Genomic DNA, 57,671 nt, shown 5'->3' with positions numbered 1-57,671 from the left:
AGTATGTTTCTCCTTTTCGCTTTGTACGCTTAGCGTATACAACGTCAAACCCTTGCTTCCATTTTTCAATCATCTCTAAAATCAATTCGGGCGGGTCTTGCAAATCAGCATCAATCACAACGACCGCCTCTCCTCTTGCATAATCCATACCAGCTGTAATAGCAATTTGATGACCAAAGTTACGGGCAAAATCTAATAAAACAACCGCTGGGTCTTGCTCACTGTACTCTTTAATGATTTCTGCTGTTCGATCTCTACTGCCGTCGTTCACGAAAAGAAGCTCGTAAGCTTCTTTCGTTGAATGCATCACTTCTGTGAGACGGCGGTAGGTTTCATGAATCACTTCTTCTTCGTTATAGACAGGAACAACAATAGAATATTTAACAATGGAACTCATGTTTATGCCCTCCTTATTTAAGCGTTATTTCGTATAGTGTTCCGTTTCCAGATGGCCCTTGCTGAGCACTTGATGAAGTAGACTGCCACTTGGAAGAAGGAATCTCCTTACTATTTTCTTTAATCCACGTGATAACGTCAGATTGACCTCCCTTGCCCATTCCAGACAAGTAGAAATATTTCACTTCACCTTTTTTAATCATGGCTTTTAATTTACTTACCGTTAAAATTGGATCTGAACCGCTAAATCCACCCATTGCCATTACTGGCTCGCCCGTTTTGATAATGTAAGGTGCAGCTGAAGTTGAATCCGTTGTGGCAAATAAATATTTTTCACCTGTATTATTTTTTGTTAAATAGTTTAGTAGCTTTTTGTTTACTTCTGCGTTCATCCCTCCACTTTTTCGTTTTGAAGATGATGATTTGCTTGAAGAGCTATTTGGCATTTGACTATTATTGGATGAACCGCCTGGCATTTGCATTTCACCACTGTTTGAAGAACCGCTTGGCGGCTGCATTTGACCATTATTGGACGAACCACCCGGCATTTGACCGCCGTTCGATGAACCGCTTGGCGGCTGCATTTGATTGTTTGAAGATGAATTGCCGCTAGAGCTTCCTGGAGGCTGCATGCCGTTAAAGCCAGACTGTTTGCTATTCGTTGCTGGGCTTGGAGGTCCTCCCATACCGCTTGAAGAATCAGGACCTGCTGATGGAAGCATGCTATTTCCACCATAAATAATTGGTGTCATCGCCCAGTACGCCGGCATCGCAAGTAAGACAACCATCGCTGCGGCTCCTAGGTAGTTCGTCAACGAATTTTTACGCTGTTTACGAACAGCTAAAACAAGAGCTAAAATGACGCCCAGTGCTCCTACACCTGCAATTGGCGCTACGCCGATTGAGCTGACATAAGGAGACATAATATATACTTGAAGTGCTGCTGTTGTTAAAATACCACCTGGCAGCAGCCATAATTTCCAGCCATTATGCTGTTTGTACATGCTCCATAAAGCTACTGCTCCCGCTCCGGCAAATGCAGCCATTGGAGGTGCCAGCATAATTAAATAATACTGATGGAAAAATCCTGCGATACTAAAGAAGACAGCTACTGGTAGCAGCCACGCTAACCAAAATAAACTTTCTTTTTGTTTTGTCGTGTAAGGTCCTTTAAATTTTACTCCGGCAAATAAACCCACGATTGAAAAGATTACAAATGGTAGTAACCAGCTGATTTGATCTGATAACCCTTTTTGGAATAGTCGGAAGGGACCAGGATTACCCGTGTTGAACATTCCGTTTTGATTCCCTCCGCCTGGAGCCTGCATCTTTTGGGAAGAGCTGCTTTTTCTTTGATTTGAGCTTTGTGAAGAATCAGCACTTGAATTGCTATTTTGTTTTGTTTCACTGCTTGCTGTTTGCTGCTCAGTTTGAGCAGACTGCTTATGACTGCTTCCCGTCACGCTTGTATTTCCAGTTAAACGATTAATACCGTTATATCCAAAAGCAAGCTCTAGAACTGAATTTGTTTGACTGCTTCCCATATAAGGTCGCTTATCAGCAGAAGTTGAATCCACTACAACTGCCCATGAGACAGAAACCGCGAGCATTAGTGCAGTCGCTGTTGTTAAAAAAGCAATTTTCTTTTTCCAATTGATTTTGGTTGCCACTACATAGAAAACATAAAATGCTGGTAAAACCATGTATGCTTGAAGCATTTTCATATTAAATGCAACACCAATCATCGCAAAAGCTGCTAACACCCAGCCAAATTTAGCTGTGCGCACAGCACGAAATAACATCCACGTTGCTACTAATAATGTAAACACAAGCATACTATCGATATTGTTTGTTCGGCTTACCGCCGGTACAATTGGCGTCAGAGCCATGGCAAGAGCAGCAAATCTCCCAGCCCATACGCCAAACGTACGTTTTACGAGTACGTATAGTAAAAGGACTGAACCTATGCCTGCTAATGCTTGCGGTAGAATGACGCTCCATCCGTGAAATCCAAATATTTTGGCACTAATTGTCTGAATCCAAAATACAACCGGCGGCTTATCAATCGTTACATAGCCTCCTGGATCAAAAGATGCGTAAAAGAAATTATGAAGACTTTGAAGCATACTTTTGACAGCTGCCGTGTAATAAGCGTTGGCGTATTCATCTGTCCAAATTTTAAATAAGTTCAAAAACGCTGCAATTAAAACAATGGGAACTAAAAATAAGTCTATTCTTTTTTTATTTGAAGTTCGTTCTTCTTTCACTTCACTGTTCATGTGTTTCATTTCACTCCTTCGTAATTTCTGACTTTAGTCTAACAAGCATATGTGAACTGATTATGAACAGAAAAAATAATTTTTTATTTTTCAAAAACCCATTTGACCTCTTACGCTCACCAATGAAATATTTTACAATTAAAGAATCAAGCACATGAAATAGAAAGCGCATTTTTGGAATGCTGCAGCTTCTATGAAACATTATTATCAACACTTCATCCACTTCTTGCTGAGAAAGGAGACAACTTTATGATTCAAGTAAAAGATATATACGGAAATTTACCCACACTAGAAACCGAAAGACTCCGCTTGCGGAAAGTTACAAAAAAAGATGTGCGTGACATGTTTGAATATGCCTCAAATGAAAAGGTAAGCAGATATGTAAATTGGGAAAAGCACCGAAAGCTTCAAGATACAAAAGAGTTTGTTTCCTTCGTTTTAAAGCAGTACAGCAACCAATCCATTTCTCCTTGGGCTATGGAAATCAAAGCCTTAAAAAAATGTATTGGCACCATTGACTTTGTCACCTGGAACCCTACTCATCGCATTGCGGAAATTGGCTATGCGATTTCTGAAGAATATTGGAATAAGGGATTTGTTACGGAAGCAGCTGAAAAAGTAATTGCGTTTGGATTTGAAGAAATGGATTTAGTGCGCATTCAGGCAAGGTGCTTTGTTGAAAATGCTGCATCTGAGAAAGTAATGAAAAAAATCGGTATGTCTTATGAAGGAACGATTCGAAAAGCCATGTTTATTAAAGGAGCTCATCAAGACTTAAAGTTATATTCAATCTTGCGAGAAGAATATACACGCAACGCGTAGAAAATGTATAAAATACCTTCCATAACATAGGCTAACTTCAACACTAACTCTTTCTTTTGAGGTGAACAATGTTGGAGCAAGCAATTCAGCATTTAGACTTATCTGCACATGGTTTGTGGTTTCCGATTACCGTTAGTTTATGTTTATTTATTCTTGCCCTTGTTTTATTTAAACGACAGCTAACTTGGCGAGATTTTTATATCACGTTTTGCGTAGTTGGATTTGTCGGATGGCTTTGTGATGTTATCATTACGCGTGTTTTTAACATGATTGATTTGGGAGATCCAAAAGTTACAGGACTTGGAGATATTCTAAGCTATACATTTATTCCACCTTCTCTTTCCATTTTATTTTTGACTTACTTAACAGCTAAAAATAAATGGGTTTTATCACTTCTCTTTTGCGCTGGTTCACTACTCATAGAATACGGAATGATTAAAAGTGGCTATATGCATTTAAACGGCTGGTTTTTTATCTATTCAATAGTGCTATACTTCCTCGTTTATGCTTTTGTGCTACCATGGCATATGGCATTTATTAAGTAAAAAAGCGGATGTTGATTAACATCCGCTTTTTTACTATGCGCTTACTTTCTATCTGCTGAAATCCATATTTCATACCGACGTTTAGAAGAAGGAATATCTCCATTGTATGTTCATGACAGGTCATTTTATGCGTTGTGATGATACATGCGCACGGCTATGTTCTTCAGGACGTCTAAACCCAATTTTTAAAAGCGCTGCTTCTAAATTTGCTTCTGTTTTAATTTGATTAAAATTAATTCCCAGTTTCACTACCGTTTGGGCAATTTCCGGTCGTATCCCTGTTATAATAGCTTCCACTCCTACTAATTTGAGAGATCGATGAATTTTGAACAGATTGTCTGCTACCATTGTATCAATAATCACGACACCTGAAATATCCAAAATAAGATAGGATAATTGAAGGCTTGTCCCTTTTTTCAAGCAAGTTTCCATAATAACTTGCGAGCGATGAGTATCAATTTCTCCAATAATCGGCATAATAGCGATACCTTTTGTGACAGGTACGAGCGGAACTGACAGTTCTTCTAGTGACGTGTAAGCTAAATTCATCATATATCGATTATGCTCATCATAAATTTGACCAAAAACATATGTTACTGTATCTAAAAGCGGATCAATTCGCTCACTGACATGCAGCATGGTAATTGCAGCAAACTGATGCTCCTCTAGTTCTCTTGTAAATACATCCCAAATAACGCTGCGATAGATTGGGAGGATACCGAGTGCTTTTTCTAAAGGAATATTTTTTTCCACTGCATATTTTCCCGTGTCAAGTGCCCATTCTTTAACAAGTTTAAGTACATCCTCTTGTTCTTCAAATAGCGCTCTTCCAAAGTACTCCATAATTGACACTCGCCATTTCAAAATTTTCTTTTCTTTTAATTCCTCTATACTTAGCGTATGTGTAGAATCTAAACGTTCGGCTAATTTTTCTGACAAGCTATATTTATGTTCAAGAATCTTTTTTCCTATATACACGAGCTCCTCTTTCATAAAATATGTTCAGCTCCTCTTTTCTGCTATTTTTACTGCGTATATAACCTTGACTAAGCCTACTTACCCAACTGACAATTGACTAGCCTTCCTAAAAATAACAAAAAAAGCGGTTATTTTATGAATTTTCTTTCTTTTTATTATAGTACCAGAGTAAGAGCCGCACAACTGAAAGTTTGCTGCGAATAAAATTCGTAATTTGACATAGAAAACAACCCTGTTTGAACTCAAACAGGGTTGTTTTCTGTATTTACTTATCTCACTTTACACTTGGAATAGCCAGACAACAATCGGCCCAAAAACCGAGCCCAGTACAGCGCTTAACGTCATTGATACCGAGCTCATCGATACCGTTAGTTCACCGTATTCAAATGCTTTAGAAGTTCCTAGCGCATGAGAAGCGCTGCCTAGGGCAATTCCTTTTCCTAAAGAACTTTTAATACGAATCCACTTTAAAAGTAAAGGTCCAAGAATTACTCCCGAAAAGCCTGCAATCATAACAAATACCACAGTCATGGATGGCACCCCTCCTAGTCCCGTAGCAATTTGAATTGCAACGGGAGTGGTAATAGACTTAGGAACAATGGATAAAATCAGGCTTCGGTCAATGCCGAATACTTCAGCGAACACAAGTCCGCTAATCATGCCTGCAAATAATCCTACAAACACTCCTCCAATAATAGGAATGCTGTATTTCACTAGCATCTCACGCTGTTTATAAAGTGGATACGCTAATGCAACAACCGCTGGCCCCAGAAGTGAATTAATCCATTTGCCTCCAATCATATACTCGTCATAAGAAATATGAAAAGCAAGCAAAAGAAGAATAACGAATACGGTTGTAGTTAACACTGGAATAAGAATTGGGTAGGAGAACCGTACGTATACTTTCGCCATGACTAGATACAAAGCAACTGTAGCTATGATTATAAAGAGCGCGATAAAGAATTCTTGCACTGTTGTTTCTCCTTTCGTTTGTTCGCTTTCTTTTCTAAAAGTTGGCTGGCAGCCCCCGCGGCAGCCATCGTAATGATTGTACTAAGCACAATAATTAAAAACAAAATCGCTCCGCTGCTTGAAAGAAGCGAAGGATAATTCATCACTCCTGCCATAGCTGGTATGAATAATAAAGGTAAAAAAGATAACAAGAAGCTTGCTCCGTCTTCGATCACTTTGATGGGAACAATTTTGCACGTTAAGCAAATGAGCATTAAAATTAAGCCTATAATACTGCCTGGGATAGGCAGGTGAAGTATGTGGTGAACAGCTTCGCCAATCATAGAAAAAGCATAAAGAATCGCGATTTGTAAAATGGTTCGTATCACTTTCATTATAGGTCACTGTCCTATAGATAAAGAACAGTTGTCCTCCTCTCCTTACTTTGTCATGTTGTCTAACATTTAACTATATAAACATCCTTTACTTTACTTACTTTTACTTGTACTATACAACTATATATACATTTGTATTATACAAGTATATATTTCTTTGTCAATGAATGATTTTGTAAGGAGAGATTATAATGCAAGAAAAAAATTCAATTGAATTGATTGAATATGAACTTACTACCTTTATTAGACGAGCCGTCTATCTTGATAATTCTGAAAATAAAATAGGAAATCTAGAAAGATCAGCTTATTTATTATTGCGGCAATTAGATGAATTTGGACCAGCTCGTGTAAAAGAGCTAGCAGAAGCATTTAAACTCGACATTTCAACTCTGTCTAGACAAGCTGCTGCTTTAGAAAACAAAAAGCTTATTTCCCGCTCTTCTGATCCTTCGGATGGACGCGTCAGCCTATTTGACATCACACCACGTGGAAAACGCATGCTGCAAACTGATAAACAAATGCGCCTTGAACGCTATCATAGTATGTTAAAAAAATGGTCAAGTGAAGAAAAGGAGCTGTTTGGCAAACTACTAATGCGGATGAATGACGCATTTATCGATTAAATAGAAATTTATAAAAATTAGGCTGCTGCTGCAAGGTGTTTGTCCCTGTCTCTTTTCTCTTTCTTGCATTTAATGTAAAGAGACTATTGAAAAGGATGTATGATTATGTCTGTTCCGAACAAACGGAAAGCCACGCCCTGCCTCTTCCCCGGCTATAAATGGTGTGGTCCCGGCTGCAGTGGGCCCGGCTGTCCTGTAAATGATGTAGACTGCTGCTGTAAATACCATGATTTATGCTATGAAGATTACGGATCATGCCGCTCATGTGATGAGCAATTCCTTGACTGTCTTTGCTCCAAAGCAAATCCGTACAGTTTAAAAGGAAGACAGGCATACGCTATGTATACCTATATGCGGCTGAAGTTAGCTTTAAAACAATATGACTAAACAGAAAAGAGGTGAATTAAAAAATTCATCTCTTTTTTATGCCATTTTATCCGTATGAATCCAAAAGCGTTGAACAACAGCTCCGTTCTCTTCTATATAATCCTCGTCTTGTATACCACCGTTTGCCAGAATAGTTCGACGAGAAGCCGTGTTCCAATCATCACACACAACTAATGCACGTTGAACTCCCAGCTTTTTAATTTCTTGAAGAGATAACTTCAGTAGCAGCTTCGCATATCCTTTTTGTCTTTCGCTTGGCCGAATACCATAACCTATATGTCCTCCGCTGTTTCGCAGTATTTCACTTAGCTCATGGCGGATATTAACTACGCCTATTACTTTTTCGTGATGCATTAGCCAGTAGGTGGAATCGGGTACATATCCTTTTTTTAATCCGATCCCTTTTTCTGCATCTAACAACTCTTGAACCATTTTTTCAAAGTAAGCAGGATCTTTAGCAATTACCCACGGAATCATTTTTTCTCCGCTTGCTTTCCATTCATGATAAAAGCTCATATAAGCCTTTTTATAAGCTACATCTGGTTTCATTAAAACGGCGGTTTCCATGTACCTTCCTCCTTTTTATTTATTATGTTTATACTACCGATTTTCTCCAGTAAATAAAAGGGGATAATTTACATATCTTATAAATGTGTTTATTCACTTATTTATAAGATATGTCACAAAAAGCACTCAATGGATATACCATGGAGTGCTTTTTGTTTTACTGCCGATTGTTTAAATAAATTCCTTAAAAAACCTCGTCACTTTTGCAAGGGCGTATAGGAAGGTTCGCTTCATAACAGGTTCTTCTTTCTTTTGGATGTCAGGAGATTTAATCCATCGCTTATGGTTGGCAATAAGGATACTTTTATCCATTTTGTTTTCCATCGCCATCGTCAACTTTTTTGCAAATTCTTGACTATCGATAATGACCATTGATTCATTATTCAAAAATGTAGAACGAGAATCTAAATTAAAAGAGCCTACGGCGCTCAGTCTTTGATCATAAATCACAGACTTTGCATGGATGGAATAAGGTCCTTGGTATTCGTAAAGCTTTACACCTGTCTTCATAATCTTATCACGCATACTTATATACCCGGAAAAAGCCAACACATTGGGCGTAGATGTAACTGAATTTGTGAGTAGCGTCCATTGAACAGCTGGATTCTTTTTCATTGCTATATACTTTCTCATCGCATTGGTTGGCACCACATAAGGACTTTGAATAAGAACAGAGCGGTTAGCTCCTTCTGCCAGGTTAATAAACGTTTTCCACATAAAAGGTCTTTTATTAAAGCGTTCAATTGGATTATGAATAAAAGAAACACGCTTTGTAGGAACGGTGGAAGCATTCCAATCAATCTTAGGCGTCGCAAACGTTTCTCCTACTTGCTTAGCTTTATCATATTGCTGCAGCAGCAAAGCTTTCATTCTCTTTCCCTGATCGACCTGGTACTGTGTGAGATGATGAAAAGCTTTTTTAGTGTAAGGATGAGCCCATAATTCATTTATATAATTTTGCATTTGAGTGATAACGCTATCTTGTTTATGTTTGCTGTTTGTAATAAAGACATCACGATCATAGACGAAATCTGGAGGAGGCTTTTTAGCCAAATATTTGTCCCCTATATTCCGTCCTCCTATTATGCCTAGCTCTCCGTCTACAATCATTATTTTGTCATGCATACGATTTTGCCACGCCCAAGGTTTAAACAATTGAAGAGGTTCGTAATACTTCACTTCAATATTAGGATGTGAAGCTAATGCATAGAGTACGCCTCTTCGATTTCCTCGTAAGCCGTTAGCTATCCCATCTAAAAGAACGCGAGTATGGACGCCTCGATCAGCTGCTTTAAAAAGAGCGGCCATAATTAAATCAGTTGACTCTCCTTTTCCTATTGAGTAATAAGTAATATCAATCGATTTCTCAGCTTCTTGAATCATTTGAATACGAACTCTTCCTGCCTCATAACCATCTTCAAGAAGTCTCACTCGATCCGTAGACTCCCTGTGACCAAAAAAGCTAGCCGGTTTAATTGAGGTCGTTTCCTCTCCTTTTTTTAAAGGTACATAAAAGAGAACCACCGCGGTTATAACCACATACAGAATATATAGAGATAAAATAATAAGTAATCCTTTGACTGCTATTTTTATCATCGCAACTCCAGCTTTTTGTCTTTTTCTGTTATCGTTCACAAATAAGGATCATTACATACAGGAAACTGCTTCCTTGATTGCTTTGCGCTTTGTCTTTTTGACACATTTATTTTTTCTGATTCACTATTTGTATAGTATGCTAGTACATATCATAGAAAGAAGGATGATGGTGATGGAGGAATATTCTTTTCGTTTTCATATTACAGACTCTTACCCTTTGCAAAATGAAAACGATAAAATAGAAGCTGTTGTACGCACCAAAATCAAGCATGCGGACCGAGGATGCTTGTATGAGGGTTACCTTCGTGTTCATATCACTAATATTGGGGTATTTCCTGTAGCAAAAGATATTGCTGAAGCGATTGGCGTTCGTTCGCTTCGTCAGCAGTTAGCGGCCGAATTAAAAAGATACGTACGGCCGCACCGCAATTTTTTATAACTTTATCCAAACATTTGACCAAGTGGACTTTCATCTTCAATAATATCTTGAATAGCGTAGATAGAAATAGGAAAGTAAGGAATTCCATATACGTAAGGAGCCAGGTCATACAGCTGATAAAAGAGTACAAGTGATTTATCGGCGATATAAAAATCTTGATCTGGTTTAATTCCTTTATATTCTCCAAGAACCATAATATCGCGCTCTTTTATTTGCTCTCCTACTATTTTAGAAAGAATGCTCACGTAATTACTGTCTTTTTTAAATAGATCTTTGAGTTGATACGTTTTTCCAGTCAGCACATTAAACGTTAACGGGACGACCACGGTCAATCCATGCGCTCCCCCGGAATAAGCAAAATTGACAAGTGTTAAGCTGAGCACATTTCGCTCGTTTGTTTTCAACTCATAATAACCCGTTTCTTCTGTATCCGGATTTTCTCCATATCCCTGCTGACGAATTAATTCATTCGTGCGCTGCAAAATTTTACTGTTCATGCTGTGCTGAACAGCTTGATTAGTCAAATGTACAACTGGATAGTAAACGTTTAACTTTTTCTTCACCATTTGTTGAGAATATACGGTTGCAGGTAACGTAACCATCGCTTCCCCCTCTTTGTATACAGGTTGTTACATTCTATTCTGTTAGCCTCCATTCCATTACTGAAGCAAAAAAAGATTCAGACATAACGAAATCAATCCAACCTAAAGACGAACAAACTGGATAAATTCTCTAGTATTGTCGCTTGTAACACCGCTATTGATTTCCGCGGAAGTTTTCGCCTTGCCCTCCAATCACCAGCTAGAAGCACCTCCATACATGAAACCTATGTTGACTTTATCAATGAAAAAATCCGAACGAGTTTGATTCTCAATCAAGAATCAAACTCGTTCGGATCTTCATTCAACGAAAATACCTTTGTCTCAGCCTCTTTTTTACTTTTTATTATTTTACGTTGTTAATTGTTTTAGCAGCGTCTACCGTATTTTTTAATAACATTGTGATGGTCATCGGACCAACTCCCCCTGGTACTGGTGTGATATAACCTGCAACTTCTAAAGCCGCTTCGTAATCAACATCACCAACGAGTTTACCATTTTCCATTGTGTTACCTACATCAATTACAATGGCACCCGGCTTAATATCATCTGCTTTGATAAGTCTAGGTTGTCCTACAGCTGACACAAGAATATCAGCTTGTTTTGTTAAAGCAGATAAATCTTTTGTGCGAGAGTGAGCAATTGTTACCGTTGCACTTTCTTGAAGTAACAGCATGGATACTGGTTTACCAACAATATTGCTTCGTCCAATTACTACCGCATGTTTACCTGAAATTTCTTCACCTGAACGTTTAATTAACTCAACGATACCGTGTGGTGTACATGGTAAATAGCACTCATCGCCAATAACCATATTCCCTACGCTTACTGGGTGGAAGCCATCTACATCTTTTTTAGGAGATACAGCATTTAATACTGCTTTTTCATCAATATGTTTTGGTAATGGAAGTTGAATAAGAATACCATGAACAGATGGATTTCCATTCAAGTGATGGATTTCGTTTAAAAGCTCTTCTTCAGTAATCGATACGTCACGTTTGATAATTTCAGACGCAACACCGATTTCTTCACAAGCCTTTGCTTTTGCTTTTACATATGATTGCGAAGCAGGATTTTCTCCTACTAAAATCACGGTTAAACCAGGAACGATACCTTTTGTTTTTAATTGAGCTACCTCTTCTTTTAATGCGGCGCGCAGTTCTTGCGCTACTTCTTTTCCTTTAATTACTTTCGCTGTCATGATGTTTTTTGCTCCTTTCAACTGTAGCCATTTAATAAATGTACGAATTATAGTTATTAATCTAACACAAAAGTTCGGTTTTGTTCAATGTTTTTATTATTTTTATTTTAAATAGATGAAAATAAATAACAAATAACGTATATTCCATTCTTATCGTACTATAATATTTTGTATTCACCAAAGGTGTTTTTATTCAAACATTGCTTTTCCAAATTAAAAACCGCACCTTCGGCACGGTTTTGAACGATTTATTTTTCTGTTGATATGCTTTTCTTTGTAGTCAACGGCAGCACGTCTTCCTCTGTTTTTAGATCTTTTACATGCATTTCCTTGAGAGGCGCACTTATTTTCTTATTTTTCGGAGGTTCTTCAAAATTCTCCACCCAATCACATAGCAGTTCAAATCCTTGATACACATAAGGGAGGAGAGGCTGAAGCTTTCGATCTGGGTCAATTTGATGATTCCATACTAAGCTATCAATGTGGTTGCCATTTTCAATTACATAGTGACGATGAAGGTGTTGCTTACCAGAATCTTTTACCAGTTGTTCATAAGGATAAGCATGAATATCCGGAAAAATAAGAGCATCTAACGACCCTGTAATACTTATCAACGGAACGGAAATATCACCTGTATTTTCAATTTCACGAACTCTTTGCTTTACATCTTGCGGTCTTTCTTGATAATCATACTTTTCAAAAATAGAATCTAACGAACGATCTCTAACTCCGTTTTCAAAAAGAGTCAAGTATTTTTGCCATGGAATGCTTTCAGGTGCTTGACTGTCAAACTCATCTCTATATATATTAAGCGTTAAAAACCAATAATACTGGTCATGATATGGCCATAAAAACTCAGATCCTTTTGGCAACCCTGCTTGATACAAACGGTGCAAAGCTTCTTTTTGCGATTCACCTACGGTGTACAGTGCTTCTTCGGCATGATTTACAACAGGTGTTAAGGAAGTAATCAAGTTATCGTGATCAGCTCGCCACATAACCCCTTCCCATTCAACGCCTCCATTAAAAAGCTGAGGCTCTCCATTTTTTCCATCGTTTTCTAAAGCATAGCGAACAACATAACCCCCGTTAGAAATACCTAACGCATACGTTTTTATATCAAAATATTCTGTCACTTCTTTTTGAAGTTTGTGACGATAATTTTCAAACAAAAATCTCTGAGCTATTTTTGCCACTTCTCGGTATTGAATATGCCATTTTCTAATGGAGTCTTCTTCTTTCACTAGAGCGTTCTTTGCTTTAGCAAATGGATCATCTATCACTTCTTCTCCCTGAGTTCCTTTATCAGAAGCAGCAAACGCAAACCCTTTTGCCAACACATAGTCGCTGAATAGTAAATCCGTTGATTTCTCATCTCGGGTAGCTGGGACTCCTGACATAACTAACTTTCCATTCCAATCATCAGGAATTCGAATGAGAAATTTACCACCATCAACTTCACCTTCTACTTGAACGCCCGTTATTTCTTCAGGCTGATACATGTAATACCATCCATTTTTTTCTTCTTTTGTTCCCCAATAGATAGGAGCCAGCCCAATGTTCCCATAGGCAGTCGCTGCTTGAAATTGAAGAGGATTTTTAGTCGTTAGCCAGTTTCCATACTTACCGTCAAACGTTGTGATATTCAAGTGATAACCTCCATTCACATTTGCTTTTGAAGACACTCTTGGGGACTATACATGCATAATTTTAGTTAAATATTACCATCCTTTTCTCAAAAAGTACATCAAAACGCCTTTCTTACAGAAAGAAAGTAGACATTTATCACAACTTAGCCCATAGCGCCGTATAATATTGAAATTTATTCAAAAAAAGGAGTGTCAATGACTATGAGTTCGTTTAATTCTTCAAAACTTTCTACGACTCTTATTCCACCTGCTACTTCCTCCTATCCGGTTTCCGGAAGAAAATATACTCTTACTCATTCTGATACAACCGGTCAGCTTTTTTTAAGCATCGGATGCTCATATAACAACAAGGCGATAGATAAAAATATGCGTGATGAAGTACTAGCTGCTCTTCACGTAACAGACCGACAAGCAGTTATTCAAGGCGAAGTTTTTGTTAGCGGAGGCGAGTTCAGCCGCGAGCAAGCGCAGCTTCGTTATCAGATTTTCCGTCGTGAACTCCCCCTTGCTTTAGAAGCAATATTTTACGGAGACCAAGCGTTTTTTCAACATTATCCCGACTTGCTAAATACACCGATTTACATTTATTTTATATCGACTTATCAAGAGTTTAGAGGATGGTCCTATTATCAAACTCCTAAATTTTATTTAAAACAAACATGCAGCAGCTAGCACGTTCGTGCATAAACTAATGGGAAATGAACGAGGAAGGTGTGAATGTTTCATGTACAGTCAATGGGTTTACCCCTATATGCCGCGCTACTACCATCCAGTAGTTCCTACTACGAATGAAAATTATTTAGAACCTTATAGATACAATGAAGACTTATTTTCTTATATCCTGCATGAAGAAGAGGAAGTTAGATCTACACGCGATATAGACAGAGTGATGAAAATTTTAAAACGACAGTATCAGTCCATCTACAGAGATGCTCAACGAGGCGGGATGGATAGCAAACTAACAGAATACTTATTTCGTTCCATTGTAAGATTTGTTGATGATAACTATAACAATTACAGCGGATCTATTAACGAACGCGTTGAAAAAGCCGCGCGACAGTTAAAAAAACGTGACCCCTGGATATTTGAACTTTTTAACTTATACAGCGTCTCCCCCGCTTCACAGGTTCGAATTACCAACACGATTTTAACCGTTTCGTTTGAGAATTTACGTAGAGGAAATGAAGTTCCAAATCCTAGATAAACAAAAAACCGCCACAATTGTGACGGTTTTTTGTTATGGTAATACAGTTGCTCCCATTAGATGGCTATCAACTTGTTTAGCTACTTCACGACCTTCATGAATAGCCCATACGATTAAACTTTGCCCACGACGAGCGTCACCAGCAGCAAAAACACCTTCAACATTTGTTTTGTAATTTCCATACGCTGCATCTACGCGACGATTTTTCGTTTCAACACCAAACGCTGATAGAACCGGATGCTCTGGACCTTCAAACCCAATCGCAATAAAGACAAGCTGAGCTGGCCATACTTTTTCTGTTCCTGGAATTTCGGTAAAGATGTACTGTCCATTTTCACCTTTTACCTTTTCCATTTGCACCGTATGAAGTTCCTTTAGATTGCCTTGCTCATCTGCCACGATTTTTTTCGTTTGAATTGAATATTCACGTGGATCGTCCCCAAATTTCGCCTGTGCTTCTTCATAAGCATATTCAAGATTAAATACATGTGGATATTCAGGCCACATATTATCTGCCGTACGCTCAGCAGGAAGCTGAGGATGTTTACCAAACTGAACAACGCTGCGGCATTTTTGACGAAGAGCAGTAGCTACACAGTCAGCTCCAGTGTCTCCTCCTCCAATAACAATAACGTCTTTTCCTTCAGCATCAATAAATTGACCATCTTTGAAGTTAGAGTCTAAAAGGCTTTTTGTTGAAGTTGTTAAGTAGTCCATTGCAAAGTGAACTCCTTTTGCTTCACGACCTTCTAGTACTAGATCTCTTTGCTTCTGAGCCCCTGTACACAAAATTACAGCATCATATTGTTCTTTTAACTCTTCAGCAGTAATGTCTTTTCCAACTTCCGTATTCGTTACAAAATCAATACCTTCTTGCGTCAATAAGCGAACACGTCTTTCCACTACTTCTTTATCTAGCTTCATATTCGGGATTCCATATGTTAATAAACCGCCAGCACGATCTGCTCTTTCATATACCGTTACTGAATGACCCGCTTGGTTCAGCTGATCTGCGCTTGCTAAGCCTGCTGGCCCAGAGCCAATAACAGCAATTTTTTTGCCTGTTCTCTTCTCCGGAATACGCGGAGTAATCCACCCATTCTCAAAGCCTTTATCAATAATAGCGCGTTCGATATTCTTAATCGAAACGGCTGGATCTGAAATAGCAAGCGTACAAGAACCTTCACACGGAGCAGGACAAACTCGTCCTGTAAACTCCGGGAAGTTGTTCGTTTTCATTAAACGCTCTAAAGCTTCTTTCCAGCGTCCTTTATAAACTAAATCATTCCACTCTGGAATTAAGTTATAGATTGGACATCCAGAAGTAAAAGCATTAATATCCATTCCCATGTGGCAAAAAGGTGTGCCACAATCCATACATCGTGCCCCTTGACGGCTTAGCGCTTCATCAGATAAAGGAGCAGCATACTCTTTCCAATCACCTAAACGTTTTAACGGGTCACGTTCCTTCCCTTTTTCACGTTTGATTTCCATAAATCCTGTTGGTTTTCCCATCGTACTCTCCCCTTTCTTACTGAGCTACCGCTTCTTGTTGTTTTGCCGATGCTTTCTTTTCTTGTTTTGCATTTTCCTCAAACGCACTCATAGCTGCTTCTTCTTCCGTTAGTCCAGCTGCCTTTTGCTCTTCAATGCGATTCATCATGCGTTTATAATCATTCGGAATCACTTTTACAAATTTTGAAAGTGATTGTTCCCAATTTTCCAAGACAAATGCTGCTTTATGACTGTTCGTATATTTCAGATGATTTGAAACCATCTCTTTTACTTCTTCTGCTTCTTCGCCTTTTAAGCCCTCAAACCCAATCATGTCTTTATTGCAAAGGTTTTTGAATGCTTCTTGATCATCAGCAAATACGTAAGCAATACCGCCTGACATTCCTGCACCAAAGTTTTTACCTACATCGCCTAATACGACAACACGTCCGCCAGTCATATATTCACAGCCGTGATCGCCAATTCCTTCAACCACTACGTTCACACCGCTGTTACGAACTGCAAAACGTTCCCCTGCTAGCCCGCTAACATAGGCTTCACCGCTTGTTGCACCGTAAAATGCAACGTTCCCAACGATAACATTCTCGCCTGACACAGCTGTTGTTTCCTTAGGTGGAGCAACAATGATTTTACCTCCTGATAAACCTTTTCCGATATAATCATTTGCATCTCCAGTTAGATACATAGACATTCCTTTTGGAACAAACGCACCAAAACTTTGTCCTGCTGAGCCAGTGAATCGAAGAGTAATCGTATCTTCTGGCAGACCTTTCTCACCGTAACGTTTTGTAACTTCACTTCCCACAATTGTTCCAGCTACACGGTTAATATTAGAAATTGGAAGTTCTAACTCGACTTGATACTTATGCTCGATTGCTTGCTGTACCGCAGGCAAAATCTTTTGCATATCAAGAGATTCGTCAATTTTATGATTTTGAGGTGTTTTAAAGGTACGTACACCTTCAGCTTGATATAAAAGAGTTGTTAAGTCTAAGTGCTGAGCCTTCCAGTGATTTTTTGCACGTTCGCTAACGCTTAATACGTCTGTACGTCCAACCATTTCATCCACTGTTTTAAATCCAAGTTCAGCCATAATTTCGCGCACTTCTTGTGCAACAAATTTCATATAGTTAACGATGTGGTCCGCTTCTCCCAGGAACTTTTTACGAAGCTCTGGATTTTGCGTCGCCACTCCAACTGGGCATGTATCTAAGTGACACGCACGCATCATGATACAGCCTAAAACAATTAAAGGCGCCGTAGCAAAACCAAACTCTTCTGCTCCTAGAAGTGCTGCCATGACTACATCTTTACCCGTCATTAATTTCCCGTCTGTTTCAAGCACTACTTTTTCACGAAGACCATTTAACATAAGTGTTTGATGAGCTTCTGCTAAGCCAAGTTCCCACGGTAGTCCAGTATGTTTAATACTTGTTTTTGGAGATGCTCCTGTACCTCCGTCGTAACCGCTAATGACAATAACATCCGCTACTCCTTTTGCTACTCCGGCAGCAATCGTTCCTACACCTGCTTTTGAAACGAGCTTGACGCTGATTCGTGCATCACGGTTTATATTTTTCAAGTCGTGAATAAGCTGCGCTAAATCTTCAATCGAATAAATATCGTGGTGTGGAGGAGGTGAAATTAAGCCTACTCCTGGCGTTGATCCACGCACATCTGCTACCCATGGATATACTTTGTTTCCTGGAAGCTGACCACCTTCTCCAGGTTTTGCACCTTGTGCCATTTTAATTTGAAGCTCATCTGCATTCACAAGGTAGTGACTTTTCACCCCAAAACGCCCAGAAGCGATTTGTTTAATCGCACTGCGGCGATTATCTCCATTCTCATCCAGAGTGTAGCGGCTAGGATGCTCGCCGCCTTCTCCACTGTTGCTGCGTGCCCCTAAACGGTTCATCGCAATCGCTAATGTTTCATGAGCTTCTTGACTTAAAGATCCAAACGACATAGCACCTGATTTAAAACGTTTTACAATCGAATCAACTGATTCCACTTCATCAATGGAGATAGATGAACGCGATCCATTAAACGAGAACAGATTGCGCAAGAAACCGATGCGTTCTTCATTAGCCGATTCAGAGAATTTTTTAAATAAGCTGTAATCTCCCTTACGGCAAGCCCATTGCAGCGTGTGAATTGTTTTTGGATTAAACGCATGATGCTCGCCCGTGTGTCTCCACTGGAAGTCACTTCCTGATTCTAACGTTTGCTCAATTGTTTCAACATAAGCATTGTCATGACGCGTTTTTGCTTCTTTTGCGATAACATCTAAACCGATACCGCCAAGCTGCGAGGCAGTACCTGTAAAATATTGCTCGATAACCTCTGCACTGATTCCAACTGCTTCAAAAATTTGTGCGCCCCGATAACTTTGCACCGTTGAAATACCCATTTTAGACATTACTTTTACGACACCTTCAGTAACGGCTTTTACGTATTTCTCAACAGCATAATCATACGATACGTTTAACGTACCTGCGTTAATTTCATTTTGATATGTTGCAAAAGTAAGATATGGATTAATTGCGTCTGCGCCGTAACCAATCAGCGCTGCAAAATGGTGCACTTCACGCGCTTCTCCCGTTTCCACTACAATGCTCGCCTTTGTACGGTTTCCTTTTCGCACTAGGTGCTGGTGCAGCCCGCTGACCGCTAATAAAGCTGGAATAGCTACGGATTGAGCTCCCGCTTCACGGTCTGTCAGAACAAGGATGCTAGCACCTGCGTTAATTGCCGCTTCAGCTTCAGCAAATACGCGATCAAGATCTGCTTTTAAATCATTTGTAAATACAGCAGATATAACGGCACTTTTGAAATCCGGATGAATGGCAGACTTCAGCTGATCAGTTTGATCGTTTGTTAAAACCGGCGTCTCAAGCTGAATTCGATGAATGTTTTCTTTGGTTGGATGCAGTAAATTCCCTTCTGCACCAAGCAATGTCATTGTCGATGTAACCAACTGTTCACGAATAGCATCAATCGGTGGATTCGTTACTTGAGCAAATAGCTGCTTAAAGTAATTGAACAGCGATTGAGGAAGATCAGACAACACGGCTAATGGAGTATCGTTACCCATTGAACCAAGCGGATCTTTTCCTTCTGTAATAACTGGAACTAAATATTTATGAATATCTTCATACGTGTAGCCAAATGACTTCTGGCGGATGACCAAATCATCGAAGTATTCAGATTTTTCTCCTTGTACTTCTGGCAACGTTACCAGCTGTTCATCTAACCACTCTTGATAAGGCTCAGCCTGTGCCATTTCAGATTTAATTTCTTCGTCTGAAATAATTCGGCCCTCCTCTAAATCGATTAGAAGCATTTTACCTGGGCTTAAACGATCTTTATATAATACATTTTCATCTTCAACATCAATGACGCCTACTTCTGATGAAAGTATGATGTAATCATCTTTTGTAACATAGTAGCGAGCTGGACGTAGACCGTTACGGTCTAAAATAGCACCGATTTGCTTTCCATCCGTAAACGAAATAGCAGTCGGACCATCCCATGGCTCCATTAATGCGCTATGATACTCATAGAAAGCACGTTTTTCTTTTGACATGTGCGGATTCTCAGACCAAGGCTCTGGAATAAGCATCATCGCTGCATGCGCTGGCTTACGGCCGGCCAATACAAAGAACTCTAGCGCATTATCTAACATGGAGGAGTCGCTTCCTTCAGCATCTAAAATCGGAAGAACCTTCGGCAAATCCTTACCAAATGCGTCCGAAACAAACTGTTGTTCACGTGCTCTCATCCAGTTTTGATTACCGCGAAGCGTATTGATTTCACCGTTATGAATTAAATAACGGTTTGGATGTGCTCTTTCCCAGCTTGGGAACGTGTTTGTGCTAAAGCGAGAATGCACTAAAGCGAACGCTGAAGTAAAATCTTCATCTTGTAGGTCAAGATAAAAAGCATCAACTTGTTCAGGCGTTAATAACCCTTTGTACACAATTGTTCTACTTGAAAGACTCGTAAAATAAAAACGGTTTTGACGCGCCTGCGCCCAATTTTCCGCTTGCTTACGAATAACATATAGCTTGCGTTCAAACGCTAAGTCATCTTGAATACTGTCATTTGCCCCAATAAATACTTGTCGTACGTACGGACAGCTTTCTTTTGCAACTTTTCCGATTTTTCCGACATTTACAGGTACAGTTCTCCAACCTAGTAACGTTTGTCCCTCTTCTTCAATTAATTTATTAATATAAGCTTCGATTTCTCGACGCTCGTCTTCGTTATTTGAGAAAAAGATCATTCCAACTCCATAACGACCTTTTTCTGGCAAGTTCAATTCACCGCATGTCTTTTTAAAGAACGCGTGTGGAATTTGTACCATTAATCCAGCTCCATCTCCTGTTAGCGGATCGCTTCCCTGTCCGCCTCGATGGTCAAGCTGGCAAAGCATATTTAGTCCTTTTTTAACGATATCATGTGACGCTACGCCTTTCAATTGAGCGTATAGTCCGATTCCACATGCATCGTGCTCAAATTCAGGACGGTAGAGACCTTGAGCTTTTGGCATTTGATTGTATGTCATCTTCTTCTCCCCCGTTCGTTTTCTTTATCTTTTTAAGATCACCTGTTTACATTGTAAGTTTTCAAATCAATATAAACAATATATAATTTAGATAAAACTAATCTAATTTTGATATATATAGATGGAGGATGCCTATGGAACTGCGTCAATTACGCTATTTTATGGAAGTTGCAAAAAGAGAACACGTATCTGAGGCGGCAGAATATCTGCATGTAGCTCAATCAGCGATCAGCCGTCAAATCGCGAACCTGGAATCTGAGCTAGGTGTTAGTTTATTCAAACGCGAAGGAAGAAATGTCAAGTTAACAGCAATAGGAAAAGTCTTTCTTGAGCATACAGAAACGGCTATGAAAGCTATTGACTATGCGAAAGAACAAATTGATGAATACCTGGATCCCGAAAGAGGAACGATTAAAATCGGATTTCCCACAAGCCTTGCCAGTCACCTTCTTCCTACTATTATATCAGCCTTTAAAGAAGAACACCCAAATGTTGCTTTCCATCTTAGACAAGGTTCGTATAAATTTTTAATTGAATCGGTTAAAAAAAGAGATATTAATATTGCTTTTTTAGGCCCTGTACCTGTAGAGGACCAGAGTATAGAAGGCCATATTCTATTCACTGAAAATCTTTTAGCCCTTGTTCCTTCTCATCATCCGCTCGCTGAACGGGATAACATTCGGCTGCGAGATTTAAGAAATGAAGATTTTGTGCTATTTCCAAAAGGATTCATTTTACATAAAATGGCCTTCGACGCTTGCAAACAAGCAGGATTCATGCCCAATATTTCATCTGAAGGAGAAGATTTAGATGCGATTAAAGGTCTTGTATCCGCAGGAATCGGCGTCACGCTTCTTCCTGAAAGCACAGTGTCTGAAACGACTCCTCGTTTTACGACTAAACTCCCTATTCATACGCCGCAGCTTCAGCGTACAGTCGGAATGATTATTCCTCGAAATCGTGATTTAGCACCTTCTGATAAAATTTTTTATAAGTTTGTCAAAACCTTTTTTGAACGACTGGAGCAGTATAAATAAGAGAGGCTCCCTGCCTCTCTTATTCTTTGCTTTATACACTATTCCTCAGCTGATCAATTGTATAAGTAGCTCTTCTTCCCCTAAAGCTAACAGGCATTGACGCTTACCGGACTCTTTCTTATACTGAAGTAACTGACTAAAAAGAAACAAGGTGACTGCTATGGATTTTAAAATTAATTTTTTATCATTTTACGTAATACAAGTAGAAGGAAAAGAAGAACAGGCTTCTAAACAATATAAGCATTTTCAAACGCTTGATACAGAAGAATATGACGAAAGTTCCATTAAAGATTTTTTAGATGGTGAATTTAAAAAAATTGTAAAACGTAAAGTAGAGCGACACCCCAAAGCAGAACAAGTGCCTACAAAGCTCGGGTATTTTATAGTTGAACCAGGACACGCTCTCGACTCAAACCCTAATTATAATTTATTTCACCGCACTCGTTTTGCCACAACCAAAGAAGAATTTGAAGAAAATAGCGAACAGTTTATCAATGCATACCTTGATACTGCAGCCGTTCGAGGAGGAGCATTTTTAGTTGTATCTGCTGTTCCAAGAAAATATTTTGATCATGCTTTTGTGTTTATTTTAAAATGTGACTTCGAACCAAAAGTGGCTTCAATTTCAGATGAATCAACCCTTATTCGTCACGTAGAAATGGCGATTACTACTAAAAACATGAAATCTATTCAATACCCATACATGCCTGAAGAAGGAATGGTCGAAGAAAGTGAACTTGTCATCCACCAAGCGTCTCACGCTCGTTACTTTGAAGATTTCTTGAAATTCATTGACTACAACGAGCCGATGCCCGAGATTATGAAAACACAAGTGATGGATATGGTGCGTGAACACGTCAGCGAAACGTTTGAAGCAGAAAGCGTAGAACTCGAACAGTTTGAATCAGACATGGAACTGTGGGCAACAAGTGAAAAGCGCGAGCTTCAAGAACGCTTAGATACGCATCAAGTCATGGAAGCCGCTGCTCATATCGTCGAGCATACGCCTGATGCGGAGCTTAAAATGAAGCTTGGCGAAACAGAGATTAAAGGACTGTTAGCTGATTTCGGGGAAAATATTCACTTAGCGAAAGTAAACGGACGCTACGTGGCGTTAATTGAAGCAGAATCGATTCTGTTTGAAAAAGGCGCGTCTCCGATTGAGTTTCATAAGCCAGGTGATTTGCACGGGATTATTGAGAAAATCAGCAGTAAGAAATGGGAAGAATAAATAAAAGCCAGAGAGTACAACATAGCTCTCTGGCTTTTATTTAACTGAAAAACCAGCTCTATTTATCCACCTTAATTCTCTACTAATTGGCTCACGGAAACATTTTGTTCATTTTCCGGCTTACCTAGCGGATAAATTCTTACCGTATCATTTTCTTCGCTTACATGTTGAATATAAACGGCCGTATCGTTATACGTAACGTTAGCCATAACGGGTGAATCAGCAATTTGTTTTGCTCGCTGCTTGTCCATGTTTCTTCCCCCCTCTATGCTGATATACATATAAGGTTTGCTCAAAGAATAGATGCTATTCGCCCCCTAGAGCAGTTCTACCGTTTTTTAGCGGTGCAGTAGCCAAGGTAAAAAACGAAAGAAGTATAGCTAATGAATGCAGCTCCAGCCAGCAAGAGCATTTTGTGATGATGCCAAAGGGCCGCATATGTTTTGATGAAGATTCCCTTTGTAAGTAAAATATATTGATACACAATAAAAGCAACCACTAAAGCAAGAAACAGCACTCGAAACAAACGAATGAAATCAATGTTAGATAAAATGGAAGCAGCTTTTACCCAGGGCGATGTAGGAGGCTCCGCTTTTTTAGTGCTTCGGCTCTTCGACTTTTGTTTCTTTGCAGGCGGAGCTTTTGATTCTTCTATTTTAGGTGCTGGTTTTTGTTTTCCTTGAGCCATCGGTCACTTTCCCTCTTTCTTAAATAAAGTGTCTAAAAAAGAAGCTTTTCTATTTTGCATATTCAAGAAAGAACCGGCTATCTCCTTTTGACTTTTAAAAATACTTTCCTTTTTTAAATACAGAATGTCTTTAGGTATGTGCCTATAGCATTTTTCTTATCTTCGCATACGTTATATCGTGTTTGATTTGAAATTACTATCTAAAAGGAGCGGTGCCCTAATGAACCCTTATTATTTCAACCCTGGATACATTCCTCAGCAAGTTGATTACTCAGTTCAACAATACTATCCCCCTTACGTACCACAGCATGAAGAATACGATGAAAGACAGCAGCTTCAAAATCTTGGAGGATTTGAACGAAGAATTCGTGCCCTTGAGAGACAAAATGAGGAGCAAGTCAGAGAAATTACTCGTTTAAATCGAGTTGTGGAGCGACATACTGATCGTATAAACAGATTAAATCAGCGCTTACGCAATGTAGAAAGAAGACTTAACATTCCATTTACAGCAAGCCAGGACGGATTTTAAACTCACCTTAAGCATTCCCGTTTCTTTTGAGCGAGAATGCTTTTTTACATGTCTTCCGTCATTTTTGATAGCACAAAGGATATTTGATTAAACTTTACATAAAATAAAATTTGACTATGAAAAAGAAAAGGAGAAAATCACATGAAATCCCCTGTTGTTATTTGTCCTAACTGTCATTCTCAAAAAGAGCTTGCTACCGTTTTAACTGCTCAGTCCAATCAAAACGTGATCTATACATGCTCAGCTTGCGGCTATAAGCTGACAAACATTAAAACAAGCAAAGGATAATCAGTATCTCTCACCTCACTTAGTACCTATACTCAATACGTTCTTCTGTCCATATACAAAAATTAACGTTTACGTAAATGTTATTAATTTTGTATACTGATAGTATTATGGGAAAGGGAGTTGAAGAAGTTGAAGTTTAAAATGAAGGAACGCGGGCAGCTGCATTTGAGTCCCGAAGGAAAACAATTAATTTTAGACTTGTACGAATCAAATATGATGGAATCTGTAAATGAAGCTTTGGATGCTGAAACAAGAAGCTTTCACAGTGGAAAAGCCGATGGGATACAGGCTATTTTACTTCTTTTAGGGGTACAGCTAGAAGAAAACACTTCACAATCATAAATGAATGCGCTATAAAAACCGTAAAAGCAGACGCACTCTTCTGGTGAATGCGCCTGCTTTTTATGATTCTTCCTGCTCAAATTTTACAATTGCAGTCTTAGCACGATCTCTCAGTGACAAAAGGTCAGACTCTACTTTTAAGATATTCTTCTTTTTCTGTTCAATCAGCTTGAGCTGCTCTTCTACCGTATGTAACACTTGCTCTAACTTTTCTTTTTGTTGACTTGTTCCTTTCACTTGCCTATAATCCATCTTTTGTATTTCAAGAGTATCACTTAAAGCAAGAAATTCCTGTAATTCTTGAAGTGAAAAACCCATGACTTCTTTGGCATTCGTAATCTTCTTTAAAAATTCTACATGTTCTTCGGTGTACAGACGAAATCCACCTTCACTTCTTGGAGGTGCTGGCATCAGTCCAATTTGTTCATAATAACGAATTGTACGTTTTGTTAAACCGCTTTGCTTCGCTACATCATCTATTTTTAGTTCACTCATTTTTAAATCCCCTTTAATCAATTAACAATGTCAACTTTTCATACTTGTTACTATTATACACTAACGCTAGATATCTCAAAACAAATCTGAACAGCTGTGCACTTATTTAAAAATAAATAAGCAATTTCTTTACCCTTTTTTAGAGTAAAAAAATTGCTTATACAGTATATTATGCTGGATTCTTTTCTCTAAAACCTTATCATAAGGGCCGTTTTTGTTAATTTACGATTTAGCATACAAATTAATAAATTTGTTTTTGAGAGTTCTTATTTCTATCCACTAAATGTTTATTAACTTGTATGTAGCCTTCTCTTTCTGTACTAGCCCCGCCTGCGCTGAGTACACCGATAGCCACGCATGCTATCCAACCTAATTTCATTATAACAGAAAGCGCTTACATAATAAAGTGTTATGCTTTAATTTCTAAAAAGTTATAAATGAAATCAGCAGGTCTTTTTCCACCTCCTGCTGATTTGTTAAATAGAACCGTCAAGATACAGCTTTATCAAACAGTAAATAAGTCGTCCTAATAAGCTACTTTATAAATCAAAAACCGTTCATATGGGTTTTTACGATCCAACTCTGGCAGCATTACGTCTTCTTTTAAAATAAAAGAAGGGTGTTTTTCGAGATGATGAAGATAATCCTCCGAACTATAATATAAAATCAAATCAATCTCGCGCTTATTCTCTTCCCACGAAAGCAAAATATTGTTCACTACTTGGATAAAGATTTGAACTGAAAAAGGATTAAAAAAATAGAAGCAGTTGTCTAGTGGATGAATCTTATATTCCTGGGCTAAACAACACTGAAAATGAATAGGATGTTTGCGGCCCTTGGCTTTTTTCAAATAGCGCCTCTGGTTATCTATGGCCTGCTCATAAAAATGTTCATTCATTTCTATCCCTACAGCGGTGGCATTGCACAGGTAGTTCACATAAAAATTCAGCCTTCCTTTTCCACATCCGAAGTCGACAATTCTATCACTGCTTGTTAGCTCATACTGAGTGAAAAGTGTTTCTAATGCACTATAAGGCGTGGGTTCATAACGATGGTAATGAAATGAATCGTTGAATCCCTTTTGTTCTCCCGTTGTTTTTATATTTAATAAAGCGTCATAATATTGCTCATTCATGGCCAATCTCCTGTTTATAGTTGTTGAAAAAGAGAAAGAAGGACAGATGCCCTTCTTTCTCACTCTACTTTCACACGCATTTCTGATATTTTAAGACCAATCTCTTCGATTAACTGCACAGCTTCCGCTCGCTTTTGATCATCTAATATGCTGATTCCCCGTACGTCTACGCTTTTTAAATATCGATAAGAGGCTTTAAGACGTTCTAAGGTATCCTCTTGGTCAAATGTTTTCATCATTATCTCCTCCAGTATATGTAGTTACTATATGTATACCACAAACATGTCCGTAATAAATCTAACCTGTTTAATAAATACTATAACGTATCTGATTTATCTAAGAGGAAATGCACTTCTAATAGCTGATATATACTCAAAAAATTCTTGGGTTTTCGAATTTTTACGTTCATTTCTCGTGTTAGTTGCAAAAAAAGCTTCTCTTTGCGCTTTACTTATCTCAATTTGCACACCCATCCGCCTAGCTGTTTTATTGGTTATATTTCTAGGGCTTGTACCGGAAAAAGGGTCTTGATCTGATAAAATTTCTGTACTAAAACCTTTAGAAACAAGCGCTTCATACACTTTGGATCTTAATGCCTTGTCAGCACCGCCGATTTTAGTGTGTTTTTTATTTTTATCATTGTATCCATGAAAAGATACGGCATAGTCTTCTTTCGATATAATAGTTAGCGCATGAGGTTCATCAAAATGAGTGGATGTGATATGAAGATCGGCATTTCCTGCTTTCTTTAACCCTTCAAATATATAATACGAGTATTCGTTTCCTGCTAGCCCAACAGCAAGTTCGGATGTTCCAGTTTCGATACCTCCGCCGTGTATCGCAAGCATAATAATGTTAGAAGGTCTGATTTCGAATTGAATTTTGTAGTCTTGGTTGTATACTTCATGAGAGGCAAGTTCAGAGAAGCTAGCATATTTATCTGGCATCATATATCCTCCTTGTGAATAAGACATAGTAAACAAACTTATTAGTTCTTTCTTTAATGTACCACATCTTTTCTTTCATCACATACTATGTGATTGCAATTACCAATAAATATGGTACGATTAAGTTCGAGTTTCTTGCTCGTTAAAAGTTCACCAGATAGTCAAAATTTTCATTTTTAAGCATTCCATTTTTATCTTATAATAAAGGATGTACTTATTTTTAATTGGTAATTCGACATTTTTCTTTGTTTTTTTAAAAAGTTCAAGGAATGTTAACAAATTTTACGAGCAACCTTGATGTAATTACGATATTTTTTTGTTAAAATAGTTTAGTTGATTAATAAAGATTAGGTTTATTCATGTAGGAATAAGCTCAAAAAGGAGAATTGCTGTGAAAAATACCGAAGTTATCACAAAGGAATCACTTCCTATCAATCAGTATTTTTCCCGGGAAGTAATCAGTGCTATTATAAAAACTGGGATTATTAAATCGAACTCACTAGGAATGGTTGCTGGGCTTTGTCTCGCAATTGCTGTTAATGACTTAAGCTTTGTGACACAAATTCCTATCATTATTTTGGCTTTAATTGGGACATCCTTTGTCGTAGGAGGAGCTGGGGCAGTTAATAACTTCTATGACCGTGATATTGATGCAATCATGAAACGTACGAAAGACAGACCGACGGTAACAGGAGCGGTCAACCCTAAATTTGCTCTATGGTTAGGACTGGCTTTATTTGTTATCGGTGTAGGTATTTTATTTTTAGTTTCTAACATGGCCGCCATTATGGGTATTTTAGGATTTTTCTTTTATGTAGTGCCTTATACTATGCTTACAAAACGTACAACCATTTATAATACCGAAGTCGGAAGTATTTCTGGAGCTATGCCTCCAATCATTGGCTGGGCCGCTATTTCACCAGACTTATTTCATCCGGTAGCAATTGGATTGTTTGTATTTATGTTTTTATGGCAGCCTCCTCACTTCTACGCTATTGCGATTAGAAGACTTGAGGAATATAAAGCCGCAGGTGTACCAATGCTTCCTGTAGTAAAAGGTATCCGTCGTTCCAAAGTCCAAACGCTTGTATACCTAGTGATTTTACTAGCGTCATCTTTCTTATTTTTATCGTTTAGTAAAATTATCGCATTTACAATGTTCGGTTTAACACTAGTGTGGATGCTTCTTGGGATTGTTGGATTTAAAAAATTAGAAGATACAAAATGGGCTACTTTAATGTTTGTGTTCTCATTGAACCATCTTACGATTATTTTTGCCCTGATGATTATACTGTCATTTTTTAAATAATAAACGTTCAAAAGCAGGTAGCTATCAGCTACCTGCTTTTATACTAGATACATCTTTTGCTTTCAGTGAAATCATTCCTCCGTATCTCGCCGAAACTGCTCCACCTAACGCGTTGGCAAACCTTGTGTACTGCTTCCGTGACTCCTCACTTTCAGGTAATCCTTTTTCATGAATACACCAGAGAATTCCTGCCATAAATGCATCACCCGCTCCCGTCGTGTCTATCGCCTGCACTTCATTTGCACTTACATGAAGCGCTTGATTTGCAGTAACGGCTACTGCGCCATTTTCTCCTTGAGTGACCCATACGTACGGAATATGATACGCTCTCAGTTTTTCTAGGCTTTCTGTCAGATCTGTTGAATTCATCAAAAATAGGAGCTCCTCTTGAGAGATTTTCAAAATGTCTGTTTCGGACAAAAACGGTGTCACGATATTTCTACATGCTACTTCACTTTCCCATCTTTTCATTCGAATATTTGGATCAAACGCTACAAGCATACGATGTTTTTTTGCGAGCTTCACAGCTTCTTTTGTAGTTTCCTGGGAAATCGGATGAAACAACGTCCCTGATCCAAAATAAAAAATCGCTGCCTGCTCAAATAAAGCTTCCTGCAGCTCATGTTTGTACACTTGCTCATGAGGTGTAGAATCTATGTAGGAATGGAAGTAACGATCTCTTTCTTTACTTTTATGTACATACACTTCACAAACTTTTTTAATCTCCGATATTACACAGCCGCTTTGATTCACTCCTTCAATTAAAAGCTTCTTTCTTACAAAATCACTTGTTTCATCACTGCCTAACTTGCAGATATAATATGCTTTTGCTCCTAACTTCTGAACTCCGACTGCTATATTAACCGTTGTGCCTCCTAAAAAAGGGTCAAAGCTGGTGTTAAATTCGTTTTTAGCAATATAATCAATAAATGCCTCACCGTATGAAATAACTCCTTTTTTCACGTTAATCCTCACCTTCTTTCTTCTGTCTCCCAACGCATTTGACGCATACACACGCTTTTCCTCTGCTTTCTAAAGGAATTTGTTTAAACAGATCAGAAGTAAAAACTTTCTGCATGCACCAACACTTTTCTATTTCTCTGCCTTGCACAGAAGCACAGTTATTTTTCTCTCCGCAGATAGGACATCTGCTATCATCGCCTGAAAATGCCATAAATTCCTCTCCTTTTTTCTATGCAGTTGTATAGGTTATGTTTATTAGTATACAAGAGGTAGTTAAAATGCGCTTTCTACTTTTTGATATTTTCATTTTCAACTTCTCTTATTCTTGATACTATACATATAAAGGAAATAACATATTGAGAAAGGAGCCTTTATGACGACACATTTATTTCACCAAAAACCCCTTGCTACATGGATGCGTGAATATCCTTTATTAACACCTTTAATCAATAAGCAGGAAACACTTTGGATAAATCCTTATTTAAAACCTGCTCAAGAAGCACTTTCATCTCTTTCTTTACATACCAAAGATATAAAAGATGCAAAAGAGCGACTTTCTCGCTTTTCTTCTTTTCTTCAAATCGCTTTTCCGGAGCTAAAAGCATCAAAAGGAATCATTGAATCACCTCTTCAAGAAATTACGCACATGAAAGACTATTTAAATCAACAAATGACTAACAAGCTGCAAGGGACATTGCTGATGAAATGCGATCATGATCTTCCCATATCAGGTTCTATTAAAGCAAGAGGCGGTATTTATGAAGTATTAAAATTTGCTGAAAGTCTTGCTATCAAAGAAGGACTCCTTACCGAGGAAGACAGCTACGCTCTTCTAGCTGAAGAACGATGTAAAAAGTTATTTTCTTCTTATTCTATTGCAGTAGGATCTACCGGTAATTTAGGTTTAAGCATTGGTATTATAAGCGCCGCTCTCGGCTTTAACGTCACCGTCCATATGTCAGCCGATGCGAAGAAATGGAAAAAAGATCTGCTTCGTTCGAAAGGCGTAACCGTTATTGAATATCAGTCTGACTACGGAAAAGCCGTGGAAGAAGGACGAAAGCAAGCCGAAGCAGACCCCGCCTGTCATTTTATCGACGATGAGCAGTCTAGAGATTTATTTCTTGGTTATTCCGTTGCGGCTTTACGTTTGAAAAAGCAGCTAGCCGAGCTGCAGATTCAAGTAGACGCCGAACACCCTTTATTTGTCTATTTACCTTGCGGAGTAGGCGGAGGTCCTGGCGGTATTACGTTTGGATTAAAAGCAATATACGGTGATCACGTTCACTGCTTTTTTGCTGAACCTACCCACTCCCCTTGCATGCTGCTTGGATTAATGACCGAGCTGCATGATGGCATTTCCGTTACGGATATTGGACTTGATAACGTAACAGCTGCCGATGGACTAGCCGTAGGAAGGTCATCTAGCTTTGTAGGCGAAACGATAAAATCGCTTATTAGCGGAATTTATACTGTAGAAGATGATCAGCTTTTCCGATTCATTTATGAGCTAGCCAATCGTGAAAATATGTATATAGAACCTTCAGCAGCGGCTGGTTTACAAGGACCTCTTCACCTGATGGAAAGCGGGTCTTCATATATACAAGCGCAAGCACTAGAAAACGATATGTCAAAAGCTACTCACCTTGTATGGTCAACTGGAGGCAGTATGGTGCCAGCTGAGGTGATGAATAGCTATTACGAGCAAGGAAAAAATTTAATGAATGGATAACGTCAAAAGGCATGGAGAACAATGATGTTCTTCATGCCTTTTTAGAAGAAGTAGCTTGCAGAAAGATAGGATGCCAAATTTCAAATGGAAAATATCCCGACTTATAGCTGCCGCTTGTACCCATAGTTGAAATTTTTATTTTCCTGTATCCTTTTTTCCATAAAAAGGTTCCTGCAAACACCTCAATTTGTTCCACTTTCTTTCTTCTTATAATCGTTGTTTTTCGTGTTAAAAACTGCGAGCGAATACTGACAAATACCTCGTCCATCATTAAGCCGCCTTGGCGATACCCTAACCAGTGAATAAATACGTACGCAAGGCATAGCACGGCAATAACCCACACGAACATTGATTTCCAAAAGCTGATGCCAATCCCTGCCGCTGCAAATAACAAGAGCGGTAATAGTAATGGGTACCATGCATATTGAATCGCTGTATTTCTTGGACACTTTATATATTCATAGTGCGAGACATATACGTTCATTAATGCTGAAATCTCTTTTTGCTGGATAAACGGGTGTAAATAAACCTTTTCTTTTAAATCAGAGGTTACGACGTTTAACGAAACGGAAGACCATCCAAATAAGCGTCGAAGCAACCCTTCCTCTATCGTAACAGCCTGTATTTTATGAAAAGGAATCGTAAGGGATTTCTTATTTAACAGTCCGTATTTAATATGTAGATAATGATCGTAGCGTTCTACTGTAAAACCGCCAAATCGTATCACATATAAAACGATAGACAGCACATAAGCAAGCACCACAATTACAGCCACTAATACAAATAAACCAAGCATTGATTGATGAATCACTTCTTCGTAAGCTGTCTTCACCCAGCGGTTGATATACGTATCAATATACTGATAGAGAAAACCAAGAGCAGCAAATATATAGCCAAAATTCCCGGAAAACGCAGCAGCTAACGCCAGCTGTTTCACCGACACTTTCATCATATGTTCAGGACTTTTTTCTCTTATTTCCGGCTGACTTCCCGACAGCTTTAACGTATCTTTAAGATGGTGCGCTTCTTTTAGTGAAATACCAGATAAATCAATTTCAGCATCCTTACCGCTGCTGGCCGTGTCAATACGAAGCCGGGCTAAGCGAAGAATTCTAAAAACAAACGGCTGATCTAACTGAATCGATTGAATGCGATTTCGTTGAATAAATCGTTTTTCTTTTTTTAAAATCCCTTTATGCAGACGCACTTCCGTTTCCGTTACTTCATAACGAAATTCCCTCCAAGTAAAAAAAGCAAATAAAGCGACTACGCCTCCTGCTAATAGCGTTGCCCACCAATATGTAAACAACAGGTGCCGATTGACAATAAATACAAACACAAAAGGCAGGATATTATTTTTTATATGTTCTATAAATGCTATTGCAATATATAGCGGATGCAGCCGCTTACTCATCTTCATCATCTACCTCTGCTAGTCTAGCAATATACTCCCGCAGTGCTTCAGCATCTCTTTGTCCAAGTGCAGGAATTTCAACACTTCCAGCGGCTGTGATGATTTTAACAGATGCCAAGTCAAATTTTCGAAAAATCGGCCCTGTCAATGTTTCAACGTGCTGCACTTTCATAAGCGGGATTTTCGTATGATACCAGATGAATAGCCCTCTTTGTACATCAATTTGAGTATCTGTTACTTCATATGAATATACATTCATATATACATTTGGAGCTATAATTGTATATATGATAAAGCTCACGACTAATAGTCCAGCTGATATCCATCCAATAATTGACCACCAATCAAAAAAATGAACGAGTAGAAAATAACCCGCTGTTGCTAGAAGCCAAAGGCTATGCGTAAAAATGGATTGCCAGCGCATCGCTTTTTTAGCCTCGAGGGGCAATTTGCCCTTTAAATGTTCAAACTCCATAAAAACTCCTTTCTCTACCTTTTTCACTATTTCTATTACTATATTACGTTAAAAAAGGAAAAAAGTTTCATAGTTTGCTATTTTTTTATTACTTTTTGATGAAAAACAAACAAGGCTGCCTATTTCGAGGCAACCTTGTTTGTTATCGATAAACTCCGTCTTTCTCTCCGTGTACAACAGCCGCTCTTTCAACTGCTTCAGATACTGCTTCATGTACAGCTAGATTAAGAGGGTGAGGAACTAAATCGCCTGGACGCGTTGAATTCGCAATGGCTTCAGCTGCAGCTACAAGCATCGTATGCGTAATATCGCGCACCCCTGCATTTAACACTCCTCTGAAAATACCTGGGAAGCCAAGCACATTATTCACTGACCTTCCGTCAGTAGCGTAAATAGCTCCTGCTTCAAGAGCATCTTCAGGTTCAATTTCTGGCTTTGGATTAGAAAGTGCTAGAATAATTTGCCCTTTTCGGATCCATTCTTTTTGTATTAAGCCAGGTACACCCGTTGTCGCAATAACAATATCACAGTTCTCCATAAGCTCTTCTAATGAATCCGCTACTTTTCCACCGTAGCTGACTAAGCGTTCATTCGCTTCAGGAGACTTATCAGCTCCTATCACCTGTTTGACACCGTAAGCCATGAACATTCTGCAAGTAGCGATACCGGCAGCTCCTAAGCCAATCTGCCCTACTTTTGCTTCTTTCAAATTCACACCTGTGCTGCGACAAGCTGAGATAGCTGCTGCTAGCGTCACAACTGCTGTTCCGTGCTGATCATCATGCATAACTGGAATATCGAGCTCTTCTTTTAAACGTTCTTCAATTTCAAAGCAGTGAGGCGACCCTATATCTTCTAGTAAAATGCCGCCGAATCCCGGTGAAATATTTTTAACCGTTTGAATGATTTCTTCCGGCTCATTTACATTCAATAAAATAGGGATAGCGTTTACATTGGCAAGCTGATCAAATAACGCGGCTTTTCCTTCCATAACGGGCATTCCTGCAACTGGACCAATATTTCCTAATCCTAGTATAGCGGTGCCATCTGTTACAATTGCAACCGTGTTTCCAATGCTCGTATAAATCTTCGCTTTGTCCGGCTGTTCTTGAATAGCACGGCAAACGTTTGCTACGCCTGGTGTATACACTCTTCTTAAGTCAGCGATCGACTCAATTTTCATTTTGCTTTTCATTTGAATTTTACCGCCTTCATGCGCATGAAGGACTTCATCTGATACTGTATGTAAAATAATTCCTTCTAAACTACGAACCGCTTCAAGCAATTCCTCAAGCTGGTCTTCACTTTCTACTTGAACCGTAATGCTTCTCATGGTGTAGTTATGTCCTACTTTAACGGTTTCAACCTCGCCAATGTCTCCTCCAACATTTCCGATAGCTGTTGCTACTCTTCCTAAGTTTCCGGGTACAGTCGGTGTTTGTACCATTAACGTGCGTATTAAATTATTCATCATATCCCCATATCCCCCTTGTCCTAATCCTGCAAGTACGTACGCTTACTAAATGAAGCGTTTAAAACGGTCGAATTCCCCATAAGTTCATGTTATCTACTTATCTTACAAGTAGATCTATACATACTATCTTTTTCACCAAAGGAAAAGAAATAGATAACGCTTTCAAACAGACGTTTCGCTTTGATTATAAGCAAAGTTTTTAGAATAATCAAGCGATGACATTGTGAAAATTCATAAATTATTAAGAAGGAATTTGTTCTTCATAAACAGAAAAGACTTATATAGAGAAGAAACAAAGGAGTGAAGCAGTTGAAATCAATTTGTGTGTTTGCAGGATCAAGCGCTGGAATAAAAACAGAATATAAAGAGGCCGCCGTCTCGCTAGGACGCTATATGGCCCAAAAAAACTACCGGCTGATTTACGGAGGCTCACGAATGGGTCTGATGGGAGAAGTTGCAAATGAAATGCTTCAGCACGGAGGCGAAGTCATTGGCATTATGCCCCGCGGTTTGTTTAGCGGTGAAATTGTTCATACCGCGCTGACAGAACTTATCGAAGTAGAGAGCATGCACGAGCGAAAAGCAACTATGCACGAGTTAGCTGATGCTTATATTGCACTTCCTGGAGGTTTCGGAACATTTGAAGAGTTGTTTGAAGCTCTTTGCTGGGCTCAAATTGGTATACATAAAAAACCAGTAGGGTTATTAAATGTGAACGGCTACTACAACCCGCTTATGCAAATGGTTCAGCATGCCGTAGATGAAGGATTTTCTACGGATTCTGCTATTCGTCTAATCAACATTTCTGATACTCCCGAACAGCTCATCTCTTCAATGGACACCTACACGTCTCCTTCAGAGGACCAAAAATGGAACACTGAAAGCTAAAAAGCAAGCGCATCATTTGCGCTCGCTTTTCAGGCGTTATTAAAAGCAATTTCATATTTTTTTACACCAAAAACAAAAGGGCTATCTATTGGCTTTAAAGACTGATTCTGAACTTTGGAAAATCCCCCTTTTTCTAGTAACTTAGTAAAAGCAATTTTCCCTTCCATTCTTGCTAGTGGTGCTCCTAAGCAAAAATGGATGCCAAATCCAAAGCTCACGTGAGGATTTGTTTTACGATGCACGACAAAAGTGTCAGGCCATTCAAACTTAGCTGAATCTCTATTTGCACTCGCTGCCCAGCTAATTACCTGCTGTCCTCTTTTAATCTTACACTCTCCAAGTTCTACATCTTCAGCAGCTATGCGTCCAATCGCTTGAATAGGAGGATAATAGCGAAGCGTTTCTTCTACCAGGTTCGGAACTAGCGATATGTCTCGACGAACTTCATTCTGCACGTCTACATCTTCTGTCATATACCGAACTCCGTTCGTAATTAAGTTTGTTGTTGTCTCATTACCTGCTACTAGCAATAAAATACAAAACCCCAGCACTTCCTCTTCTGTTAAATGCTCGCCGTCGATTTCTGCTTCTAAAAGAAGCGAAATGAGATCTTCTTGTTTATTTTGCTGACGCTCCGCGATAATTTCTTTAAAATACCCTTGTAAAAAAATCACGCCTTCACTACGCTTTTGCATCATTTTCGCAAAAGCTTCGTCTGAATTATTTTCGGCACCGCTCACTAAGTCATCGGAGTACTTTTTAAACAGTGCTCGGTCTTGTATTGGTACTCCTAGCAGCTCTGCTATTACAATAATCGGCAGTGGTCCAGCAAAGTCTTCTACTATATCAAACTTTTCTTTGCTGCTTACTTCATCTAATAAATAATCTGCAATCTCTTCAATATGACCCTCCAAGTGCTGAATAGCTCTTGGCGTAAAAGCTTTGTTTACTAAATTTCGTAACTTTGTATGTTTTGGAGGATCCATCATTAAAATACTTTCTTGGCGTTCTTCCATTGCTCGTTTGGATGAAAAAAGCGACGGGTTTTTTAAAATATACTTTACTGTTTCATAATCAAATACATCCCAGCAGTTTCGGCTTTCATCGTAACGAATAGGTGCCTCTTGACGCAGGCTATTATAAATATCAAATGGGTAAAGCTGCTGTTCAACGGATTTAATTTCTTGCATAGGAATTAAATTAGCATAACGATTTTCTCTTTTCACTGCTTTTGGATTCATCTCGTCTTCCTTCTTTCGTTTAAAAGTAAAACTCGGTAAGGTTTTTAATCGACTATAGATAAAAGAATTTTTTTCCATCTTTTATCTTTTGATAAGCCTATCACAAGGTTTTTTCACTTTCAACGGACATAATCAGAAAATTTTGTCAATTATACCGAAGACTTATTTTATTTAAGGTCTAAATAAGTTATTTTTTCCCATTTTTTTAGTTCTTTTATCTTGTTTCATAATAATCATAGAGATGGTTACACTACAAGTAAGTACGTAAGAAAGTAGGGATCTCATGTGATGGATGCCCTTATGTGGGGTGGTGCCTCAGGCTCAGCTGTATTAATTGGCGCTATTATAGCTATTTTTGTACCTTTAAAAAAACAGTTGACTGCTTATATTATGGCTTTTGGCACGGGCGTTTTGTTAGGAGCTGCCGCTTACGAGCTTATTCAAGATTCGGTAAAAGAAGCGGGAATTATTCCTTCTTCTTTAGGCTTCTTAACAGGTGCAGGACTCTTTACTCTTCTTGACATGACCTTAGCTAAAAAAGGCGCTCACAAAAGAAAACGTTCGGACCACCTTGTCCCCGCTAGCTCGGGACTAGCCATTTTTATTGGTACTATTATGGATGCTATACCTGAGTCACTTATGATTGGCGCAAGTTTGATTGAACAGCACCACGTTAGCTGGCTGCTTGTTGTCTCTATTTTTATCAGCAATATACCGGAAGGAATCTCCGGGACAAGCGGACTACTAAAAAGCCAATACAGCCAAAAGAAAATTTTTTCATTATGGCTTTCAGTTTTTTTTATATCAGCTCTTTGCTCTTGGATTGGATACTTATTTCTTCAAGACGCTACCCCAAAGATGATGGGTTTTATTGCCTCATTCGCCGGGGGTGGAATTGTGGCAATGGTTGCTTCTACGATGTTGCCGGAAGCTTTTGAAGAAGGTGGTCCTGTTATTGGTTTTATTGCCTCATTAGGGTTATTAACTTCTATTATTTTGGATTATCTGTCTTTTTAATGAATAAACTTATATTTTGTATGAAACAAAATATATAGGTCTTTCGTCTTTACAAGTAGATATAAACAAAAGGAGTTACCATTATGAAAAAAATATATACTTCTCTTACACTTTGTACAGTGTTCACTTGGCTATCAGGGTGTGCCTATGCACCTCATAATAATCTGTCTGCCGAAAGAGTCTCTGCTTCTTCTATTCAATATACTTCTTCTTCAAAACATGAGGCTTCAGTAGAGGAAATTACAAATAAACTTCCAGGACACGTTTATTTAAAAGGTATAGCCTTTCAAGATACGCAAAAACCTTATTACTTAGCAATTAATTACGCTGCAATAACTAATCAGCATACGTTTGAAAAAAGCTGGACGTCTGTTAAGACCAAACGCATACTTTTACATAACGCAACCATTTTACTTTCTGCCGTACAAAATGCTGACAGCGTTCACTTTACTATTAATACGACTGTTCCTCAGACAATCACTATTACTCGAAAAGAGTTAACAGACTTCTACGGAATAGATCTTCGGAATTATAATGACGTGAAACAAGTATGGAAAGAAAAATTCGAAGGACAGCAAGAAAAAATCGAGGAATTTTATGATGCACATCCAATTACGGAAATGCAGTAAAAGCGGCCCATGGCCGCTTTTTAAAGTTGTTTTTTCATAAACACCTGCTCAAGTTTGATTCCTTCATCTGTATATAAATCTTGAAAACCAAATGATTTTAACTTTTTCACGAGTAAGCTATTTCTTTTTTCAGGTACATTATATGTATTATAAGCAATTGGTCCATACATATTAAAAATGGTTGCTAATAAAAAGTCCAGAACGTCCTCTGAATTTGAGATATGTTCCTTAACGCTTCCTTGATAAAAAGTAACGGAATTCACGATGCCTATGGAAGAAAAATTCTTTTGAAATAATAGATAGCCAACTTCTTCGTTTTTTTCATCCAACGCAATAAACGCTTCTCCATCATGAATACAATCAAATTGATTTTTCCACGGAACGTCGTATGTATAAAAGGGTAGGTTTCGAATATCTTTTGCAAGCCTTCGCTTGAACGAATACGTAAGCTGATTCTTCTTTTTAAGTAGAGAAGCGTGAAAACTACCTCTATGCTTTAGAAATAAAAGCGTATCTACAATTTCATATCCATATTTCTGATAAAGGTGAATGGCTTTTTCATTCACTTTAAATGCTTCCAGACTGGCTTCCACTACTCCTTGCTGCTGATATCTCTCAAGTGTAGCTTTTAGTAAGGCTTCTCCAATTCCTATTTTTCGGTAAGGTAGGGCTACACTTGTGCCTCCATTCCAAGCATGTTTTTTTCCCTTGACCTTTTTTATTCCATTTAACATAATTCCGGCTGGTGTATTATTATAAAAAGCCATAAAAGAATGGTCGACAGATAGCTGATCGAAACCAAATCTACAAGTGAATTGATCTAGCGACAGCTCAATCGGAATGTAATAATCTTCAAAACCCTTATTGAATGCTTCTAGCGCATCAGAAAAAGAACACTGGCTTAAAGGCTTAATTATAATCACAGGACATTCCTTCCTTTTTTAAAAAGATAATAAGCTAGAAAATCATTATAAGAAAACATCATCAATAACCTTCTGAATTTTTGTGGTTTTTAAAAGAAAAGAAAGAGACATACCGTTTGAACACCCTGTCTCTTCCTTTCTTTTAACACTCTATTCTATTGTCTTTTAACCTCTACATCTGACGCTTTCACAAACGCATAGCGGTGATTAAAATAAATTTGATAATATTCGTCTTTTCCAACAATCATTTTGTGATCGTTTGGGTTTGTTGTAAAAGTTGGGGCATAGTAATAGTCACTCCTTACTTTCTCTACCCCCACGTACACCTGGTCTGGAGAAATTTTATACTGAAGTGGCACCATAGCTTTAACTGGTATATCAGAAGGATAGGCTGAAGCCTCCGGGAAAGCTCCTCCGTACACTTGAATGCTTTCTTTCCCTGGTTTTGGCGTTAATAATATGCCTGTACCTTTACTTGTATTTTTATTATGAGGATTATAAAACCACGCTTTTTGTCCTCCGTACCAAATCGCTGTCCATTCTCCTTTTGTCTCAGCTACTGCATACGTTTGTCCAGTTACTGCTTTGCTTCCCCAGTCTAACGTTTGTTTCGTTCCAGGCCCTGAAGCTGCAGGCTCATTCAGCAGCGGTGAATCATTGCTGGGAGCTTGATGCAAATACACAAAGTTGGCCGGCTGCTTTGGTGCATCTGATACTTCTGGCTGATTGTTTTGAAAGACTGGATTAATCGTAACGGCTAGTTTGTTTGTATGCTGGCGCTCGACTGGGCTTCCTACTAAATCCATGTAGTGCCCCCAATCCCAAAACGGCCCGGGATCTGAATGCATACCTGATTGAGCCTTAGGAGACAAACCCGGCACCTCATCATGACCAATAATATGAGCTCGGTCTAAGGGAATATTATATTCTTTGGCAAGGTGGCGTACGAGTCTTGCCGAAGAACGGTACATTTCTTCCGTAAACCAAGTAGATCCTTCAAGGGCGAATCCTTCATGTTCAATTCCAATACTGTGTATATTAAAATACCAGTTTCCTGCATGCCATGCTACGTCTTTGTTATGGATCATCTGTGCGATATGGCCATCACTTGAACGGATTACATAGTTTGCAGCGGCTCTATTAGGGTTAGCAAACAAATCAATCGTTCCATCATAACTTACTTCTGTATCATGAATAACAATATAGCGAACATCTGATTTTTGGCGGTTTGCAATATCATAGTTTCCGTAATCTGAAGGACTTTCGCTGAATTTCCCGTAAAAAGCAGGGATGTATTCACATTTTAAAGATGCCGGACAATCCGCTTTATTCGTATTGGAATTTTCAGCACGAGGAATCGACTTATCTATATTTTGAGGGGGAATTTTAAGATGCTGTCCGTCTGACGTTGTATGCTCTGCTCCTTTTTCCAACGTTTCATATACATCATCGGCAAATACTTGAGCGTTTTTTTTATCCTGAGAAGCACCGTAAGCGGCGACTGCATCGTACCATTTTTGATCAGTGGACGGTATGTTTCCATTTTTGTCTTTTGCGATAAAAGCCAGCACAGCAGCGCCACCGCGAATATTTTGCACAGGATCTTTTTTTAATCTTTCTTTATCTGAGTTAAGCAGCTTAGCAGCTAAGGAGAGAGTTTGCTGTTTATCATATGCTGGTTTTGAAGGCACAGCTCCGTTTCCTTTTCCATCTTCTAAAGAAGGGATGTCTGTTAAATGCATAAGACCGTATCCCCCGGCTGCACTAGGTTTTCCATTATGACTTTCCCAGCGCGACTTGTTGTAGGAAATTGCTTTTAAAAGCGAAGCCGGCACACCAAATTCTTTAGATGCTTGTGCAAATGCTCGCTCTAAAGAATCTGACTGATTCTCTGCCGCCAAAGCGACTACAGGCTTTTGCAGCGTATGAAGGGGCATATAAGCTGTACATATGACACCAGCCGTAAGCATGGCTACCCCTATCTTATTTAGTTTTAATCTTTTTTTTAGTTTCAAACGTATTCCTCCCCCGTAAAGTATGTAAATGAGGTCAATAAAGACATAATATGACTTTACCTCGTTCTCAACCATTTCGTCTTCTTTCTTTCTATTCCCTTGAGACAATAGTCTAGAAGATTCGACAGAGTTACTAGGAGGAAAGATGTGGTATGAGAAAAAAATCATAAAAATCATCCCTCTTCTTTAAAGCTGCGCTCTCAAAAATGGTTGAGTACAGCAGTGGTCCATTCATCCCTTTTGCTGCCTTTTTAATAAAGCAGCAATATTGTAGATAATGACATTCCTTCTATAATTCAACTATTACTAAACCAAATTTCTTAATTTACCAGTTTTTTAACAGACTGTACGTTCGACATTTTAGTAACTTTTCACCATAGTTAACCATGGAAAAGGTTGCTATTATTAAAGACAAGAGAATGTTTACATATGATTGAACGCAGCAAGAACTGCTCTTGAAAGGAGATACCTTATGAGAGGACACAGCATTCCAGCAATTAAGTTGAATGAAGAAGAAAAAGAAAAATTAGAGGAACTTATTGAACACTATAATTTAAAACGAACGTCTCTCATTCGAAAATTTATTATGGATGGAAAAGTTAAGCCTCCTTTAATCGGCAAAGAAGCAGGTGTGGAACTATTGGTTAACCTGCGAAAGATTGAGTCTGAACTAAGCCGGCTAAGCAATAATATGCATCAAATTGCAAAGTACTTACATAAACCAAAAGATAAGCAAAACCATTCACAGAATCTTGAAGAAATCCTACTAGAAATGATGAAAAAACAAAAACATGTACAAGAAGATGTAGAGACTATTTCAGAGCAGCTTAGCGATCATTTATACGTTAAATAGAGAAAAAACGCTCTTTTCATTTCAGAAAAGAGCGTTTTTTATAAAGAAGTAGGGATTTAAATGCTTTTTTTCATGCCGCACTTTGCGCATGTACGGATAAAAATAAAGTCTTTTACTAAGCTTTTAAATTTCACATGTCCACAGTTATCGCATCTGCCTGCAACTTTATCCGGAAACTCCTCATATACATATACTTTTGTTAAATCAATCGCTTCTTGTTGCTCTTCCATTTTCATCACACCTTTATGCATCTTTACGATTCAGCTCTTTATATTCTATCAAAAATAAGTAAAATTACTAGGGTGAAAGCTTCAAAAAACAAGCAGGTTTTTTCACTATTTTTTTATCCGTTCAGCTTTGTACCACCAATTTTCTCTATCTAAAAATGCTTTTACATTCAGTATTTTTTTATCGCGAAGGGTAATGATGGCTGCCGCGGCTCCTTCTTTGGAAAAGGTTACGGCTGTTTCTAATTTCTCTTTTGTCACAAACACTTTTAATGTTTCCATATTCTCTTTTGTTAATTCCGCAGTTGTAATGGTTTCTCCTTCAATGATTGTATCTTTTTTTTCAATAAAATGTTGTCCATCCATCACCCAGGCTGCACGCGTTTCACCATAAACTTGAAAGAAGGTATTCTTTTTTAAATAACCTGTTCTCTCTGACATATTTGCATCCTTATACGTCTCCGTATCCTCGGTTGTTTTTATCCATAAAGGTTTATATAAAAAAGCCGGCTTTGGAAAACCTTCCTCGTCAGAATCTCCCACAGGATTTGTAGATTTAGGCTCCAAGTTTAAAAACTGCGCAATCCCTTTTGCATATGCCACCCCCATATCTTTTAGAAATTGAGGATTTTTTAAAAGCTTTGCATCGTGTTCTGTATCAATAAACCCAATTTCAGTTAGTACAGACGGCATATATGAACGCCTTAACACACTATGATTAGCTAATTTCCTGCCTCGGTTAGAGTGATTGTATTTAGTGAGAACAAATTTCACATGATCGTGAATATCGTTTCGTAACACAATGGTTTGGTTATTTATATTTTTGCTATAAATAAAATCTTCATATCCCGTTTCGCCGCCTAAATTTATATGAATAGATAAGTATACATCAGCACCCCACGCATTGGCTTTGTTAACCCGTTCATTTAATGACAAAAACACATCGGTTGTACGGGTTGTACAAAGAGAAAATCCTTCATAGTGAGTAGAAAGAAAAGAGATGATGTACTGTTGAACAGCTAACACTAAGTCTTTTTCATATAACCCGCTGGCGACAGCCCCTAGATCTGCCCCTCCGTGACCTGCATCTAAATAAATTTTTTTCATATAACCTGTCTCCTCCTTATCCGTAGCATATGCATGAATAAGCGAAGACGTTTGTTATATAAAACTACTTTTATGTATAAAGCTTTTTGCTATGGCTCATTTAGAAGTCTTTACAACTGATTTACCATAGCTGGTAACATCAAAATATGTATTTGATCCATCGTCTTCATTGATCACAACATCTAAGTCATGAAAATAACGATGAAGCTCTTTTAACAGTGCTTGATCTTCCGTCTGCTCTAGCTGTCCAGCGAGCTTCTCCATATGCTGAAAGTCTTTCTTTAAAACAGAATCTTTTACTTCAATCGTGCCAATCGTATTGTTAATGGCTGTGGCTTCTTCTTGTACGGCAGGCCAGTCTGGATGCTCAATGGCACTCCACCCCGTCAAATCATTTAGTACGTCATGATGTTCAGCAATAAAGTCTTTTGCCTGCTGATCGCTGCTTTCCAGCTTATCAACTTTTTGTTGATCCACTTTAATGGCACTTGCCTTTATACTTTGCTGTGATAAAAAAGGAATTTTTCCGTTTTGGTACAATATCCACCCTATCGCTCCTCCCCCGACTAAAAAAACGGATAAAGATATCGAAATGATCATACGCTTCTTCTTACTTTTATGTCTTTTTTCCATTTGACTCCTTTCCGGGTATTCAAAACCCTTTAGGCCTTATGAACTGAAACGAATAACCTACAAAAAGAATTTTACCATATTTTTAATATTAAGAATATTAAAAAAGAGACTCCTTCGAGTCTCTTTGAATCCGCTTCAGTTAACTTTTACCTGTGTGTAGCGATTTTTAGGAACATTCAACTGCAAGTTACTTCTTAACGTACTCCCTTCGTATTCTGTACGATACAGGCCTCTTTCTTGCAGTATCGGTACAACATGTTCAACAAAGTCATCTAAACCATGCGGAACGCTGGAGTGAATAATAAAGCCGTCAGCTCCTTTTTCTTCGAACCACTGTTCCATCAAATTAGCGATATGCTCTGGAGTCCCAATAAATTGTGTTTTAGGTGTAGCAATTCGCAGCGCTGCTTCTCGCAGTGTCCACTTATATTTTTTGGCGTTTTCTTTAATTTTTTCGGTTGTACTGCGGAAACTATTACTTCCTATATCTCCTAAGTCAGGAAATGCATCATCTAATGGAAACTGTGAAAAATCAAAATGATCGAAAAAGCGTCCTAAGTAGTTTAGCGCATGTTCAATTGTCACCAATTGAGAAAGTTCTTCATATTTTCTTTCGGCTTCTTCGTTTGTACTACCAATTATAGGACCAATTCCCGGAAAAATTAAAAGTTCGTTTTCATTGCGTCCTTGCGCTGCAGCTCTCAATTTTACATCTTGGTAAAAAGCTTTTGCTTCTTCTAAATTGTCTTGTCCCGTAAACACTGCGTCAGCCGTTTTTGCTGCTAAATCTTTTCCGCTTTCAGAAGATCCTGCTTGAAACACTACGGGCTGCCCCTGAGCTGAGCGCCCAATGTTCAACGGACCTTCTACAGAGAAAAATTCGCCTTTATGATGCAATCGGTGCAGCTTTTTCTCCTCAAAAAATTGTCCGGTTTCTTTATTTCGAATAAATGCATCATCTTCCCAAGAATCCCATAATCCCTTTGTTACTTCTAGAAACTCTTCAGCTATTCTATAGCGTTTGTCATGAGTCGGGTGCTCTTTTCCATAGTTAAGCGCAGATCCTTCTAATGGAGATGTTACAACATTCCATCCCGCTCGGCCGCTGCTAATATGATCAAGTGAAGCGAATTGTCTAGCCACCGTAAACGGCTCGCTATACGAAGTCGATAGAGTGCCGACTAAACCAATATGAGAAGTGACAGAAGCAAGTGCTGATAGAATAGTAAGAGGTTCAAAACGATTCAAAAAATGCGGAAGCGATTTTTCATTGATATATAACCCATCGGCAATGAACACTAAATCAAATTTTCCTTCTTCCGCTTTTTGAGCCTGCTGCTTGTAAAAACCTAAATTAACGCTGGCATCTGACAAAATTTCAGGGTGTCTCCACGCCCCCATATTTCCTCCGACTCCATGAATAATAGCCCCTAGCTTTAATTGTCTTTGATGTGTCATATTACCATTCTCCTTTTTCATACCCATTCATAAATTCTCGTAATTGATTGGTTAAACCACCTGCTCCAAAGCGAAGGACTCTTTCTTTTTCTGTCTTTCTTCCATTTCCTTCTTGTGCAAATTGTAAAAAAGCGATCACGTGAACTCTTCTAGGATGAATATTTTCAATTCCTTCGTCATAAAACCATTGATCAATTGTATTGTAAATCCCTTTATTGACTCTGAATTGACTGTGGCACCAATTAAAAAACTGGAGATCAGGCAGATTTAAATATCTCGCTTGCCCTAGCTTGGAAGCTGTAGCTTCACTAGATACATAGCCCATATGTTGAAATCTTTGCTTTGCTTGTAGCGTATCAGCTTTAATTTGATGCTTTAAAAACTCAATAGAAGGGAATTTTTTCTCTCCTCGCACCCGAAAGATCACGTCGCATTGAACTGTCTCTCCATAAATAACGTCGTTAAAATCCAGAATATGAACCTCAAATGTTTTAGATAATTTCGATCCAAATGTCGGCTTAACCCCTACATTCATAACTCCTAAATGTTCAAGTCCCCGCAGATGAACGAGGACACCATACACGCCATTTTTTAATTCCTCATGCTGAGTATCTATATTAGCTGTTGGAAACCCTAAGTGTCTTCCTTGCTGCCTTCCAGGTACAACCTGCCCTTTTATAATAAGTTTTTTGCTTGTTTTAGCTTTTAATGCTCCTCTATTCACTACGTTCACCCTTCTTCCCTTAAGTCTAGTAAAAAATAAAAGGTTCTTTGCACAATGTCACACATTGTGCAAAGAACCTCTAGTGATCTAGTCGGTTTGTTTAATTTGATGATTCTATCATATACTTATTATTCCTATGAGTCAAGTTGGTTTTTAATTAAAATATTAGATTGTTTTTTCATAAATATAAGAGTAAGGAGAATGCGTTGGGTTAATACGCTTGAAAAATTGCTTTGTTCGATCTTCTTTTGGGTTTAAAAATATGTCTTCAGGATGACCTTGTTCAACAATCTTTCCTCCGTCCATAAATACCACGTGATTAGAAACTTCACGGGCAAAACTCATTTCGTGCGTAACAATGATCATTGTAATTCCTTCTTCAGCAATTTTACGAATAACAGACAGTACTTCACCCACCAGTTCAGGGTCCAAAGCAGACGTCGGCTCATCAAATAAAATGACTTCAGGATTTAAAGCAAGCGCTCTAGCAATGCCCACTCGCTGCTGTTGACCTCCTGATAACTGACTTGGATAAGCATTTGCTTTTTCAGCAAGCCCAACTTTTTCAAGGACGTCTAAACTGCGTTGTTTCGCTTCTTCCTTTGGCAGCTTTTGAACAATAACTAGCCCCTCCATAATATTTTCAATAACGGTTTTGTGTTTGAACAAATTGTATTGCTGAAAAACCATCGTTGTTTTTTGTCGAAGAGTTAAAATGTCTTTGCGGTTTGGCTTTTGGCACTGAACCGTAAATTGATTAATCGAAACTTCTCCTTCATCTGCTTTTTCTAAGAAATTAATGCAGCGTAAAAACGTAGTCTTTCCAGAACCACTCGGTCCTAAAATGGTCACAACGTCGCCTTTTTTAACAATTAAATCAATACCGTCCAATACTGTATTATCACCAAATGTTTTTTTTATATTTGTTAGTGCAATCATACAACCCCTCCTCGATTATAAACAGTTAATTTTCGTTCAAGCAGCGCTGTTATCCCTTCTATTAACATCGTCAGCATCCAATAAATAAGAGCAGCAGCAATATAGGCTTCTAAAAACTTGAGATTATTCGAAGCTACGATATTAGCAGCACCGTTTAGCTCTTTTTGCGATACGATGAATGCGATAGAAGACGTATGCAAAAAGCCGATGAAAATATTACATAAATTCGGTAAAGACAAAGCAAACGCCTGTGGAAAAACAATTCGTTTCATTGATTGAAAACGATTCATCCCAATGGCATACGCAGCCTCAATTTGTCCTTTTTCTACAGCTAACAAACCGGAGCGAATAATCTCTGACATATAAGCTCCCGCTGTAAAAGACAAAGCGATTAATACAAATACGACAATAGGAATGCTGTTTGCATTGAAGCCCCATCCATAGTAACTCGATAGTTTATTAATAAATAGCGGGAACCCTAGGTAAATAACCATAATATGAAGAATAGCAGGCGTTCCTCGGAAAAATGATACGTATACGTTGGCAATTGGCGTTATTATTTTCACTGAATTGATTCTCACAGCCGCAACAGCAATACCAATAAGCAACCCGCCTAGTAACGGACCGATGGTAATAAGTAGCGTTAAAGGTAATGCCTTTAAAATTTCTACAAACGCTGTCCATATAAACGGTACATCAATAATCATGTTTACACCTCTTTTAGTAAGCTCGTTTTATACATGAACAGGCTGATCATGTTTTTGCAGCTTCTGTTCTGATTTCACAAAAAATTTCTCTAATATAATCGCCACCAAATAATAAATAATGGCAAGTGCGATATATACCTCCACTGCATGAGCCGTTGCAGCGATAATGGTATCTCCTCTTCCCATCATATCCATCACACCAATGGTAAAGGCTAAAGACGTATCTTTTAAGGACCCAATCACAAGATTTCCAAAGTTAGGAAAGGCTACAACGAGAGCTTGCGGCAGCACAATTCGAGTGAACGTTTGTTTTCCGCTCATTCCTATACTATAAGCTGCTTCAGTTTGCCCTTTATCTACACTATTAATGGCACCGCGCATCATTTCAGAAAAAGACGCCGCTGTGCTCAGTGAATACGTGATAATAACAAATACAAGCGGGGCCATTCTTGAAACGTCAATATGAATCAATTGTAAAAGAGCAGGTATCCCGTAAAAAACTAAAAATAATTGAATTAAAATAGGGGTTCCCCTCATAAAAGAAATATAAACTGCTGCTATTTGACTTAACACCGGTACTTTATAAATACGAGGCAGGGCAATAAACAATCCCAAGGTACTGCCAATCACAAGTGAAGCAATCAAAATCCAAATTGTAATATGCAAATAAGATAATAATTGAGGAATAGAGGTGAAAATCAGCTCTATATCAAATGCTTTTCCCATCTTTTTCTCTCCTTTGTTTCCCTCTACAGGTAGCGAAAGGACCCAAGTTCAAGGCTTGGGTCACAGTAAGTGCTTTAGTTATTTCCAGCTGCTTTTGTATAGTCTTCTCCCAGCCATTTTTTACTTAATTTTGTCAATATTCCGTCTTCTTTTATTTCTTTTAGCACTTTATCCACATCTTTTTGTAAACCTGTTTCATTTTTGCGAAGCATAAAATATACTTTTGAATTTGAAATAGCAGGCCCTACAACTTTTTGCTCTGCGTCCGCTTGTTTATTGACAAAGTCAACTGCAAACGGCGTACTAATCGTGGCATCCGCACGCCCTGTTTTCAGCTGCGTTTTTGTATCATCAGATCCTTGGCCTGAATAGACGATATTAATTTTATTTCCATGTTCTTTGTTATACTTATCGATTAAGTTAGCAGAATTACTCGTTGCTCCTACAATTACCTTTTTACCGCTCAAATCTTTAATTGATTTAATAGACGTATTTTTTTCGTTTACAACTACATGTAGCGGAAAGATATTATAAGGTTCTTTATTAAACAGGAACTTTTGTTTTCTCTCTTCATTCACTTCCATCTGATGGGCTACTAAATCAATTTTGTTCGATTCTAAGCTCAAAAGTAAATTAGAAAAATCCATTGTCTTAAATTCGAACTTATAGTTTGGAAGACGTTTGTCTATTTCTTTAACAAGTTCTACGTCATACCCTGTTAGATTTCCTTTATCGTCCAGAAAGCAAATGTTCGGAAATTGCGTACCTGTTCCTACAATAATTTTTTGTACTTTGTCTTTACTTGCGTTAGCCGCTGTTTCTTTATTTTGTGTTCCGCAAGCGGCTAGTAATAAAAGAAGTGATAAAAAGATAGCTGTCAGCTGTAGTTTTTTCATGTGTTTTGTCCCTCACTATGTCTCAAAATAATTTATTGTTTTAATGAATTAATAAAATAGATGTTCCAGCTATTTAACGATTGATGAATAGTCTTCAATCAATTTTTCTATTTGTTCATAATCTTTTTCAATTACTCCTTTAAACTGCCCCTCGTCTCCAATTTCAACCACCGGTACATGGCGAATACCGTATCTAATTTCAAGTAAATCCCGCAAATAATCTTTTCCTTCTACATCGATACTTTCATATTGATATCCTTTCTCATGAAAATATGCTTTTAGTTCCTCGCAATGATGACAACCTTTTCGATTCCATAATAAAATCTTTGCTGACATGGTTTTTCCTCTTTTCTTTTAAATTATTAATTAGCTTTTTGCAACTCCTTGTGCTTTTCTAACTCGTATCTTTCAGGATGTAAGATTTTTCTTAAGAATACACCTTTTCCTTCTTCTCCTTGATCGACTTCAAAAAAACGTTCATACCCTTTCCTTTCATACATAGGAATCAACCACGGATGTCGATCAGAAGTAGCCAATGTAACGGCAGGTTCCCCCAATTGATCCCGAATAATTGTTTCTTCAACCCATGTTAAGAGTTTAGAACCTACTCCTTTCTTTTTAACCAAAGGATCTACCGCAAACCACCATAAGAAAGGCCAGTTCGTTATTTCTTTATACGTTCTTGCTGTAATCGTAGCTACGATTTTTTTATCACTTTCCAGCACGTAGCAACGGCTGTTTTGAATGTTTTCTTTTACAAGTTCAATCGTTGCCGTTGCGGCTGGAAACTTAATTCCTAGCTCTCGAATCGGCTCGTATGCCCGAAGTGTTAAATTCAACAGTTCTTCAGCATCTTCTACGGTTGCTAATCGAAATAATTCACTCATTTTCTCCACCTCATTTTATAAATGATTGAAGAGATAGACCTGCTTTATAAATCAGCTCATCCACCGCTTCCTTTAAACGACTTTTAGCATTCATATTGTTGATGCCTGCAAAAGACACGTATTCATGCAGCAGAAAAAGACTGCTGAGCCAATAAGGTCTACCTAAAAAAGACGCTAAAAGTTTTAAATCATATTTAGCTTTTAGTAAAGAATTCACATTTTCCCCAACAAGAATTGGCAGAAGTATTTTTTCATGCAATAAATCTTCTGGCAATATTTTTGTTAGCCGTTCAAAAGACTGTACGTATGTTTCATTTACTCCAGATAACAGAACGACAATACTTTTAGCTTGGTTCACTTTTGAAATGAATACCTTTACTTCTTTCTGAGCTTCCTGCTTCAAAGCGTGTACATCATGATACAAAATAGTTTCTGCGTGCACTCCTTTTGAGGTTAAGCAAGCTTCTAGCTCATCTTTTACTAAGGCTATTTGTTGATAATTATGAGAGCTTCCGTTATATAAAATACATACATCGCTCACTTTCTCCCCCTCCTTTTTATAGCAAAAAGGCTCCTGGAGTTTACTCAGGAGCCTTTGGTAGACCAATCAGCTTTAACTGTTTGTTTGATAAAACTGGAGAATGAAGTGAAGTGTCTTTGAAACATACTCACTTAATTCTTATTTATCCAAGTTGTTTTATCGGCTTTTCTATTTGATGATTCAACTATATAGCCTCAAAATGGCAAAGTCAACTTATTTTTCAAAAAATATTTTTCTTTTAAAAAACTCTTTTCATTCGGAAAATCCTTTGCTAAAATAAATCCCAATTATTCTTACCTTTTTTATCAACTTTAAGGAGTGTTTTCAGTGAAATTAAGTATTTTAGATCAAAGCCCACGTTATGAGGGTGAGCGTGCTGAAGATGCATTTCAGCATACTATACAATTAGCTCAGCTAGCAGAAGAACTCGGTTACCATCGCTTTTGGGTAGCCGAGCATCACGACTCTGAACATGTTGTAGGATCATCACCTGAAGTGTTAATTTCTCACCTGCTCGCTAAAACGCATCATATCCGTATCGGCTCAGGTGGTGTTATGCTTCAGCACTACAGCCCTTATAAAGTAGCAGAAAATTTTAATGTTTTAGCCTCATTATCTCCAAATCGCATCGATCTTGGAATCGGTAGAGCACCAGGAGGACTACCTCATTCTACTCAAGCCTTGCAACAAAACTCTCAGCCCACTAAGTCCTTAACAGACAAACTGATAGAACTTAAACAATACCTAAACGATACGCTGCCGGAAGATCACCCTCTTTACGGTTTAAAAGCCTATCCAAGGCCCAAAAAATCGGCAGATATATTTTTACTGGGAGCAAGTGCTTCAAGCGCAGAGCTTGCGGGTTCATTAAACCTTCCTTATGTATTTGCTCAATTTATTAATGGCGATCAAAAAGTGCTGAAAGAAGCGATTTCTGTCTATAATCAGCACGTTTCATCTCGCGCACGCTCGCTTGTCGTTGCCCTTTCCGTCATCGTAGCGGATACCGTAGAAGAAGCAAAAGCATTAGCATCCAGCACAAAAATATTTAAAGTATACTTACAAAATGGGAAGTCCGCTACATTAGGCTCCAAAGAAAAAGCTGAAGAATTTGGTCAGCAATCCAAAGAAAGCTATCGAATTGAAGAAAAAGAAGCAAACGTTATATACGGTACAAAAGAAACCATTCGTCAAAAGCTTCAAGCTTTGAAACAGGAATTTTCTATTGATGAATTTATCATACTTACCGCTATTCAAAATTTCGAACAAAAAAAGCAATCTTATACGCTCTTAAAAGAAGCATTCAATGAAGGAGATGCGCAGAAAATTAATCAAACTCTAGCTGCTTACTAATCCAGAAGCTGAGATAAAAAACGAACTAACAATCAAAATTATCGATTATTAGTTCGTTTTTTCATTGTTTTATCTACTTCCGAGGAGTTCAAACAAAGTATACGCATACCTCTCATTTTTTCAAAAAATCATTAAATTGAATCAAACGTTTTTTTATAGTACCATATGAAGATATGAGTCTAGTAGAAGAAGGGAATTTAAAAATATGGCTTACAAAATGATTGTTTTAGATTTGGATGATACACTATTATGCGATGATCACACTATTTCTCCGCGCACAAAAGAAGCATTAATGAAGGCGCAAGAATCGGGAGTGAAAGTTGTACTTGCTTCTGGACGACCAACTTACGGAATGGTTCACATTGCGAAAGAGCTCGAATTAGAAAAGTACGGAAGCTTTATTTTATCGTTTAATGGGGCAAAAATCATTAATTGCCTAACAAATGAAGAGCTATTTAGCAGTACATTGTCTCCGAGAACTGTTGCACGTCTCGACGATATTAGCCGCGAAGAAGGCGTTTTAATTCATACGTACGTGGGAGATGAAATTATAACCGAAGTAGAAAATAAATTTACGGATATTGAAAGTGACATTACAGGTCTGCCGATCCGTGTTGTTACATCTTTTACTGATGCCGTTACAGAACCTGTTGTAAAAGTACTTATGCTTGCAGAACCGGAAATGCTGGTTCACGTTGAAAAGAAACTTCAAAAGCAGCTTCAAGGAGAGCTAAGTGTAATGCGCTCTAAACCATACTTCCTTGAATTTACAGAAGAAGGCGTCACAAAAGGGACAAGTCTCCACTTATTAATTCAACAGCTTGGCATTACACGCGATGAAGTGATTGCCATTGGCGACAGTTATAATGATCTTGCCATGATTGAATTTGCAGGACTTGGCGTAGCAATGGGAAATGCTCCTGAAGATATTAAAGAAAAAGCCAACCATGTAACAGATACAAACATGAACGACGGTGTGGCAAAAGTTGTGGAAGAATTTATCTTAAGACCTGTTAGCGTTTCATAAGACAAAAAAAGCAGCTCGTACGAACCGAGCTGCTTTTTTGTTTTGATTTTATACTCCTAAAAGTTTCATAAGAAGCGTAGCTAAAATAACAGTGGAAGCGCCTCCGAGTCTTGTTGCTACTTGAGCAAATGGCATAAGTGACATACGGTTGGAAGCTGATAAAATCGCTACGTCTCCCGTACCTCCTAAACCACTGTGACAACCTGTTACAATTGCAGCATCCACTGGATGCATTTTCATCATTTTACCTACAAAATAACCCGTTGCTACCATAGCAATAACAACTGCTGCACATACGACCACATAACCTGGTGTAACAATTTTCACTACATCTTCAAGAGGAATATACAAAATCCCTAGCCCCACCATTAACGGCCATGTTAAGCTCGTAGAAATGAATTTGTACATATGGTAAGCACCTTGCTCCATCTTAGCAGGCATTACTTGTAAACATTTGACTAGCGTTGCCGCTACGATCATTAAAACTGGACCTGGAATTCCTAAAAACTTATGTGCTAAGCCTCCGAAAATAAAGAAACTACATGCAATTAAAAGACCTGCGCCCATTAACGAAAAATCTACTGGTTTCTTGATATTTGTATCTTCTGAGATGCCATCTCCGCCTTTTGTCTTCACAAGAACTCCATTACCTGTTAATTCTGGCTTTTTCTCTCCTAGACGTTTCATTAAGCCAGCACATACGATAGCAACGATGTTTCCGATAACAGCAGCTGGAATCATTTGCGACACAAAAGATTCTGCTGAACTACCTAAAATTTGAGAATAAGCAAGTGAAAGCGGTAAAATACCTTCACCAATCCCTCCTCCAATAATTGGTACAACAATATAGAAAAATGTATGTTTTGCTCCGTAGCCAAATAACATCCCAACAGCTACGCCTGCAGATACAGCGGCTAACGTACCTAATACAAGCGGTACGAACATACGTGTAAAGCCTTGAATTAAAACTTTACGGTTCATACCAAGAATACTTCCGGCTACTAAACAAGAAATATAAAGATATAAAAAGTTTGATGTTTTCATCAAAGTTGTTACCGCTTCCATAGATGCGGGATTTAAAACATTATAAAAAACTAATACGGAAGGTACAAGCAGTGATAAAATAGCTGGTCCGCCAATATCTTTTAAAATCGGAATTTTTAATCCTAAATCACCAAGCAGCATTCCCATTACCATAATAATCGCAAATCCGCCAATCATATCTGGAGGAAGCTCGTTGTAAACGGCCGCGCCATATACAATTAATGCAAGTAAAACGTATAGCGGCAGAGGAATAACTCCTACTTTAATATTGTTGATTCGGTTCCAAAAACCCTTATTTTCAGGCTGTGAATCTTGAGTAAACGTTTCCAATTTACGTGCTGTATTCATCTCATAACCCCCTGTGGTTCTAATATAGAGAATCATACACAAATTCCAAAAAACTATATACGTTATGTAACTTAAGAATTCTTTTTGTAACTAAAAAAAGCACAGCTTCTTTTTTCAGAAGCTGTGCTTTTTCTATCTAAAAATTAAGCATTTACTGTTTCTAAAGCTTTAATTTCTTTGTATGTTGGTTCCCACATTGCTGCTTTTACTGCCGCTTTAACATCTGTTGGAACTTCTTTTGCAACGCCATCTTTAATTGCTGCGTTAGCAACCGCTAAAGCAACGTTATAGGATACTTCACGTAATTCTTCTACGCGTGGTAGTAATGAAGCACCCGGCTTGCTGCTGTCTACCATTTGAGCTACAGCGTGTGCACATGCTGCAAACATGCTGTCTGTAATAACTTCTGCTTTTACCACGATTGATCCAAGACCAAGACCAGGGAAAACAAAAGCATTATTAGATTGACCAATTTCATATTCCACACCATCATAGTTAACTGGTTCAAACGGACTTCCAGTCGCTACAAGCGCTTTTCCTTCTGTCCAATTTAATAGGTTTTCAGGAGTAGCTTCCGCAAGCGGAGTTGGATTTGACATTGGTAAAATAGCTGGGCGTTCTATATGCTTCGCCATTTCTTTTACGATTTCTTCTGAGAATGCGCCTGCTACACCAGACGTACCAATTAAGATTGTTGGTTTAACTTGTCTGACAACTTCTAAAAGAGAAATTTTGTCTTCTTCACGGTTCCAGCCCTTCACTTCTTCTGCTTTTCGTGCATAAGGCGTTTGGAAACCTAATAAGTCGTCCATGTCATCTGTTAAAAGGCCTCGGAAATCAACTGCCCAGAAGTTTTTGTATGCTTCTTCTTCTGTAATACCGTCTAATACCATTGCGTCACGAACTTGATCTGCAATACCGATACCTGCTGTACCCGGTCCAAAGATTAAAACGCGGTGGTCACGAAGTGGCATTTTAGACACTTGAACTGCTGAGAAAATAGCGGCAAGCGTTACAGCACCTGTTCCTTGGATATCATCGTTAAACGTTAGAATTTCTTTTCCGTACTTGTTAATAATGTTACGAGCATTTACATTACCGAAATCTTCCCAGTGTAACAGTGCATTAGGGAATATTTCAAGAGATTTTGAAATGAATTGATCTACGAAATGATCATAGCGCTCACCGCGGATACGTTCATGACGGTTTCCGATATATAAAGGATCATTTAATAATTTTTCGTTGTTTGTTCCTACATCAAGAACAACTGGAAGTACTCTGCTTGGATCGATTCCTGCTGCAGCTGTGTATACGGCTAATTTACCGATAGCAATATTAATACCGCCAACGCCCCAGTCACCAATTCCTAAAATACTTTCTGAATCTGTAATAACCATTAAATCAATGTCTTCACTATTTGCATCGATATTTTTAAGAGCTTCTTCAATGCCTTCTACATTATCGATTGACAAGTATACGCCACCCGGACGGCGATATTCGTGGCTGTATTCTTGGATTGCTTGTCCAACTGTTGGTGTATAAACAACTGGAAGCATTTCTTTTAAGTGATCTTGCAATAAACGATAGAATAATACAGCATTACGGTTCTGTAAATCGTTTAAATACACATTCTTACCAAGATTATCTGCCTGAGCTAAAAATTGCTCATATGCACGTTTTGCCTGCTCATCTAAAGTTAAAGTCATTGGAGGAAGTAAACCTTCTAATCCTAACGTTTTACGCTCTTCTTTTGTAAAAGCTACTCCTTTGTTTAACATTGGAGCTCCTAAAATTTCTTTCCCACGTAAAGTCGTTTCAATTGTTTCATTATCTGCAAAAAATACGTTGCGCATACGACTATCTTCCTTTCTGTAGACTTGTATGACAAGCATACAAGTTGGTTAGATTTAAGTAATTAATACCTTATATGAATATTACTCATATTCTTCAAATGTCCGTTAACTTTTTATGAATAGCTTGCTAATTCATTTGACAATAGTATATTTTATGCCTATCTATTTCTGCTGTCAACTATTTTAGTAGAGCAATTTTTTACCTAAAAAGAGGTAGAAATTTCTGAATTTAATATCTTTTATAAATTTTCTTTTTATATAGGTACTAAGAACCCTCTTTATTCTATTCATCTCTTTTTAAAAGTCAAAATAATCCTTTAATATGGAAAAAATGTTTAATTATAAAAAATTTATTTTGAAATAATTTTAGTTTACCTATAAAGAATATTTTTTATTTTTTTGTCTATGCTGATTAGTGAATTACTATGAATATTTTTTCCTTTCTATCTATACATATTAACTACATAGTTCTTTTTTATAATAATGGAGGTTACTGTATGTTAAAACCAGATACGGCTATTATTTTTGGATTTCTTATCGAAGAAGCGGCCAGTCGATTAGACGATCAAGAGATTAAAGAAATTGCGGCTAAAGAGCTAGAAAATGGAGAATTGGTGTTTGAAGAAGCGAGTTATTTTTATAAACGCTTTTTTATCCCTGCTTCGTCTGAATTAAGACAAGCTCTTCGCCGAGAGGTCTTATCGCTTCATTTAACATTAAATCAAATCAAAAATGCTCATGGCAACGGATCTATGTCTAAAATTGCTCATATGCATCAAATTATTGCAGAAACTGAAAAATCAACAAACGAACTTAACAGACTTTTAAATCTTGCGTTCTATGAGGGTGAGGACGATCAG

61 protein-coding genes (2 of these 61 only partly in view) are annotated in these 57,671 nt (G+C 38.1%); 21 read left to right on the top strand and 40 right to left on the bottom strand.

What is annotated here, in order from left to right; all coding sequences use genetic code 11:
* Together OK414_RS10785 and OK414_RS10780 are read right to left on the bottom strand one after the other, a co-directional pair.
* Positions 1–397 carry the start of a glycosyltransferase family 2 protein gene (locus OK414_RS10785; protein ID WP_095379579.1) on the bottom strand. The gene continues 569 nt to the left of window position 1, outside the view, so the window shows 397 of its 966 coding nt (coding positions 1–397); its start codon is at positions 395–397; its stop codon lies beyond the left edge, outside the window.
* A 13-nt stretch (positions 398–410) separates the two neighbouring features.
* Positions 411–2,684 (bottom strand): ArnT family glycosyltransferase, encoded by a 2,274-nt coding sequence (locus OK414_RS10780; RefSeq protein ID WP_263045587.1) that lies wholly within the window; start codon positions 2,682–2,684, stop codon positions 411–413.
* 240 nt (positions 2,685–2,924) lie between these two features.
* On the opposite strand from OK414_RS10780, the gene OK414_RS10775 reads away from it, so the two are divergent.
* Together OK414_RS10775 and OK414_RS10770 are read left to right on the top strand one after the other, a co-directional pair.
* Positions 2,925–3,497 carry a GNAT family N-acetyltransferase gene (locus OK414_RS10775; RefSeq protein ID WP_013082944.1) on the top strand — a complete coding sequence of 191 codons (573 nt, stop codon included), beginning with the start codon at positions 2,925–2,927 and terminating at the stop codon, positions 3,495–3,497.
* A 68-nt stretch (positions 3,498–3,565) separates the two neighbouring features.
* Positions 3,566–4,042, top strand: a complete 477-nt coding sequence (locus tag OK414_RS10770) for a hypothetical protein (RefSeq protein WP_263045586.1) — start codon at positions 3,566–3,568, stop codon at positions 4,040–4,042.
* A 120-nt stretch (positions 4,043–4,162) separates the two neighbouring features.
* Here the strand turns inward: OK414_RS10770 and OK414_RS10765 are convergent, their stop codons facing one another.
* The 3 genes from OK414_RS10765 to OK414_RS10755 form a co-directional block, all read right to left on the bottom strand.
* On the bottom strand, positions 4,163–5,035 hold the full coding sequence (locus OK414_RS10765) for an STAS domain-containing protein (RefSeq protein WP_034652598.1): 873 nt from the start codon (positions 5,033–5,035) through the stop codon (positions 4,163–4,165).
* A 264-nt stretch (positions 5,036–5,299) separates the two neighbouring features.
* Positions 5,300–5,992 (bottom strand): LrgB family protein, encoded by a 693-nt coding sequence (locus tag OK414_RS10760; protein WP_013082941.1) that lies wholly within the window; start codon positions 5,990–5,992, stop codon positions 5,300–5,302.
* Entirely contained in the window at positions 5,962–6,366 is a 405-nt protein-coding gene (locus OK414_RS10755; RefSeq protein WP_263045585.1) for a CidA/LrgA family protein, read from the bottom strand. Before OK414_RS10755 ends, OK414_RS10760 begins: the two co-directional genes overlap by 31 nt.
* Positions 6,367–6,557: 191 nt before the next feature.
* Between OK414_RS10755 and OK414_RS10750 the strand changes: the two genes are divergently transcribed.
* Positions 6,558–6,989: a MarR family winged helix-turn-helix transcriptional regulator gene (locus tag OK414_RS10750; protein WP_016763912.1), complete on the top strand. Its 432-nt coding sequence runs from the start codon at positions 6,558–6,560 to the stop codon at positions 6,987–6,989.
* A gap of 99 nt (positions 6,990–7,088) precedes the next feature.
* The gene (locus tag OK414_RS10745; RefSeq protein WP_306385328.1) at positions 7,089–7,376 is read left to right on the top strand and encodes a phospholipase; all 288 of its coding nucleotides are present in this window, start codon (positions 7,089–7,091) and stop codon (positions 7,374–7,376) included.
* Between the two features lie 36 nt (positions 7,377–7,412).
* On the opposite strand, the gene OK414_RS10740 is transcribed toward OK414_RS10745, so the two are convergent.
* A complete protein-coding gene (locus OK414_RS10740; RefSeq protein WP_016763911.1) occupies positions 7,413–7,943 on the bottom strand; it encodes a GNAT family N-acetyltransferase in 531 nt (176 codons plus the stop codon).
* 171 nt (positions 7,944–8,114) lie between these two features.
* Positions 8,115–9,539, bottom strand: a complete 1,425-nt coding sequence (locus OK414_RS10735) for a phospholipase D-like domain-containing protein (RefSeq protein WP_034655195.1) — start codon at positions 9,537–9,539, stop codon at positions 8,115–8,117.
* Between the two features lie 172 nt (positions 9,540–9,711).
* On the opposite strand from OK414_RS10735, the gene OK414_RS10730 reads away from it, so the two are divergent.
* Entirely contained in the window at positions 9,712–9,978 is a 267-nt protein-coding gene (locus tag OK414_RS10730; protein WP_100229235.1) for a diaminopimelate epimerase, read from the top strand.
* A gap of 2 nt (positions 9,979–9,980) precedes the next feature.
* On the opposite strand, the gene OK414_RS10725 is transcribed toward OK414_RS10730, so the two are convergent.
* From OK414_RS10725 to OK414_RS10715, 3 genes are all read right to left on the bottom strand, one after another.
* Positions 9,981–10,580, bottom strand: a complete 600-nt coding sequence (locus OK414_RS10725) for a DUF3298 and DUF4163 domain-containing protein (protein WP_013082936.1) — start codon at positions 10,578–10,580, stop codon at positions 9,981–9,983.
* Positions 10,581–10,923: 343 nt separating this feature from the next.
* On the bottom strand, positions 10,924–11,778 hold the full coding sequence (gene folD / locus OK414_RS10720; RefSeq protein WP_016763907.1) for a bifunctional methylenetetrahydrofolate dehydrogenase/methenyltetrahydrofolate cyclohydrolase FolD: 855 nt from the start codon (positions 11,776–11,778) through the stop codon (positions 10,924–10,926).
* Positions 11,779–12,026: 248 nt separating this feature from the next.
* A complete protein-coding gene (locus tag OK414_RS10715) occupies positions 12,027–13,427 on the bottom strand; it encodes a tannase/feruloyl esterase family alpha/beta hydrolase (protein WP_034652604.1) in 1,401 nt (466 codons plus the stop codon).
* 201 nt (positions 13,428–13,628) lie between these two features.
* On the opposite strand from OK414_RS10715, the gene OK414_RS10710 reads away from it, so the two are divergent.
* Together OK414_RS10710 and OK414_RS10705 are read left to right on the top strand one after the other, a co-directional pair.
* On the top strand, positions 13,629–14,099 hold the full coding sequence (locus tag OK414_RS10710) for a staygreen family protein (RefSeq protein WP_013082933.1): 471 nt from the start codon (positions 13,629–13,631) through the stop codon (positions 14,097–14,099).
* A gap of 52 nt (positions 14,100–14,151) precedes the next feature.
* Positions 14,152–14,631 (top strand): hypothetical protein, encoded by a 480-nt coding sequence (locus OK414_RS10705; RefSeq protein WP_034652606.1) that lies wholly within the window; start codon positions 14,152–14,154, stop codon positions 14,629–14,631.
* A 33-nt stretch (positions 14,632–14,664) separates the two neighbouring features.
* On the opposite strand, the gene gltD is transcribed toward OK414_RS10705, so the two are convergent.
* Complete coding sequence (gene gltD / locus OK414_RS10700) at positions 14,665–16,146, bottom strand: glutamate synthase small subunit (protein ID WP_013082931.1); 1,482 nt, start codon at positions 16,144–16,146, stop codon at positions 14,665–14,667.
* Positions 16,147–16,162: 16 nt separating this feature from the next.
* Complete coding sequence (gene gltB / locus OK414_RS10695; protein WP_034652609.1) at positions 16,163–20,716, bottom strand: glutamate synthase large subunit; 4,554 nt, start codon at positions 20,714–20,716, stop codon at positions 16,163–16,165.
* 134 nt (positions 20,717–20,850) lie between these two features.
* Here gltB and OK414_RS10690 point away from each other — a divergent pair, with 134 nt between their 5' ends.
* Together OK414_RS10690 and OK414_RS10685 are read left to right on the top strand one after the other, a co-directional pair.
* Entirely contained in the window at positions 20,851–21,753 is a 903-nt protein-coding gene (locus OK414_RS10690; protein ID WP_013056801.1) for a LysR family transcriptional regulator, read from the top strand.
* Positions 21,754–21,913: 160 nt separating this feature from the next.
* Complete coding sequence (locus OK414_RS10685) at positions 21,914–22,984, top strand: DUF3900 domain-containing protein (RefSeq protein ID WP_025752107.1); 1,071 nt, start codon at positions 21,914–21,916, stop codon at positions 22,982–22,984.
* 71 nt (positions 22,985–23,055) lie between these two features.
* On the opposite strand, the gene OK414_RS10680 is transcribed toward OK414_RS10685, so the two are convergent.
* Together OK414_RS10680 and OK414_RS10675 are read right to left on the bottom strand one after the other, a co-directional pair.
* Entirely contained in the window at positions 23,056–23,235 is a 180-nt protein-coding gene (locus OK414_RS10680; protein ID WP_016763902.1) for an H-type small acid-soluble spore protein, read from the bottom strand.
* 77 nt (positions 23,236–23,312) lie between these two features.
* On the bottom strand, positions 23,313–23,672 hold the full coding sequence (locus OK414_RS10675; RefSeq protein ID WP_263045584.1) for a hypothetical protein: 360 nt from the start codon (positions 23,670–23,672) through the stop codon (positions 23,313–23,315).
* A gap of 220 nt (positions 23,673–23,892) precedes the next feature.
* Between OK414_RS10675 and OK414_RS10670 the strand changes: the two genes are divergently transcribed.
* The 3 genes from OK414_RS10670 (at position 23,893) to OK414_RS10660 (ending at position 24,831) form a co-directional block, all read left to right on the top strand.
* Positions 23,893–24,201, top strand: a complete 309-nt coding sequence (locus OK414_RS10670; RefSeq protein ID WP_013056797.1) for a flagellar hook-associated protein FlgK — start codon at positions 23,893–23,895, stop codon at positions 24,199–24,201.
* Between the two features lie 141 nt (positions 24,202–24,342).
* A complete protein-coding gene (locus tag OK414_RS10665) occupies positions 24,343–24,489 on the top strand; it encodes a hypothetical protein (RefSeq protein WP_013056796.1) in 147 nt (48 codons plus the stop codon).
* Positions 24,490–24,618: 129 nt separating this feature from the next.
* Positions 24,619–24,831: a hypothetical protein gene (locus tag OK414_RS10660; RefSeq protein ID WP_013056795.1), complete on the top strand. Its 213-nt coding sequence runs from the start codon at positions 24,619–24,621 to the stop codon at positions 24,829–24,831.
* A 60-nt stretch (positions 24,832–24,891) separates the two neighbouring features.
* On the opposite strand, the gene OK414_RS10655 is transcribed toward OK414_RS10660, so the two are convergent.
* The 4 genes from OK414_RS10655 to OK414_RS10640 all read right to left on the bottom strand — a co-directional run bounded on the left by OK414_RS10655 (position 24,892) and on the right by OK414_RS10640 (position 27,408).
* Positions 24,892–25,326 (bottom strand): MerR family transcriptional regulator, encoded by a 435-nt coding sequence (locus OK414_RS10655; protein ID WP_013056794.1) that lies wholly within the window; start codon positions 25,324–25,326, stop codon positions 24,892–24,894.
* A 526-nt stretch (positions 25,327–25,852) separates the two neighbouring features.
* Positions 25,853–26,461, bottom strand: coding sequence for a methyltransferase (locus OK414_RS10650; RefSeq protein ID WP_034652615.1), 609 nt, complete (start codon positions 26,459–26,461; stop codon positions 25,853–25,855).
* A gap of 59 nt (positions 26,462–26,520) precedes the next feature.
* A complete protein-coding gene (locus tag OK414_RS10645) occupies positions 26,521–26,700 on the bottom strand; it encodes a hypothetical protein (RefSeq protein WP_129542313.1) in 180 nt (59 codons plus the stop codon).
* 93 nt (positions 26,701–26,793) lie between these two features.
* Entirely contained in the window at positions 26,794–27,408 is a 615-nt protein-coding gene (locus OK414_RS10640) for a poly-gamma-glutamate hydrolase family protein (RefSeq protein WP_230586566.1), read from the bottom strand.
* Between the two features lie 391 nt (positions 27,409–27,799).
* Between OK414_RS10640 and cyoE the strand changes: the two genes are divergently transcribed.
* On the top strand, positions 27,800–28,717 hold the full coding sequence (cyoE, locus tag OK414_RS10635) for a heme o synthase (RefSeq protein ID WP_016763895.1): 918 nt from the start codon (positions 27,800–27,802) through the stop codon (positions 28,715–28,717).
* Between the two features lie 24 nt (positions 28,718–28,741).
* On the opposite strand, the gene OK414_RS10630 is transcribed toward cyoE, so the two are convergent.
* Complete coding sequence (locus tag OK414_RS10630) at positions 28,742–29,680, bottom strand: carbohydrate kinase family protein (RefSeq protein WP_263045583.1); 939 nt, start codon at positions 29,678–29,680, stop codon at positions 28,742–28,744.
* A 1-nt stretch (position 29,681) separates the two neighbouring features.
* Entirely contained in the window at positions 29,682–29,891 is a 210-nt protein-coding gene (locus OK414_RS10625; RefSeq protein WP_026106566.1) for a cysteine-rich CWC family protein, read from the bottom strand.
* Positions 29,892–30,053: 162 nt separating this feature from the next.
* Here OK414_RS10625 and OK414_RS10620 point away from each other — a divergent pair, with 162 nt between their 5' ends.
* Entirely contained in the window at positions 30,054–31,412 is a 1,359-nt protein-coding gene (locus tag OK414_RS10620; protein WP_216875111.1) for a D-serine ammonia-lyase, read from the top strand.
* A 31-nt stretch (positions 31,413–31,443) separates the two neighbouring features.
* Here the strand turns inward: OK414_RS10620 and OK414_RS10615 are convergent, their stop codons facing one another.
* The 3 genes from OK414_RS10615 to OK414_RS10605 all read right to left on the bottom strand — a co-directional run bounded on the left by OK414_RS10615 (position 31,444) and on the right by OK414_RS10605 (position 34,775).
* On the bottom strand, positions 31,444–32,826 hold the full coding sequence (locus tag OK414_RS10615; protein ID WP_254176869.1) for a PH domain-containing protein: 1,383 nt from the start codon (positions 32,824–32,826) through the stop codon (positions 31,444–31,446).
* On the bottom strand, positions 32,819–33,301 hold the full coding sequence (locus OK414_RS10610) for a PH domain-containing protein (protein ID WP_013082919.1): 483 nt from the start codon (positions 33,299–33,301) through the stop codon (positions 32,819–32,821). The genes OK414_RS10615 and OK414_RS10610 overlap by 8 nt, the downstream gene beginning before the upstream one ends.
* Before the next feature lie 142 nt (positions 33,302–33,443).
* Positions 33,444–34,775 carry an NAD-dependent malic enzyme gene (locus OK414_RS10605; protein ID WP_013082918.1) on the bottom strand — a complete coding sequence of 444 codons (1,332 nt, stop codon included), beginning with the start codon at positions 34,773–34,775 and terminating at the stop codon, positions 33,444–33,446.
* 309 nt (positions 34,776–35,084) lie between these two features.
* Here OK414_RS10605 and OK414_RS10600 point away from each other — a divergent pair, with 309 nt between their 5' ends.
* Positions 35,085–35,663 carry a TIGR00730 family Rossman fold protein gene (locus OK414_RS10600; protein WP_025752097.1) on the top strand — a complete coding sequence of 193 codons (579 nt, stop codon included), beginning with the start codon at positions 35,085–35,087 and terminating at the stop codon, positions 35,661–35,663.
* Between the two features lie 29 nt (positions 35,664–35,692).
* On the opposite strand, the gene OK414_RS10595 is transcribed toward OK414_RS10600, so the two are convergent.
* Positions 35,693–36,904 (bottom strand): cytochrome P450, encoded by a 1,212-nt coding sequence (locus OK414_RS10595; protein WP_216875107.1) that lies wholly within the window; start codon positions 36,902–36,904, stop codon positions 35,693–35,695.
* Positions 36,905–37,189: 285 nt separating this feature from the next.
* On the opposite strand from OK414_RS10595, the gene OK414_RS10590 reads away from it, so the two are divergent.
* Positions 37,190–37,921 (top strand): ZIP family metal transporter, encoded by a 732-nt coding sequence (locus OK414_RS10590; protein WP_205662796.1) that lies wholly within the window; start codon positions 37,190–37,192, stop codon positions 37,919–37,921.
* Positions 37,922–38,004: 83 nt separating this feature from the next.
* Positions 38,005–38,550, top strand: a complete 546-nt coding sequence (locus tag OK414_RS10585) for a DUF4825 domain-containing protein (protein WP_016763889.1) — start codon at positions 38,005–38,007, stop codon at positions 38,548–38,550.
* Between the two features lie 20 nt (positions 38,551–38,570).
* Here the strand turns inward: OK414_RS10585 and OK414_RS10580 are convergent, their stop codons facing one another.
* A complete protein-coding gene (locus OK414_RS10580) occupies positions 38,571–39,473 on the bottom strand; it encodes a GNAT family N-acetyltransferase (RefSeq protein ID WP_216875105.1) in 903 nt (300 codons plus the stop codon).
* Between the two features lie 155 nt (positions 39,474–39,628).
* Positions 39,629–41,488 (bottom strand): N-acetylmuramoyl-L-alanine amidase, encoded by a 1,860-nt coding sequence (locus OK414_RS10575; RefSeq protein WP_263045582.1) that lies wholly within the window; start codon positions 41,486–41,488, stop codon positions 39,629–39,631.
* A gap of 472 nt (positions 41,489–41,960) precedes the next feature.
* Here OK414_RS10575 and OK414_RS10570 point away from each other — a divergent pair, with 472 nt between their 5' ends.
* The gene (locus OK414_RS10570) at positions 41,961–42,341 is read left to right on the top strand and encodes a plasmid mobilization protein (RefSeq protein ID WP_013056777.1); all 381 of its coding nucleotides are present in this window, start codon (positions 41,961–41,963) and stop codon (positions 42,339–42,341) included.
* 56 nt (positions 42,342–42,397) lie between these two features.
* On the opposite strand, the gene OK414_RS10565 is transcribed toward OK414_RS10570, so the two are convergent.
* The 12 genes from OK414_RS10565 to OK414_RS10510 form a co-directional block, all read right to left on the bottom strand.
* Positions 42,398–42,592 carry a hypothetical protein gene (locus tag OK414_RS10565; RefSeq protein ID WP_034652637.1) on the bottom strand — a complete coding sequence of 65 codons (195 nt, stop codon included), beginning with the start codon at positions 42,590–42,592 and terminating at the stop codon, positions 42,398–42,400.
* A gap of 84 nt (positions 42,593–42,676) precedes the next feature.
* A complete protein-coding gene (locus tag OK414_RS10560; protein WP_095379571.1) occupies positions 42,677–43,675 on the bottom strand; it encodes an N-acetylmuramoyl-L-alanine amidase family protein in 999 nt (332 codons plus the stop codon).
* Between the two features lie 96 nt (positions 43,676–43,771).
* Complete coding sequence (locus OK414_RS10555; protein WP_034652641.1) at positions 43,772–44,308, bottom strand: hypothetical protein; 537 nt, start codon at positions 44,306–44,308, stop codon at positions 43,772–43,774.
* Positions 44,309–44,443: 135 nt separating this feature from the next.
* Positions 44,444–45,766, bottom strand: a complete 1,323-nt coding sequence (locus OK414_RS10550) for an LLM class flavin-dependent oxidoreductase (protein WP_047933432.1) — start codon at positions 45,764–45,766, stop codon at positions 44,444–44,446.
* A 1-nt stretch (position 45,767) separates the two neighbouring features.
* Positions 45,768–46,490 carry a riboflavin kinase gene (locus tag OK414_RS10545; RefSeq protein WP_034652645.1) on the bottom strand — a complete coding sequence of 241 codons (723 nt, stop codon included), beginning with the start codon at positions 46,488–46,490 and terminating at the stop codon, positions 45,768–45,770.
* Between the two features lie 165 nt (positions 46,491–46,655).
* A complete protein-coding gene (locus OK414_RS10540; RefSeq protein WP_016763883.1) occupies positions 46,656–47,429 on the bottom strand; it encodes an amino acid ABC transporter ATP-binding protein in 774 nt (257 codons plus the stop codon).
* A complete protein-coding gene (locus OK414_RS10535; protein ID WP_013056770.1) occupies positions 47,426–48,136 on the bottom strand; it encodes an amino acid ABC transporter permease in 711 nt (236 codons plus the stop codon). Before OK414_RS10535 ends, OK414_RS10540 begins: the two co-directional genes overlap by 4 nt.
* A 27-nt stretch (positions 48,137–48,163) precedes the next feature.
* On the bottom strand, positions 48,164–48,862 hold the full coding sequence (locus OK414_RS10530) for an amino acid ABC transporter permease (protein ID WP_016763882.1): 699 nt from the start codon (positions 48,860–48,862) through the stop codon (positions 48,164–48,166).
* A 74-nt stretch (positions 48,863–48,936) separates the two neighbouring features.
* On the bottom strand, positions 48,937–49,758 hold the full coding sequence (locus tag OK414_RS10525; RefSeq protein WP_263045581.1) for an amino acid ABC transporter substrate-binding protein: 822 nt from the start codon (positions 49,756–49,758) through the stop codon (positions 48,937–48,939).
* Positions 49,759–49,827: 69 nt separating this feature from the next.
* Entirely contained in the window at positions 49,828–50,094 is a 267-nt protein-coding gene (locus tag OK414_RS10520) for a glutaredoxin family protein (RefSeq protein ID WP_034652649.1), read from the bottom strand.
* Positions 50,095–50,120: 26 nt separating this feature from the next.
* Complete coding sequence (locus OK414_RS10515) at positions 50,121–50,645, bottom strand: GNAT family N-acetyltransferase (protein WP_013056766.1); 525 nt, start codon at positions 50,643–50,645, stop codon at positions 50,121–50,123.
* A gap of 10 nt (positions 50,646–50,655) precedes the next feature.
* Positions 50,656–51,186: a hypothetical protein gene (locus tag OK414_RS10510; RefSeq protein WP_263045580.1), complete on the bottom strand. Its 531-nt coding sequence runs from the start codon at positions 51,184–51,186 to the stop codon at positions 50,656–50,658.
* Positions 51,187–51,513: 327 nt separating this feature from the next.
* Here OK414_RS10510 and OK414_RS10505 point away from each other — a divergent pair, with 327 nt between their 5' ends.
* Positions 51,514–52,539, top strand: a complete 1,026-nt coding sequence (locus OK414_RS10505) for an LLM class flavin-dependent oxidoreductase (RefSeq protein ID WP_034652654.1) — start codon at positions 51,514–51,516, stop codon at positions 52,537–52,539.
* Between the two features lie 205 nt (positions 52,540–52,744).
* Positions 52,745–53,566 carry a Cof-type HAD-IIB family hydrolase gene (locus tag OK414_RS10500; protein WP_016763877.1) on the top strand — a complete coding sequence of 274 codons (822 nt, stop codon included), beginning with the start codon at positions 52,745–52,747 and terminating at the stop codon, positions 53,564–53,566.
* A gap of 48 nt (positions 53,567–53,614) precedes the next feature.
* Here the strand turns inward: OK414_RS10500 and OK414_RS10495 are convergent, their stop codons facing one another.
* On the bottom strand, positions 53,615–54,958 hold the full coding sequence (locus OK414_RS10495) for a 2-hydroxycarboxylate transporter family protein (protein WP_034652656.1): 1,344 nt from the start codon (positions 54,956–54,958) through the stop codon (positions 53,615–53,617).
* Between the two features lie 143 nt (positions 54,959–55,101).
* Positions 55,102–56,811 (bottom strand): NAD-dependent malic enzyme, encoded by a 1,710-nt coding sequence (locus OK414_RS10490; protein ID WP_263045579.1) that lies wholly within the window; start codon positions 56,809–56,811, stop codon positions 55,102–55,104.
* A gap of 497 nt (positions 56,812–57,308) precedes the next feature.
* On the opposite strand from OK414_RS10490, the gene OK414_RS10485 reads away from it, so the two are divergent.
* A protein-coding gene (locus tag OK414_RS10485; RefSeq protein WP_013056760.1) for a hypothetical protein crosses the window boundary here: on the top strand, positions 57,309–57,671 show its 5' portion. It continues 42 nt past the right edge of the window; the window shows 363 of its 405 coding nt (coding positions 1–363); it begins with the start codon at positions 57,309–57,311; its stop codon lies off the right edge, out of view.

Origin of the sequence: Priestia sp. JV24, assembly GCF_025910025.1 — a bacterium.
Classification (GTDB): Bacteria; Bacillota; Bacilli; order Bacillales; family Bacillaceae_H; genus Priestia; species Priestia megaterium.
This window is presented reverse-complemented; position numbering and strand designations above follow the sequence as displayed.

What these genes read in the sequence shown, in the direction of transcription:
- OK414_RS10780 (WP_263045587.1), bottom strand. Translation starts at nt 2,684, where the DNA reads ATGAAACACATGAACAGTGAAGTGAAAGAAGAACGAACTTCAAATAAA.
- OK414_RS10775 (WP_013082944.1), top strand. Translation starts at nt 2,925, where the DNA reads ATGATTCAAGTAAAAGATATATACGGAAATTTACCCACACTAGAAACC.
- OK414_RS10770 (WP_263045586.1), top strand. Translation starts at nt 3,566, where the DNA reads ATGTTGGAGCAAGCAATTCAGCATTTAGACTTATCTGCACATGGTTTG.
- OK414_RS10765 (WP_034652598.1), bottom strand. Translation starts at nt 5,035, where the DNA reads ATGAAAGAGGAGCTCGTGTATATAGGAAAAAAGATTCTTGAACATAAA.
- OK414_RS10755 (WP_263045585.1), bottom strand. Translation starts at nt 6,366, where the DNA reads ATGAAAGTGATACGAACCATTTTACAAATCGCGATTCTTTATGCTTTT.
- OK414_RS10750 (WP_016763912.1), top strand. Translation starts at nt 6,558, where the DNA reads ATGCAAGAAAAAAATTCAATTGAATTGATTGAATATGAACTTACTACC.
- OK414_RS10745 (WP_306385328.1), top strand. Translation starts at nt 7,089, where the DNA reads ATGATTATGTCTGTTCCGAACAAACGGAAAGCCACGCCCTGCCTCTTC.
- OK414_RS10740 (WP_016763911.1), bottom strand. Translation starts at nt 7,943, where the DNA reads ATGGAAACCGCCGTTTTAATGAAACCAGATGTAGCTTATAAAAAGGCT.
- OK414_RS10735 (WP_034655195.1), bottom strand. Translation starts at nt 9,539, where the DNA reads ATGATAAAAATAGCAGTCAAAGGATTACTTATTATTTTATCTCTATAT.
- OK414_RS10730 (WP_100229235.1), top strand. Translation starts at nt 9,712, where the DNA reads ATGGAGGAATATTCTTTTCGTTTTCATATTACAGACTCTTACCCTTTG.
- OK414_RS10725 (WP_013082936.1), bottom strand. Translation starts at nt 10,580, where the DNA reads ATGGTTACGTTACCTGCAACCGTATATTCTCAACAAATGGTGAAGAAA.
- folD (WP_016763907.1), bottom strand. Translation starts at nt 11,778, where the DNA reads ATGACAGCGAAAGTAATTAAAGGAAAAGAAGTAGCGCAAGAACTGCGC.
- OK414_RS10710 (WP_013082933.1), top strand. Translation starts at nt 13,629, where the DNA reads ATGAGTTCGTTTAATTCTTCAAAACTTTCTACGACTCTTATTCCACCT.
- OK414_RS10705 (WP_034652606.1), top strand. Translation starts at nt 14,152, where the DNA reads ATGTACAGTCAATGGGTTTACCCCTATATGCCGCGCTACTACCATCCA.
- gltD (WP_013082931.1), bottom strand. Translation starts at nt 16,146, where the DNA reads ATGGGAAAACCAACAGGATTTATGGAAATCAAACGTGAAAAAGGGAAG.
- gltB (WP_034652609.1), bottom strand. Translation starts at nt 20,716, where the DNA reads ATGACATACAATCAAATGCCAAAAGCTCAAGGTCTCTACCGTCCTGAA.
- OK414_RS10690 (WP_013056801.1), top strand. Translation starts at nt 20,851, where the DNA reads ATGGAACTGCGTCAATTACGCTATTTTATGGAAGTTGCAAAAAGAGAA.
- OK414_RS10685 (WP_025752107.1), top strand. Translation starts at nt 21,914, where the DNA reads ATGGATTTTAAAATTAATTTTTTATCATTTTACGTAATACAAGTAGAA.
- OK414_RS10680 (WP_016763902.1), bottom strand. Translation starts at nt 23,235, where the DNA reads ATGGACAAGCAGCGAGCAAAACAAATTGCTGATTCACCCGTTATGGCT.
- OK414_RS10675 (WP_263045584.1), bottom strand. Translation starts at nt 23,672, where the DNA reads ATGGCTCAAGGAAAACAAAAACCAGCACCTAAAATAGAAGAATCAAAA.
- OK414_RS10670 (WP_013056797.1), top strand. Translation starts at nt 23,893, where the DNA reads ATGAACCCTTATTATTTCAACCCTGGATACATTCCTCAGCAAGTTGAT.
- OK414_RS10665 (WP_013056796.1), top strand. Translation starts at nt 24,343, where the DNA reads ATGAAATCCCCTGTTGTTATTTGTCCTAACTGTCATTCTCAAAAAGAG.
- OK414_RS10655 (WP_013056794.1), bottom strand. Translation starts at nt 25,326, where the DNA reads ATGAGTGAACTAAAAATAGATGATGTAGCGAAGCAAAGCGGTTTAACA.
- OK414_RS10650 (WP_034652615.1), bottom strand. Translation starts at nt 26,461, where the DNA reads ATGAATGAGCAATATTATGACGCTTTATTAAATATAAAAACAACGGGA.
- OK414_RS10645 (WP_129542313.1), bottom strand. Translation starts at nt 26,700, where the DNA reads ATGATGAAAACATTTGACCAAGAGGATACCTTAGAACGTCTTAAAGCC.
- OK414_RS10640 (WP_230586566.1), bottom strand. Translation starts at nt 27,408, where the DNA reads ATGCCAGATAAATATGCTAGCTTCTCTGAACTTGCCTCTCATGAAGTA.
- OK414_RS10625 (WP_026106566.1), bottom strand. Translation starts at nt 29,891, where the DNA reads ATGGCATTTTCAGGCGATGATAGCAGATGTCCTATCTGCGGAGAGAAA.
- OK414_RS10620 (WP_216875111.1), top strand. Translation starts at nt 30,054, where the DNA reads ATGACGACACATTTATTTCACCAAAAACCCCTTGCTACATGGATGCGT.
- OK414_RS10615 (WP_254176869.1), bottom strand. Translation starts at nt 32,826, where the DNA reads ATGAGTAAGCGGCTGCATCCGCTATATATTGCAATAGCATTTATAGAA.
- OK414_RS10610 (WP_013082919.1), bottom strand. Translation starts at nt 33,301, where the DNA reads ATGGAGTTTGAACATTTAAAGGGCAAATTGCCCCTCGAGGCTAAAAAA.
- OK414_RS10605 (WP_013082918.1), bottom strand. Translation starts at nt 34,775, where the DNA reads ATGATGAATAATTTAATACGCACGTTAATGGTACAAACACCGACTGTA.
- OK414_RS10595 (WP_216875107.1), bottom strand. Translation starts at nt 36,904, where the DNA reads ATGAATCCAAAAGCAGTGAAAAGAGAAAATCGTTATGCTAATTTAATT.
- OK414_RS10585 (WP_016763889.1), top strand. Translation starts at nt 38,005, where the DNA reads ATGAAAAAAATATATACTTCTCTTACACTTTGTACAGTGTTCACTTGG.
- OK414_RS10570 (WP_013056777.1), top strand. Translation starts at nt 41,961, where the DNA reads ATGAGAGGACACAGCATTCCAGCAATTAAGTTGAATGAAGAAGAAAAA.
- OK414_RS10565 (WP_034652637.1), bottom strand. Translation starts at nt 42,592, where the DNA reads ATGCATAAAGGTGTGATGAAAATGGAAGAGCAACAAGAAGCGATTGAT.
- OK414_RS10560 (WP_095379571.1), bottom strand. Translation starts at nt 43,675, where the DNA reads ATGAAAAAAATTTATTTAGATGCAGGTCACGGAGGGGCAGATCTAGGG.
- OK414_RS10555 (WP_034652641.1), bottom strand. Translation starts at nt 44,308, where the DNA reads ATGGAAAAAAGACATAAAAGTAAGAAGAAGCGTATGATCATTTCGATA.
- OK414_RS10550 (WP_047933432.1), bottom strand. Translation starts at nt 45,766, where the DNA reads ATGACACATCAAAGACAATTAAAGCTAGGGGCTATTATTCATGGAGTC.
- OK414_RS10540 (WP_016763883.1), bottom strand. Translation starts at nt 47,429, where the DNA reads ATGATTGCACTAACAAATATAAAAAAAACATTTGGTGATAATACAGTA.
- OK414_RS10535 (WP_013056770.1), bottom strand. Translation starts at nt 48,136, where the DNA reads ATGATTATTGATGTACCGTTTATATGGACAGCGTTTGTAGAAATTTTA.
- OK414_RS10530 (WP_016763882.1), bottom strand. Translation starts at nt 48,862, where the DNA reads ATGGGAAAAGCATTTGATATAGAGCTGATTTTCACCTCTATTCCTCAA.
- OK414_RS10525 (WP_263045581.1), bottom strand. Translation starts at nt 49,758, where the DNA reads ATGAAAAAACTACAGCTGACAGCTATCTTTTTATCACTTCTTTTATTA.
- OK414_RS10520 (WP_034652649.1), bottom strand. Translation starts at nt 50,094, where the DNA reads ATGTCAGCAAAGATTTTATTATGGAATCGAAAAGGTTGTCATCATTGC.
- OK414_RS10515 (WP_013056766.1), bottom strand. Translation starts at nt 50,645, where the DNA reads ATGAGTGAATTATTTCGATTAGCAACCGTAGAAGATGCTGAAGAACTG.
- OK414_RS10500 (WP_016763877.1), top strand. Translation starts at nt 52,745, where the DNA reads ATGGCTTACAAAATGATTGTTTTAGATTTGGATGATACACTATTATGC.
- OK414_RS10495 (WP_034652656.1), bottom strand. Translation starts at nt 54,958, where the DNA reads ATGAATACAGCACGTAAATTGGAAACGTTTACTCAAGATTCACAGCCT.
- OK414_RS10490 (WP_263045579.1), bottom strand. Translation starts at nt 56,811, where the DNA reads ATGCGCAACGTATTTTTTGCAGATAATGAAACAATTGAAACGACTTTA.